Raw genomic sequence first — 55,250 nt, forward strand, 5'->3', positions numbered from 1 at the left:
TTACCCAACAGCACCTCGATGTGATCGAGAAGGCCATTGCGCGCGGTGAAAAAACCGTTCGCTTCGGCGACCGCACCGTCGAGTACCGCACCATCACCGAGCTGTTGCAGGCCCGCGACGAAATTCGCACCTCGCTGCTCAACGCTGCCGGTCCACGTTCGCGCGTGGTCCGGCTTTACCACGGAGGCAAGGGACTGTAATGGCTCGTTATCCGACGCTAACCCGTAACGGATTCTTGCTGCCGTCGAACATCAAGGCCAGTTACGAAGGCGCCGGGGAGGGCCGTCGTTCCGCTGGCTGGGATGCGCCCGACAATGGCTTGAACACCATCAACACGCCAGCGCTGCGCAATCTGCGTTCCCGTTCGCGGGCCGCAGTGCGCAACGACCCGTATGCTTTCAACGTCATTGAAAAGCGCGTCAGTAACCTGATCGGCACCGGCATCAACCCCCGACCGAAGACGGACGACGACGCCCTGCGTAAGCAACTGCAGGAACTATGGGAAGACTGGGTCGATGAATCGGACGCCGATGACCTCACCGACTTCTACGGCCAACAGGCACTTGCCGCGCGCACGGTCGAAACCTCCGGCGAATGCTTCATTCGGCTGCGACCACGCAGGCTGGACGACGGTCATGCGGTGCCGCTGCAATTGCAGTTGCTCGCACCGGAGTTCGTACCGCACGACAAATTCGAAACCACCCGTGATGGCAACGTGATCCGTGCCGGCATCGAGTTCAACCCGGTCGGTAAGCGTGTGGCGTACTGGATGTACCGCTCGCACCCGGGAGATCCCTCGGCATTGAATGCCGGCTATAACCAGCTAGTGCGCGTGCCCGCTACCCAGGTGCTGCACATCTTCGAGCCACTGGAGCCTGGGCAGTTGCGGGGCGTACCGCGCTTGTCGCCGGTGCTTAAGCGCCTGCGCAGCCTCGACAACTACGACGACGCGGTGCTGTTTCGCCAAGAGGTGGCCAACCTGTTCGCTGGCTTCATCACCCGACCGCCCCCAGACTCCGGTCCCATGCCGCGCGACCCGGTCACCGGTCAGCCACTGGTGACCGACCGCGACGGATTCACACCAATGGTCGCGCTTGAGCCCGGCACCATGCAGGAGCTCGGGCCGGGCGAGGAGGTGGAATTCTCCAAACCACCCGACGCCGGCAACAACTACCCGGACTTCATGCGGCAGCAACTGATGGCCGCTGCCGCCGGTACCGGCACGCCCTACGAGATCCTCACCGGTGACATGCGCGAGATCAACGACCGCGCCTTGCGCGTCGTACTCAACGAGTTTCGCCGTCGGCTGGAGCAACTGCAATTCAGTGTTTACGTGCATCAGCTGTGTCGCCCGGTCCGTGCTGCGTGGATGGACATGGCGGTGCTGTCCGGTGCGCTGGTACTGGAGGATTACGCCCAGCGTCGACGCGAATATCTGCGCACCCGCTGGGTACCGCAGGGCTGGGCCTACATCCAGCCAGTGCAGGACGTGCAGGCGCGCACGATGGAAGTGAAAGCCGGTTTCGCCTCACGCAGCGAGATGGTGCTGCGCACCGGCTACGACGCCGAAACGGTCGATGCGGAAAACGCTGCTGATCTCGCCCGGGCCGTTCGCCTGGGCCTCAACTACAACACCCTCGACGTCATCGAGTCGCTCGACGACAAGGAGCAATCATGAGCAAACAGGCGCGACCGCGCATTTACAACAAGGCCGGCGAGCGCGTGCACGTCTCTGACAAGAGCTGGTACGCCATGCAGGCCAACGGCGACACCGAGCAACGCACGATTGAAGTGTTTGTCTACGGCGAGATCGGTACTTGGGGCATCACCGCCAATCAGTTTGTCCAGGATCTGCGCGCCATGGACGACGGTGTGTCGCCCGTCGTGGCGGCGTTTAACAGCGTCGGCGGCGATCTATTCGATGGGCTGGCGATGCACAACGCGCTGTCGCGGTTGGGCGAGCGCTGCACCGGCCGGGTCGATGCACTGGCCGCGAGCGCAGCCAGCGTTGCAGTGTGTGGTGCGCACCGTGTGGTGATCGCGTCCAATGCCATGTTGATGATTCACAACCCTTGGACCTACGCCGCCGGCGACGCCGAGAGCTTTCGCAAGGTCGCCGATGTGTTGGACCAGACCATGGAAGCCATCATCGCCGCCTACAAGGCCAAGGCTCCTGACATCGACGAGCCCGAGCTGCGCCGCTTGGTGGCGGCCGAGACCTGGTTAACGGCAAACGAAGCGGTGGCCTTGGGGCTGGCCGATGAGATCGGCGACGGCGTCAAGGTCAAAGCGTGTTTGGGACAGGGCGCCGTGCTGCAGCGTTTCCAGCATGCCCCGGCCGCGCTGTTGGCTCAGCTGGATGAACCGACAGATCCGGAGCCCGAACCCACACCGGAGCTTGCGCCGCCGATCTCGGATGACCCGCCGGCGCCGGCGTCCAATGCTGCGCAACTGGCGGTGCTGATCAGCCAGCGTTGCACGGCGGCGGGCATCAGCAACCTGATCGAGCCGCTGCTCACTGTCACCAAACTGGAAAACGAAACGGTGGTGCAGGCGGCGCTGACCCAGGCCAAAGCCATCAACGACTTGTGCGTTGCGGCTCGGCTGCCGGAGTTCAGTGCCGAGTACGTTTCGGCCGGCCTGGATACCTCGGCGGTGCGTGCCCGGCTTTTCGACAAACTGGTCGGCAGCGGCAAAGGCTTCGAAATCGACAGCAGCCTGCCGCTGGCTGATGACCCTCCGCCGAAATTGCAGGCCAAGCAGATTGACCAGCCCTCGATCTGGTCCGCACGCCAAGCAGCGCAGACCGGAAAACGAACCTCACTTACTGGAGCTACTGCATGAACATTCAACGTGAACCGATGCACGCCGGGGAATTCCTCCTGTCCGAGGGCGCTGGAACCATTTCTCGCGAAGCAATCAACGTCGCCGCCGGCCCGGCGCTGGAGCCTGGACAGATCCTCGGCCTGGTCACCGCCACCGGCGAATTCGCGCCGTATAACCCGACCGCTGAAGACGGCAGTGAGAACGCGCAGGCGATTCTCTTCGGCCCGCTGAGCACGTCCGACATCGTGCGTCGCGGGCGCGCCGTGGTGCGGCTGGCCGAGGTCAGCGAAGCGCACCTGACTGGTCTGGATCTGGCGGCCGAAAAAGCGCTGGCCGCCCATAACGTGATCGTTCGCTAAGGCGATCGCCTTCAAATTTTCAGCCCGCCCTGTGCGGGTTTTTTGTTTTCTGGAGACTGCTTCATGGCTGACATTCAAATCTTCAACGACGAGGCATTCTCGGTGTCCTCGTTGACCGCTGCCATCAACGAACAGGAATACGTACCCGGGCGCATTGGCAGCCTGGGTCTGTTCCAAGAGGAGGGCATCACCACCCTGACGGTACAGATCGAGAAAGACGGTGACACCCTCGCCCTGGTACCGGCCGGTGAGCGCGGCACCTCCGGTCTGGTGGTTTCCGGCAGCAAGCGCAACCTGATCCCGTTCAACACCGTGCATTTGCCTGAGCGCTTCACCATCAAGGCTGACGAGATCCAGGGTATTCGCGCCTTCGGTTCGCGCTCGGAGTTGCAGTCTGTGCAGGACGTGGTCAACAAACGTCTGGCCAAGGCGCGCCGCCAGCTGGACGTCACCCATGAGTTCCAGCGGCTGGGCGCGCTGAACGGCAAGATCTACGACGCCGACGGCAAAACGGTATTGCTCGATCTTTATGAGCGCTTCGGTGTGCAGCGACAACGTATGCCGATGGAGCTCGCAAATCCAAAGGCAAATTTCCGCGTCAAATGTGGTGAAGCGCTGGACATGCAGGAGGAGGCTCTTGGTAGCGTCACGCGTAGCGGCTCGCGAGCGTTCTGCGGTAAGAACTTCTGGAATGCGATGTTGGAGCTTGAAGAGGTAAACAGAACGTATCTCAATACGCAGCAGGCGGCTTCGCTGCGTGGCGATGCCCGCGAGAGCTTCGATTACGGCGGCATCACCTGGGAACGTTATCGCGGCAAGATCGCCGGCATGACCTTCGTGCATGACGACAAAGCGCTGCTGATTCCCGAGGGCGTCCCGGATCTGTACATCTCGGTGTTTGCTCCTGCCGACTACATGGAAACGGTCAACACCGAAGGCGTGCCTTATTACAGCAAGATCGAACCCTTGCCGTTCAACAAGGGCATGGCCGGTGAAGCGCAGTCCAACCCACTGCACATGTGCACCCGGCCGCTGGCGCAGATCCTGTTGGAAATGTAGTCATGGGCATTCGCGAGCTGATGGCCGATGTCGACGACATCGTCTTTGAAACCTTGGGCGACAGTGCACGGATAGAAGGGCGTAGTGAACCGGTACTCGGCATGTTCTCGGCGCCTTGGCTGCAACCGCGAATCGGGCGGATGAACACCGCCATTCGTGAGCCGCGCTTCGAGGTCCGCGTTGCTGACGCCGATGGTTTGAGCAAGGGGCTGCTGGTAAGCGTTTACGTACCGGAGCTCGACGGTGGCGGGGACTACGATCTGCTGCAACTTGAACCCACCGGTGACGGTCTGGTCGCCCTGATCCTAAGGAAACGACCATGAGCGTTGGCAGTCACTTCAAGCCCTCGGCCGGCGGCGGGATGATCTCGCTGCAGACCTCGGCGGCAGACCTGAAAGCCTTTCAGGACTTTGCCGCCGTGCTGCCAAAAGCAGCGGCCAATGCCCAGCGCCGAGCCATCAACAAAACCCTGCGCTGGCTTGCCACACAAATTGCCCGCGCCGTCGGCCGGCAGGAACGCATTGCTGTCGCTGCTGTGCGTCAGCGACTGCGGGCCTACCCGGTCAGCGGGGGAGCGAACAGCGGCAAATTGTGGTTCGGCCTCAACGCCATGGAGGCCAGCCGCATTGGCCGGCCTCGGCAGAGTCGCTCCGGTGTCTCGGTGGCAGGCCGGCGATTTCAGGGTGCGTTCTTCAAGAAGGTCTACGGCAACAGCGCAGACGTCTGGATCCGTACCGGCAGCAAGCACTTCAGGGCAAGCGACTATCCCGACAGCGATGTCAGCGGTGCGGTCGGCGCGAGTTCGGGCTGGATCGCCGAGCACGACAACCGCTTTCCGCTGGCCAAGGCCAAGGTGTCGTTGGAGCAAGCCCGCCCGCACTTCGAGAGCTGGGTAGGTCAGGCTGACGAACATCTGGTGCATGTCCTGCAGCAGGAACTCAATTTCGAAGTGCAGAAGCACTTGAAGGGGAAGTGACGTGACGGATCAATCGGACGAGCCGTTCAGTCTTGAACAGCTGTATCACGCCATCGTGCAGCGCATTCAGCAACACTTTCCGTGCCTGCAGACGGTGTGCATGTGGCCGGATGATTTGGATCGCTTACCGCTGCCTGCGGTGCTGATCGAATTGGCCGAGATGGAGCCGGGTCTCGATCCGGGAACTGGTGAAACGGGCTTGGTCTGCAAGTTCGAGGCGCGGGTGATCACCGATCCCATCCAGCCGGATGATCATCAACAAGCGGTGTTCCTGGCGGGCCACCTCGCAGCGTTGCTGCGCATGCAGTGCTGGGGCGTTGAGGTCGAGCCAGCCGAGTTCGTGCAGGCCATGCAGGACTGGACCAAACCCGAACTGGACGGCTACACCGTCTGGGTCGTGGAATGGACGCAGCAGATCTACCTCGGTGAGGCCGAATGGCCTTGGCCGGATCAGCCACCGGGCACCCTGCTGCTGAACATTGAGCCAGGCGACGGCCCGTTCCGTCCGGAGGACGTGCAATGAGTTCCGGTTACGTCGCGGCTCAGCACGACCGCATGCTCGCCGGCCTGGTCAAGGATTGCTACGTGGTGGCGGTGGATCTCGCCGCGTCACCTCCGGTGTGTCGAGTCTCGGACGGGGAGTGGGTCAGCGGCTGGGTGCGCTGGCATAGCGTTGCAGCTGGCAAGGCGCGGCACTGGCGGGCACCGAGCATCGACGAGCAAGGCACTTTGATCAGTGCCAGCGGCGATGTAGCGCAGGGCACGTTCATTCCTGGTCTTTACGGCAATGGTGGCCCGCCACCGGACAACCGCGACCACGTTGAGGTCTGGCGTTTCGATGATGGAGGCTCACTGGTCTACGACTGGAAGGCCAGCAGTTACACCATCACCCTGCCGAGCGGCACCGTCACCATCAAGGTCGGATCGACGCAGGCCGAAGTCACCGACAACGCTGTCAGCGTGAAGTCGGGAACGATCGATCTGGAGGGCGCCGTGAACATCAAAGGGCCGGTCAACATCGACGGCCCGCTGCACGCGACACAGAGCATCACTAGCGATGCCGACATTCTGGCCGCAGGCGTAAGTGACAACCACCACAAGCACTAACTCATCACTCATTCAGCCCGCCGCGTGCGGGCTTTTTCATGCCTGGAGAAACCATGGCCAAACATCAAGATGATTTGCCTGAGCTTGAGTCCGTACCAATCAGCACCGTGCAGATGACCTCGACCGTGACCTTTCGCGACACCCTTTACACTTCGCGCACGGTCATCCTGCCCGATGGCCGCACCTTGGCCGTAGCGAAAGCCCAGGTGTCGGTTGATGGCACTGACGATGTAGCGCTGCAGTGCCTTAAAGCCCACGCCGAGTTCGAGCAACTCACGGAGTAATCCCGATGATCGGAATGGATCGCCACACCGGGCAACCCATCTCCGGCATCGAGCATTTACGTCAGTCGGTGGCGGACATCCTCGGCACGCCGTTGCTGAGCCGCCGAGAGCGTCCGGAGTACGGCAGCAAGCTGCGGCGCATGGTCGACCTGCCCATCAACGAAGGCTGGAAAAGCGCCGCTCAAGCGGAAGCGGCCCGGGCGCTGCGCCAGTGGGAGCCACGACTGAAGCTTGAGCGCGTCGTCGCCATCTCGGTGTTGGGGGGGAAAATCAATTTCAGAATCAGCGGCGAGTATCTCGGTGAGCGCGGCACGTTGGAGGTGTGGGTATGAGTACGCTGGTGGATCTGACGGAACTGCCCGCACCGGATGTGCTGGAGCCGCTGGACTTCGAAGAGGTGTACGGCGAAGCGTTGAACGTGTTTCGTGGTTACATGGGCGACAACTGGACAGCGGCGCTGGAGAGCGATCCGGTGACCAAACTGCTGGAAGTCGGCAGTTACATCAAACTCGGCAACCGGGCGAGGGTTAACGACGCCGCCAAGGCGCAACTGCTGGCGTATGCCATCGGCGCCGATCTGGAGCAACTCGCCGCCAACGTCAACCTCAAGCGCCTGGTAATTCAGGCAGCGGATCCGCTGGCGGTGCCGCCGGTCGAAGCGGTGCTGGAATCCTACGATGCCCTGCGTGAGCGGGTGCAGATGGCTTACGAAGGGTTGACCACAGCGGGACCACGCAACAGCTACATCCTGCACGCCCGTAACGCCTCGGCACTGGTCGCCGATGCCACGGCTGAAAGCCCGGCGCCGGCCTGTGTCGACGTGACAGTGCTGGGCCTGGAAGGGGACGGCGCGGTTGGGCCGGAGCTGCTGGCCTTGGTCGCCAAGGCTGTGAATGACGACGATGTGCGCCCGGTTGGTGATCGGGTGGCAGTGCGCGGTGCCGAGATACTGCGGTACCGGATTGATGCAGTGCTGCACATGAAAGGTACCGGCCCGGAAAACGATGCCGCGCTCGCCGAGGCGATCAAGCGCCTTGAGGCCTGGATCAATCCGCGCCGTCGCTTGGGCGTCGAGGTAGCCCGCTCGGGTGTCGATGCGCAGTTGCACGTCGCCGGTGTGGCCCGTGTTGAACTCAAGGACTGGCAGGATCTGAAACCCACCAAGGCACAGGCGGCGTACTGCACCGGGTACACCGTCGTGTTGGGAGGCTGATATGCGCAGTCTTCTACCGCTCAACAGCACTCCCTTGGAACGGGGTATCGAGGCGACCTTTGCCGAGACCACACTGATTCCGTTGCGCACGCTGTACAACCCCGACACCTGTCCGGTGCACCTGCTGCCACATCTGGCCTGGGCCTGGTCAGTCGACCGCTGGGATCCGGAGTGGCCGGAAGCGGTCAAGCGCGCCGCGATCAAGGCCTCGTTCTACATCCACAAGCACAAGGGCACCATCGGCGCATTGCGCCGAGTTGTCGAACCGCTGGGTTATCTGATCGAGATCTCTGAGTGGTGGCAGACCGTTCCGGAAGGCGTGCCGGGCACCTTCGCGTTGAAGGTCGGCGTGCTGGACACCGGCATCACCGAGGAGATGTACCTCGAACTCGAACGCCTGATCGACGACGCCAAACCCGTCAGCCGAAAACTGACCGGACTCGACATCACTCTTGAAACTCACTTGGACGCCTATGTCGGTTTTGCCGTTTACGACGGTGATGAAATCGACGTTTACCCATGGAGCAACCCGGACATGGACGTAATGGTTCAGGGGAACCATGGCGTCAGCGAATACACCCTCGACGAATTGGACGTATATCCCCATGGTTGATAAAAACTCTATTTTTGGCGGCATGCTCACCACGCAGGGTGCCGCCAAGAAAACCAACTGCGACGCGCTGGGCATCCCTTGGGAACCGCGCTACATGCTGATCGGTGATGCAAACGGCACCGACCCTGTCCCCAGCGCCTCGCAAACCAAACTGGTGAACCAGGTTTACCGGGCGCAGCTCAATCAGTTGCGTGTCTCTCCCACCGATTCCAATGTTCTGATTGCCGAGCTGGTGTTACCGCCGGATGTGGGTGGTTGGTGGATTCGCGAGCTTGCGCTGGAAGACAAGGACGGCGTTTTCTGCGCGGTGGCGAATGCTGCCCCGAGCTACAAGCCTTTACTTGCGCAAGGTTCTGGACGCAACCAGGTGGTGCGGATGCACATCATCACCAGCGGCACCTCGAACATTCAGTTGAAGATCGACCCGTCGGTGGTGTTGGCCACTCGCGGGTATGTGGACGATTTGATCAACGGACTGCTGCCGGCGAACAAGGTCGCCGGGACGTACACCAAGGTCACGGTGAATGATCGCGGCGTGTTCACGTCCGGGTCCAATCCCACAACCTTGGCCGGATTTGGCATCAAGGACACCTACACCAAGACTGAAATCGAGTCGATGATCGCGCAGGCTTCGGCCTTGCCGGTCGGCGCTACGGTCGCGTTTCCGCTGGACAAGGTAGCGCCGGGCTTTCTGGAGCTGGACGGTAGCGTCAAGAGCATTGCGGTCTATCCCGATCTGGCGGCGTTCCTCGGGACGGCGTTCAACAAGGGTGACGAGGGTGCAGGCAATTTCCGCTTGCCGGAATCGCGCGGTGAGTTCCTGCGGGGCTGGGATCATGGACGCGGGGTTGATGCAGGTCGCGCAATTGGCACGTATCAGAAAGGTTCGTTGCTTCACGGTAATGATGACAATGGTGCCGAGATTCACGGGCTAAATGGTATCAATGCTAATCGTGTGGGCTTGGGCTGGGATCTTCCGGCGATGGCTGACTATTCCGGCTCCGGTGCTTACACGGCAAGCGGTGCTGCTGTCCCCGGAACCTCGCTTTTTGCTCAAGCGCATTATGGTGTAGCGCGCCCGCGCAACTTGGCGGTGATGTGGTGCATTAAGGCGTGGAATGCGCCGATCAATCAGGGAAGCATCGATATTGCCGCGCTCGCGGCGTTGGCGACGCAGGCCACGGAAATCAAGCTGGGTACGGCGAAGATCGCTACGCAGGCGCAGACCGATGTGGGTACCGATGACGCCACTATTGTTACCCCAAAGAAATTGCGCTGGGGGTTTTCGGCCGCTTTAGGTGGGGCCGGATCTATCAGCTATATCGTCTTTCCCAGTTGGCTGGGCGGGCTGATCATTCAATGGGGCACCACTGGGGCGGTTGGTTCTGGCATTAACGCGGTTCATACCTGGCCCCTTGCGTTCACGATTAACCCTGTCGTGCTGTTGTCCTATGCCAATACGGCGGCGGATCAGGCGGCGGGTAGCGTGTACGTGGGGCAAGTTAAAACAGCCGGGCCGTTGAATATGACACTTCGAAACCTTGGGCCATCCGTTGCGCAATATAACTACCTTGCGATAGGTCGTTAATTTATTTACTGAGGTAGGTTTTATGAAGTACGCGACGTTTGATGAAAACGGCCAAATTGCCGGGCGTTTTGACTCCAATGTTCACGCCGTTATTCCCGAGGGGGCTATGGCGCTGCCGGATGGCTTGTGGCTTGCGACATTTCAGGAGCGCGATGGCATTTGGCGCTTAGTCGACGGCGAGGTGATCAAGGAGGCGTTGCCGCCGGTAGTGCCGGACTATGCGCAGTCGATTGCCCGCGAGCGCTTCCGCCGCGAGTCGACTGGTGTGCTGGTCGGCGGCCTGCAAATCGAGACGACGCGTGACAGCCAAGCGCTGATTGCCAGTACCGGATTATCTGCCGTCCTCGATCCCGAATACCGCTGCAATTTCAAGACGGTGACGGGTTTTGTCGAGATCGGATCTGCGCAAATCATCGCGATCGCCCAAGCGGTGCGGTCGCATGTACAGGCCTGCTTTGACCGCGAGCTGACGCTGCTGCGCGCGATCGAGGCGGGCGAGTATCACGACGCCATGCTTTCACAAGGCTGGCCGGATTCCTCGCCGCCAGCTCCTGCCGAGCTGCAATAAACGCCCCGCACTGACGGGGCGTTTTATTTTCCACCAATCATAGAACCAACACTTTCACAGCCTCGCTCATGCGGGGCTTTTTCGTTTCTGGAGAACGAGCCTTATGAGTTTCTTTCACGGCGTCACGACCACGGCGGTCGATACCGGCGCACGCACTATCTCGTTGCCGTCCTCGTCGATCATCGGCTTGTGCGACACCTTCAGTCCCGGGCTGCTCGGTGGCGGTACCGCCAAGGCCGGCGAACTCAAACTGATCACTACCGAGCGTGAAGCCATTGCCGCGTTCGGCGCCGAGTCGGCGATCACCAAAGCCTGCCAGGCGATCTACACCAAAGCCAAGGCGGTCATCGTCGCCATCGGTGTGCCGAAGATGGACGACCCGGCGCTGCAGACATCAGCCATCATCGGCGGTGTTCTCGCATCCGGCCAGCGCACCGGCCTGCAGGCGCTGCTCGATGGTAAGAGCTTGTTCAACGCCCAGCCGCGCTTGCTGATCGCGCCCGGCCATTCCGCCACCCAAGCGGTGGCCACGGCCATGGACAGCCTGGCGCAGAAGCTGCGGGCAATCGGCATCATCGACGGGCCATGCACCACTGATGAGGCCGCGATGGCCTACGCGAAAAACTTTGGCAGCCGCAACCTGTTTATGGTCGACCCGGGCGTGCAGTACTGGGATACCGGTGAAAGCAAGACGGTGGATGCGCCTGGCTCCGCATGGACGGCGGGCCTGTTTGCTTGGACGGATGCGACCTACGGGTTCTGGGCCTCGCCTTCGAACAAGGAACTCACCGGCATCACCGGGACTACTCGCGCCGTCGAGTACTTGGACGGCGACGAAACCTGCCGGGCCAACCTGCTCAACAACGCGAACATCACCACGATCATTCGCGACGATGGTTACCGCCTCTGGGGCAACCGCACACTGTCCAGCGATCCGAAGTGGGCATTCGTCACCCGCGTGCGCACGCTGTTCATTCTCATGGACGCGGTGCAGGCCGGCCACAAATGGGCGGTCGACCGCTCGATCACCAAGACCTACGTCAAGGACGTCACCGACGGCCTGGAAGCGTTCATGCGCGACCTGAAAAATCAGGGCGCGGTGATCAACTTCGAGGTGTACGCCGACCAGGAGCTGAACACGGCCAGCCAGATCGAGCAGGGCAAGGTGTATTGGCGGATCCGCTTCACCGACGTGCCGCCGGCCGAGAACCCGAATTTCCTCTTCGAAGTCACCAACGAGTGGATGACCGAAGTGCTTGAAGCCGCTTAAGGAGGCCACCTGATGATTCCTGAAGTTCTGTCCAACTGCGCCGGGTTTATCGACGGCGTGAGTTTTGCCGGTGAGATGCCGAGCCTGACCCTGCCCAAGGTCGTGCTGAAAACCGAAACCTACCGGGGTGGCGGCATGGCCGGCGAGATCGAGATCCCGACCGGTGTCGAGAAACTCGAAGCCGGGTTTACCACCAACGGTGTGCGCCGTGAGGCATTGAAATGGTTCGGCCTCTCCGACCGCACCGCGTGTACGGCGGTGTTTCGAGCCACGTTTAAAGGCCTTAAGGGCAAGGTCACTCCGGTCATCGTGACCATGCGTGGCGGTCTCAAAGAGGTCGACATGGGCGACTGGAAAGCCGGCGAAAAAGCCGAGAGCAAACACAACATGGCGTTGACCTACTACAAGCTCGAAGTCGGTAGCCGGTTGATCTATGAGATCGACATGGTCGGCATGGTGCTGGTGGTCGACGGCGTTGATCAACTGGCAGAAGAACGCTCGGCCCTGGGCCTTTAAGGACATACGCAATGACTCAAGCAATTCAAGCAACGCCCGAACAGCCGCTCCCTAAGTGGATGGAACTGACCGAGGAAGGGTTTCGAATCAGCCTCAAGTACCCGACTGAACTCAATGGTGTGCAGGTCGATCGCCTGACTATGCGCGCACCTTGTGTGCGGGATGTGCGGGCCGCGCAAGCGGCCTCCAACGGTGACGCTGAGCAACGCGAAATGTCGCTGTTCGCTTCGCTGACCCAGACCCCTGAAGCGGATCTGATGAGCCTGAAGATGGTCGATTACCTACGCCTGCAGGCCGGGTATTTTCGTCTGGTCACGGACGACTAAGTGCGACGGTTCTACGTTGAAGATCCTGGCCAAGCGAATGTCTAAAGAGACCGGGTTCTCGGCAGCCGAGATCCTGGCCATGTCCTTCAACGAACTGGTGTGGTGGCTCTCCGATTGAGCCACTCAACCCCACCGACGCATAAGGCACGCACATGGCGAAGAACATCGCTCTCGGCTTTGTCATTGGCGGCGCCGTCGATCCGACGGTAGGCAAAGCGTTCAAGGACGTCGAAAGCAAAATTAAGCACCTGGACTCGGTCGGCAGCAAAGCCCGGGTGCTGCAGAACACCATCGGCGACACCATGCGTCTGCGCGATGAATGGCGCAAAGCGCACACCACCGGCGCCGAAGGCGCAGACAAGCTGCTGGCCAAATATGAAAAGAATCTCGCACTGCTCAAGAAACAGGGCGTCGAGGTGGGGCGCCTGAGCAAGGCATACGCCACCATGGGCCGCGTGGCCGCCGGCGCCGAACTGAAAGCGTTGGGCCACCGGCAGATCGAGGAGGGACGGTCCGGCCTGAAAAGCACCCTCGGTCAAGCGGGTGCCCTGACCGCAGCAGCGGCCATCCCGACCAAGGTCAGTGCGGATTACGGCGCGATCATTCGCGATATTGCGATCAAGGCCAACATTGCCAACTCGCCGGAAGAGGCACAGCTGTCCAAGACTGTGATCGACACGTCACGCGATACAGGCATGGCGCGTAATCAGGTGGCGGAGGTGGTCAACGCCCTGGTCGGCGCCGGTATGGAGCTGGACAAGGCGCTGTCCTATGCACCGACCGCAGCCAAGTTCGCGGTGGGCCAAGGATCGGAAGGCACCGAAACGGCGAAGATGATCAACGCTTTGGGTCAGAACGCCAAGATTACCGACCCCAAAGTGATGCAGCAGGCGCTGGAGGCCATCGCCTACCAAGGCCAGGCGGGCAGTTTTGAAGCGGTCGACATGGCCAAGTGGTTTCCCGAGTTGCTGGCCGGCATGGGCAAACTGGGTATCACCGGCATGGATTCGGTGTCGCAACTGGGCGCGATGCTGCAGGTGCAAATGAAAACGGCCGGTGGTTCGGACGAAGCGGCCAACAACCTTAAAAACTGGATGGAGAAAATCGGCTCCGGTGAGACGGTCAAGGCCTACCAGAAGGCCGGGATCGACTATAAGGGGTCGATGCAGACCGGTTTGCAGAATGGCAAATCCACACTGGAATCCAGTTTTGCCCTGGCCCAGAAGTACATCGAAGCGACTGATCCGAAGCGAGCCGCCGAGATGGCCAAGGCCACAGCGGCGATCAGTAAGGAGGCTGACCCCGAGAAAGCCAAGGCCATGATGAAGTCTCTGGAGGAGGCTTTGCGCACCGGTGACCTGTTCGCCGATATGCAGGTCAAGGCTGCGCTGACCGCGTACATGCAGAACAAGGATCTGTATGAGCAGCTGAAAAAGGATTCCGCCGGGGCGACCGGGATCCTCGATAAGAACCTGGCCGAGCGCCGGCAAACCTCGGCGCAGAAATGGTCCGAAATGGCCCAGTCGATGGACGATGCCATGCGCAGCATCGGCGATGCGATCCGGCCGGTCACCGATTCCGTGGCCGACGGCATCAACAACGTCAGTCGCAAACTGTCGGGCTTTGCCGACGAGTTCCCGCGGGTAACGCTTGGCATCGGCACAGCCGTGGCTGGACTGGTTGCGCTCAAGGGGGCCGTCAGCGCCTTCAAGGTTGGTAAGGGGCTGATGCACCTCGGGCGCGGTACGCTGATGGGCAACCCAAACATCCCGCAAAAGGTGATCGTCACCAACCCTCCCGGTGCTGGTGGCGGGCTGAATGGCGGTGATCTCGATGCCAGCGGCGAAGGCAAGAAAGGCAAAGGGGGGAAAGGCCGCGGGAGAGGAGGAGGTGGTCGTGGCGCGAAGATAGTCGGAGGCATGAAAGGTCCAGCGTTGCTGGCGGTGGTCGATGCTGGTTTTAAAGCCTACGACACCTATGAAAATGCCGAGACCCAGGATGAAAAGGCGGAAGGTTACGGACAAGCGGCCGGCGGTTTGGCAGGTACCTTGGCCGGTGCGGCTGCCGGTGCAGCCATCGGTACGGCGGTGCCGATCATTGGCAACATCGTCGGCGGCCTTATTGGCGGCTATCTCGGTTACATGGGCGGCGATGCGCTCGGTGGAGTCATGGGTAAAAAACTGTTCGGCGCTGATGAGTCGCTGAAAAAAGTACCGGATGCCGGGCCGTTGATGATGGCCAACGCCGGGCAGAACCTGCCGCCGGTGATGGGCGACATTGCTCGGTCATTCGGACCGAAGCCTGCCTCTGGCCCTCTGGCACCTGCAGCAATGGGCGATGTGGCCCGGTCACTTGCTGTGCCTCCCAGTGCGCCAGTTCCACCGGCTCTTCTGGCTGCACCCGTTCCGGCTGCGAAAGCCGAGTCGCCTAAGATCGAGCAACAGGTCCAAATCTCGGCGCCGCTGCACATCACCGTGCAGGGCGATGCCAAGGATCCGGCGCAAATGGCGCGTGAGCTGCAGCCCTTCATCGCTCAGCAGATGCAGCAGGCCACGCAGCAGTTGCAGAACCGGAAGCTGTATGACGAACCGCACGTGTAAGGAGGGCCAATGGCGTACATGGAACAGCTGCAGTCGGGGCTGAAAAGTCTGGCTGCAGCGGGGGAGACTGGACGACGTAGCCTCGACGGCATGATGGGACCGGTCAACGGTGCCATCAGCGAGATCAGCGGCGCGGCCTCGGAGCTGGAAGGTATTCCAATCGTGGGGCCGGCGGTCGGGGCAAAGCTGCAGCGTGTCATGCGCAGCGTCAACGCCGCGCAGGCCAAGGTCGGCCAGATGGTGGCCACCTACAACAAGGCCACCCGCGCCGTGTCGCAGATCGACGAGCGGATGGGCGAACTCAAGGAACAGGCAGCGCGGGCGTCCACCGCGATCAACAAGATCGGCGGCAAGGTCAGTCCATCACTGGGGAACATTCTACCGACCGGATCACTGGCGGGTGACGCGACACCGATGCCGGAAGCGGTGAAGCCGTTTCCGCACCTGCTGATCGTGCAGCCGTTGGATCCCAAGGCGGTCCCTTATTACTTCAACTTGGACACCGCTGCCTTCGACGAACTGCGACGCTCGACGGAGTACCGCTGGGCGTCGCAGGAACGGTTGACCCGCCGTCCGGCGCAGCAAGCGGTGGGCATCGGCGAGGAAAAAATCACCCTCAAGGGCGCGATTTTCCCTGGCTTCAAGGGCGGGATCAAACAGCTGGACACTCTGCGCAGTCTCGGTGCCCAGCTCCTGCCTCTGACCCTGACCACCGGCTATGGCGACGTGCTCGGCACCTGGTGCTTGAAGAACGTCGAAGAAGAACAGAGCGCGCTGCTGCAGGGCGGTATCCCGCGCAAGCAGGCATTTACATTGGAGTTCACGCGTTATGGCGATGATCTGCAGAACGTCTGACGGGGATCTGCTGGACACCCTGTGCTACCACGCCTATGGGCATTTGAGCGGATCGGTCGAGGCGGTGCTGGACGCTAATCAGGGGCTGGCCGACGAGCCGCAACCGTATCGCGCCGGCATCGTGATCGAGCTGCCGGATCTGCCGACACCCGATAACAGCGAGGTGATGCTGTGGGGCTGATGCCCCTCCGGTACGCCGCGCAATGACTCAATCGGCCCGCCCAGTGCGGGCTTTCTTTTGGATGGAATGATGACCCCAATCTTTCGCGTCGTGGCCGACGGCGCCGACATCACCCAGCGGATCAATGATCGGTTGCTGCAGCTCAAGACCACAGACAAACCTGGCATGGAATCCGACGAGTTCGAATTGCGCATCGACGACCGCGACGGCGCTGTGGTGTTGCCTCCACGCGGGGCCAGCATCGAGATCTTCCTCGGTTACGTCGAAACGTCGCTCACCCGTATCGGCCGCTATGTCGTCGACGAGATCGAGCTGTCCGGGCCACCAGATACATTGATGATCACCGGTAAGGCCAGCGACATGCGCGGCAGCGGCAAGAGCACCCGCAGCGGCAGCTGGGAGAACGTGCCACTGTCACGGATCGTCACCGATGTTGCGTCACGCAATGGCTGGCAGGCGGTCTGCCCGGTGCAGACTAAGGTGCCCCGCGCTGATCAACTCAACGAATCGGATTTCAATTTCATCACGCGTCTGGCCAAGCAGTACGACTGCACGGCCAAGGTCGCCGACGGCAAGCTGCTGGTCATGCCGCGGCAGGCCGGGCAGAGCGCCTCGGGTAAGAGCTTCGGTGTAGTACCGCTCCAACGGCGCGACGTGAGCCGCTTTCAATTTCGTCTCGGTGATCGCAACACGCATAAGGCGGTGTCGACCAAGCACCAGGACAAGAAAACCGGAAAGCTCGCGGTGGTCACCTTGGACAACGACGAATCGCCTGACGGGTTACCGCCCGTGCATACCGACCGCCACATCTACCCGAACAAGTCTGCAGCCGAAGCCGCTGCTAAGGCTCGACTCACCGCCTTCAACCGCTCCACCGCCGGTGTCCGGCTGGAAATGCCCGGACGTACCGACCTGTTCGCCGAACGCTCGATCAATGCCCAAGGTTTCAAGGTCGGCCTCGATGGCGAGTACCTGGTTGATTCGGTGGAGCAAGTGTTCACCCAGTCCGGCTGGAGCACGACGATCGAGTGCAACGGCGGCAAGAAGGGTAAAGCCAAAGCCAAGGGCAAGAAGAAAAAAGCGGCAAAGGATCTGAAGGTCGTTCAGCTCTAGCAATAGCGCCGCATCCACACAAATTAAGGAGACATCGATGTCACTGACCGAACAGCAACTGCAATCCATCATGCCCAACGCCCGCCGCCAAGCGGGCGTTTTTGTATTTGCACTCAACGCCGCTATGGCACACCGACAGATCAACACGCCGAAACGCCAAGCCGCGTTCCTTGCTCAAATCGGACACGAGTCCGGTCAGCTGCAGTACGTCCGGGAGCTGGGCGGCGATCAATACCTGAGCAAATACGACACCGGTGCCCTGGCCGCAAAACTGGGCAACACCCCGGCAGCGGACGGCGATGGCCAGCGTTATCGCGGTCGTGGGCTGATTCAGGTGACCGGCCACGACAACTACCTGCGCTGCAGCCTGGCACTGTTTGGTGACGAGCGATTGCTGCGCACCCCTGAGCTGCTGGAGCTGCCGCAGTGGGCCGCCGAGTCGGCCGCATGGTTCTGGTCGGTGAATGGGTTGAACACGCTGGCCGATCAAAACGAATTCAACACGATCACCCGCAGGATTAACGGCGGCCTCAATGGCCTGCAGGATCGGCTGGAGTTGTGGGAGCGGGCGAGGGCGGTTTTATGCGTCTCGGCGACCTGATACCTGCTCCTTATCGGCTGCTGGGCAAGGTGGTGCTGCTGATCGCCTTGGTCGGTACTTCCGCCGCCATTACCTGGCAGGTGCAGGACTGGCGCTACGGTAGTCGCCTCAGCGAGCAGTCCCGACTACACACCGAAACCCTCAATCAGATGGCCCAAGCCACGGCCGCGCAACAGCGTGCCGAGCAGGACAAGCGTCTCGCGCTCGAGCAGCGTCTGGCAGCCAGCGAACAAACCCATTATCGAGCCTTGAGCGATGTCCAACGTGATCAAGGTCGCCTGCGCGACCGCCTTGCCACTGCTGATCTGCGCCTGTCAGTCCTACTCGAGGCCACCTCCGACGCCGGCAACAGATCGGTGTCAGCCACCACCGCCACCGGCGGCGTGGTTCATGGCCCCACAAGAGCCGAACTTGACCCAGCGCATGCTCAACGAATTATCGGCGTCACCGATGACGGCGACCGGGGGTTGATTGCCCTCGCGGCCTGTCAGGCATACGCCAAAGAAGTCTCAACACCGAAGTGAAAAAGAGCGGCCGGTCCGGATGCAACAACATCCGGATCGACCGCCGTCCCTGCAGATGGTCCCTGCAAGTCCAGCCAAGGCTCTTGCTCCGTGCACAAAGCGCGGCGAGCCTAGCACCTGTTTATCCATACAGTAAAGGTCTTGCTTTTTATGTCTACACCCATCATCCCTTGGATGGGCGGCAAACGCCGCCTGGCCGACCGCCTCATTCCGCTTTTTCCGCCACACGAATGCTACGTCGAAGTCTTTGCCGGCGGTGCCGCGCTGTACTTCATGAAGCCCCAGCCATCGTCGGTCGAAGTCCTCAACGACATCAACGGCGACCTGGTCACGCTTTACCGCGTCGTGCAGAACCACCTCGAAGAGTTCGTGCGCCAGTTCAAATGGGCGCTCAGCTCGCGGCAGGTGTTCGAATGGCAGAAAATGACCCGCCCCGAAACTCTCACCGACATCCAGCGCGCCGCCCGATTCTTCTACCTGCAGCACCATGCCTTCGCCGGCAAGGTCTCGGGTCAGACATTTGGTACGGCGACCACCGCACCGGCCATCAACCTGCTACGCATCGAAGAGAACCTCTCCGCCGCGTGGCAGCGCCTGTCCGGCACCTACGTCGAAAACCTTCCCTGGCTTGAATGTGCCGAACGCTACGATCGTGCCCACACCTTCCACTACATGGATCCGCCGTACTGGCAGACCGCTGGTTATGGCGTGGACTTTCCGTTCGAGAACTACGAACGGATGGCCGATTTCATGCGCCGCTGCAAAGGCAAGGTGATGGTCAGCATCAACGATCATCCGGACATCCGCCGCGTGTTTGAAGGCTTCCACTTCGAGACCTTGGACATTCGCTACACCACAACCAACCAGCGGCAGGGGAAGGCCGAAGTCAGTGGCGAGCTGGTGATCATGAACTGGGAACCGGCAGCGTTGGGTGGGTTGTTCTGACAGATGCCGGGTATCATTTCTTTACTTCCCACCCTCCCGTCTATCCGATATTTCCTACAGAAATTGACCGAATGCCGATCTGAAAGTTAACTGTACATTCGTACAGTATCGGAAGTCGTGCGTCATGAGCTTTTCAATCATAGGCCCTATTGCCCTGGCCGGTCGGAAGTTACCTCTTTGCCTTTTTCGAGTGCCGGCAGGTTTTCCTTCGCCGGCAGCGGATCACATCGAAACCCACATCTCGCTCGACGAAGTGCTCAACATCCGTGCCCCACATGTTTACTTGGTGAAAATTGCCGGAGAGAGCATGCAGGGGGCAGGGATCTTTGACGGCGATTTAGCGGTGGTGGATCGTTCACTGGAGCCGGCGCACGGGCATATTGTTGTTGCGCTGCTCAACAACGATCCGCTTTGCAAGCGGCTGTGCATCCGGGGGAAAGAGGTCATCCTGCTGTCTGAAAACCCCAAGTACCCGCCGCGCTATGTGCTGGAAGGCGATGAGCTAGCGATCTGGGGCGTGATTATCGGTAGTGTGCGCAGTCATGTCTAAGCAGGTGCCGGTGTTCGGCCTGATCGATTGCAACAGCTTTTACGCCAGCTGTGAGCGAGTGTTTCGTCCTGACCTGGCCAAGGTCCCCATCGTTGTCTTGTCGAATAACGACGGCTGCGTCATCGCCCGCAGCTACGACGCCAAGCGTTATGTGAAAATGGGCGAGCCTTATTTCCAGATCAAACACAAGCTAAAGCAGCACGGCATCATCCCGTTCTCCTCGAACTACGCGCTGTACGGTGACATGAGTGAGCGCGTCATGACCCTGATCGAGTCCATGGTGCCCGCAGTCGAGGTCTACAGCATCGACGAAGCCTTCGTCGATCTCACCGGCATCACCGATTTGGATGGCCTCGGTCGACAGATTCGGAGTCAGGTACTGAGGTGTGCTGGCATTCCAGTCGGCGTTGGTATCGCTCAGACCAAGACCCTGGCCAAATTGGCCAACCATACGGCCAAACGCCTGCAGGCGCAGACAGGTGGGGTCGTCAATATTTGCGACCCAATTAAGCGTGACTGGGTGCTGCGTAACACCGACGTTTCAGAGGTGTGGGGTGTTGGGCGTCGCATGAAAGTGCACCTAGATACCATGGGGATCAAAAGTGCTATGGATCTGGCCAAAGCCGATCCTTGGACACTGCGTAAAAACTTCAGTGTGGTGATCGAAAAGACGGCGCGCGAACTCGCCGGCACCCCATGTCTGGAGCTGGACGAACCCGATCCGCCGAAACATGAGATCTGCTGCAGTCGAATGTTCGGCACCCGCCTGACGGAACTGGCACCGATCAAGGAAGCGGTGGCCACCTACATGATGCGCGCTTCAGAAAAACTCAGGGCGCAAAACTCGCTGTGCAAGAAAGTGCGAGTGAGCATCCGCACCGGCATGTTCAATCCGGAGGAGGCGAAGTACGCCAATGGTGTGGTGATCGACATGCCTTACCCTACGGATGACGTCAGGCTGCTAACCAAGGCTGCAGTTGATGCGCTGGGTCGGATCTATCGCCCTGGTTTCAAGTACAGCAAGGCGGAGGTCTTGCTGATGAACCTGTGTCAGCCAGGTGAATACACGGACGATCTGTTTGCGGCTTCTCAACCGACCGAATCTACCAAGGTCATGGCCGTACTGGATCAGATCAACGAACGATGGGGAAGGGGGACACTGCGAGCGGCGAGCGTCCCAAGTAACCCAGAGTGGGCCATGCGGCGTGAAATGATGAGCCAGAGCTACACGACCCGCTTGGATCAATTGTGGACGATCAACTGTAAGTAGTGAGAAGTCTGCTATCGGCCGATAGCGGCCCCTCGGGAAAATGACTGACGCGTCGCCACCAGGAGTGGCAACCGCCCCGGAGCAAACCTGCCACAGTTTGTTATACGTACAAGCAAAGCGTATATCGTTTGCGCCTGCCCGCCTTATCAAGACAAACTCTTATAATCAGAGAGGGCTAATTTTTTCTCTTTCCGTTTTGAATCCCCAAGCGGGACATACTTGAATAGTGAGCGACCAGCAGATCTTTATGTGATCGGCGGTAGTCATAGATCACTATTCGCTTTTCCTGTTGAGCAGCTTTCGTCAAAACATCTGCCAGCAGACCTGTTATGGTGCCCGGCAGACCTGTAAGCACCTTATCTGCCAGATTTTTGGTTATGGGCATCAGCGCAAGGGTTAGACTCTTAAGATCAACGGTGTTAGAGAAGCGCTGCCAAACGGATTTAGCTTTTAACGAGACGTTATCCAATACAGCCACGTCCGACTCTCGATTATTCTCAAGACTGCTATGCGCATTAGAATATGCAGAAAAAATTTGGCTTCCCAGAAGTTCTTCAAACATTCCCACTTCGCTAGCCTTCACGCTTAGTTGTGGAATAGGTGTTAGCACTTCTATGGGGGTGACGCCGGGCAACAGATTTCCAACAACTGAAAGTATATGAGGCGAAATTATTCCATAGTAGTCTTCGAGTTTAGGGATAGGCAGAACAACCAGCATCGCCGAATCAGTTTTCAGCGCGTAAATAAGGTCCGTAAGAAAAAGGCTTAACGAGATATATTTACTCTGCTCTTTTCCTCGGATCCCGCCAATAGCGTGCTTTTGTAGCATTTCTTGGATGGTATGGAGCATATTGTAATACTCAGTGCCGTCATGAGCAGTAATGCGCTCCTTACCAACCAAGCCCGGCAGATCTGAACTCACGCCATCTATGCTTCTGATGGAGTGCACGCCAGCCTGAATCAGAGCATGGTATACGACCTTGTCATGATACTGGCCAGCCTCTATACCGAAGCTATCTCTTATCCCACTTTCCAAACCTGCCAAACCAGCTAGGTGGACCATACTGACGTTCGCCGTTCGCTTTAGCACAGACATCCTCCCAAAACTGAAGCAACAGAAATTAGGTGCCGCAGGCAGAATACTCGACCCTTACGCTCAGCTCTGCCGAAAGTCATTTTAGCCAATCGCGCGAGTGGCGATAGGCTGTTGCAGCTGACGCGTCTGACCCAGGCTGCCGAAACTCATTGATCTACCAAAATATTCAGCGGATGACGTCTTTACGTGGGGTTTCACAGGCCCCATATAGGTCAGGAAAAATCAACATCCTGGTTCAAGTCGTATCAGCGCCAACAGGTCGATACCTTCGAGGACGAAAAAGGGGACGGATTTATTTTTTCGGACAATTAATCCTTCCCCATTTTCTGAGCCTTAAGCTGCCCCCCGTTTATAGCTGAAAATGGTCGGCGGGTGCATTACGCGTGCAGAGGTTGCCAGGGAATAGATAGTCCTCTTTTCTATTGCTCAGAAAATAAATCAGCCCCCTTTTTTCCTCTGGGGTCTATGAAGGTAAAAGCTTCAGGAGGATTTGAAGTTGCCGCTCGCTGGTTGCATAGACGTCCAAGTCTGAGCTTTTCACACGGAGCCTATTCAATGAGAGAACCCTTTGCTTATCCAGAGTACCGAATTCTATTCGTTCACTACCATCAGATGATAGGTATAAACGCATGTTTATTTTTGGGGAGAGAGCTATTTGCCCTTTGAATGATCTGATGTCATCGCGATGCGCCCGAGGCTCAGAAAACCCTAATGTTGGTGAACTACTGGTGACTAAGTCTATATTACTAACGTTATAGTCAAGTGAGATTCTGAATTTTGATCGGGATAGATTTTCGGCAAACCTAATCGACTCAACATAAAGGTGGATTTTTGTAACAACATCAACTTGTTGAGGTGAGAGTTTGTGTTCTTCATCTTGGCCACGTTGAAGATACGTGTCTTTTGTTATGTCATTTATTTTTTTTCGTGCCTGCATGGTTCTGAAGTGTTGGGTTGCAAAAAAAAGTATAAGGTTGTTGTAATGTTTTTCTTCATCCTCTTCTAAAGCTTTCGATAGCTCGCTCTTGCTGCCGGTTTCGGAAATTTTCTTTAGAGTGTGGTTGAACAAGCTTTCAAGGTCTGCGTAGAGATCTTCTAAGAGGTTTGTTTCTATTACGACCAGCTTTTCGTGGTTTTCTAGCTTGTTTTTTCGATATTGGTTTATCAATTGTAGTGAGTTGAGTGTGCGCATAGTCCTCGCCACGAAAGGCTCGTGCTCTAGCGGGGCGAGCAAATATTCCAGCATGTCCCAGACGATGTCATCAATGACCACCTTATAAAATCGATTTTTCTGGGAGATATTAGAAAGGTTAGTAGTTTTAAAAATATTTCCCGTGATTTTATTTAGTGACCATATAGATATATTTTCAGTGGCTTCCACTGTTGTCCAATTGTCAAGGTAGAACCGACTCACATAGTGCTGCCTGATTTTTTCTTCAAGATGCATCAGAGAATTATCCGTGTCCAGTGCCAAGTAATGGCATAGTGACATTGTTTTATAGCCTACACTAGTTTCTATTGAAAACCTCGGCGTCACCGTCTGCTTTTGGCCGAAAGCAGACCTTGCTTTTTAGGGCATATTTAGGGCAAGTCCGAGGCCGCTTTGGGCCGCAGAGAACCAAGGCACCAAGCGTGAATGCCCGAGATTTAGGGCCTGAAGCGGTCTGCCAATATATTGGAATGGGTTAGAATCTCTATCCAATACGATTAAATCGCTGTAATAGACAGAGCTGCCGTTTGAGTAAGGCGGCTATCGGTCATGAGCCGGCATTCGTGAGCGGCTACATTTCGGGCTGGGAAACCAATGGCGCTGAATCAGTTAAGGCTGTACCGATATTCGAGATTGAGCGTGGAGTCCACAGCCGAAGTCTAATTTTTAGTTTGCCAGAGCGATAATCGTCGTTTCCGAAGGTTTTCTCTAATGAGCTCAAATGATTTTTTACGAGCATACGAAAAAAAACATGGGGTAGAAGGTTCCAGTTTTTGGAAGTATTCTGTAAGTCCAAAATTAAAAACGCATATGTCTCCCATTGCACCATCTAAGAAGGGAGGAATAGATTTGCGATAGGGGTCGTATATGTTCATAGAGACGTTAGGCGTTCCTAGCCATTGCCGAATGAACTCGTTGATATGGAGATCTCCAAAGCCATAGCCAATCACGTCAAGCTCGGTAATCGCAGCCATCCTTTTCTTAAATTCTTCGAAGAAAGCCACGGGAGCAATTTGATCAAACGTGCCTTTGAATTTATGTGCTCCAGACAGCAACGAGCGTCTTAGGAATTGAATCTCGCCATCCTTGTCAGTAACGTCTAATTCACCTACGGTTCTGATTCCCAATCGCTGACTTAACTCAAGGCTGTGGTTCTCAATTTTTCGGATCTCTTGGACATGCCCCCCAATAGGCGTGTCCAGGGGCGGTACACATTTGAGGTAAAGATTTTTGTCCTCGACCGCAAATATATCAAGGGAGCCGTGAAGTTTAATGAGATTCACGCCTACTCCTTCGGGGCCGAAAAAATTTAAATCACCATTGTTCAGTTGTTCTTTTGTTAGAGACTTAAATTTTGCGATATTGGAGTAGCGCTCAATGGTTTGGTCGAAGAATCCATCTTTACAATCCACGTTATGAAATTTGCAAATCTCTTCAAAATTTATATCGTGATTCAGCGAAAAAACATGGAGGCATGGGTTTTTTTTGAGCAGGTCTTTTATGCCTGAGTAGTCTTTTGTTTTCTCTGCAAGCAAGTTTGTTGTGAGTAGTTGGTCTTCCAGCAAAAGGATTTGCACGCAGTCGATAAGTTGAAGCGCTGTGGTGCGTGCGATATCTGAACTCGCGCCACGCTCAAGCTGGAGATTCTCCAGCACACCAATCATTTGCTCATAATGTAGATCTGGATTAGCAAGGATTTCCTCAAAACGAGCTCGAAAGCTTGGGTCCTTTCGAAAGTCAAAAAGTCTAGAGTCCAATCTTTTCAGAACGTTTGCTCTTAGGCCGTTTGTAAACTCCCAAACAAGGGGCATTCCACATTCATATGAGGCACCAGCCCCCAAGAAAAGAGCTTTCATTGATTTTCCCCACTAATGGTCGAAAGTAGGCATAGGGACACGTCCCGAAATGATATGAGTCTAACCCGCACTCCTACCCCTCAGCTTGGCTAGTCCTTGCTTGATGTATCCAGCGTTTTCGCCAATCGCCCACAAGGCCCCGCGGACGTTGTCTCCGACTTCGGTGAAACCTTGCTGTTCAACGTGAAGCGTCAGCTCCATCAGAGCTGCTTCCAGGCCTAGCTGATTCTGGTAGATCCTTTCCAGCACATCCGATAACGAATATTCGTCAGCCACAGCATCGACTCCTTTGGTAAAAGGAAAAGCATAGTACCGGTAATGCTCTTCGTGGGCGGTAGTTGCTGGATGCTTAGAAATTGCTACAAAGCATTGTGTTTTTGAGGGCATGGCCAGGCTGGCCGGGGTTCAGACGAGGGACTACGCCCAATCCATCATGGGAATGACTGTGCATCCAAGTGCGTCCAGGAGCAATTGTTCGCGAACGTCCGTTTTCGGCCAAAAGCAGCCATTCGGCTGTATCTTTCGACCCTTTCCGGTCCCCGTGTCTGCGAGCTAAAGCCATTTCTTAGCGTCCGAGTGAGGGCGGCCGATAGAGCTCGGTTTCCCAGTCTTCAAGAGGCGGCGTTACTTTGAAAGATGGGTCGCAGTACGACCTTAAGTAGTCAGTCGCTCTCCTTTGGGCGTAGGTGAAATTGAGCACGTTGCCTTCGCTGTCCATCTCTATTACGTTCGCGAATATCGCGAAGACCATCTCAATTGCACTCGGCTCAGAGCCATAAATGTCGAGGTACTCTACGTTTTCAAGCATGTAGTGGCTTCCACTTGCCATGAAGTACGCAAACGTTCGGAGTGCTCCACTGAAATCATTACTTAGCTTCTTCATGTACATTTTCTTTTAGTAAATATTCTGGATTTAACTGTTTCATAATCAAGCATCTGCTTTTTTGCCGTTTTATTGTGGTCGAGACAGGCCCGAACCGATCCATAGCTGTCGCTTAATCTTTTGTTCACGAAAAAAAGGTCGAGCCTAGTGGGTCTACTTATAGATAAATGTATAGCTGACAATGTAGCTACCTATTTTGTTTACGCGGGCACTCACCCATACGGTCTTCATACCCTGCTTTATATTTTCCTCTAAGTCCATTTTATTCGTGCAAAGCTCAATCCTGCGGTGCGTGCTTGTATCCTCGATCCACAGACCTGCCTCGCAATGACTAAATCTTCCAATGGAAGGCCCAGGGTAGGTTATTTCATATGAAGACTCATAACTAATAATCTCGCCAGGCAGAAGGTAGGCGGCGGTGGCATAAATATTGATAGATAAGCCAAATCCTAAGCAAAACCAACCAATGAAAGAGTCTAAAGTTCGTTTTGCTATTTTGCCGCCAGGGCGCCGGTATAGTGTGCGAGCTACAGCGATAAGCCCAGTAATGGAACCGATCAACAGGTATGTCGTCCACTCGGGGATTTCAGGTATTAAAACTGTTCGCGCTGAAATGCTAGAAGCCCAGCCAGCATAATAAAACCATGCGCCAAAGAGCAGAAACGCTATCACTGTAACAACTATTTTTTTTGATTTTTCCTCAGGCGTGCTGAGTTTCATTTGTTGCATGCTTTGATTTCTTAATGCTCGAATGAATTATTAAAGCGTCTTAGGGATTATTGGCGACTACCAGGTCGCGACTCGGGCCGACAAACGCCATACGTTAATTGCCACTGCTAGCATATCTAACCCTGGGTAGTGCGGAACAATTGCCAAGGACTCCTAGATGGCGAAAGTCCAGTGACGTGGCAACAAGCCTCGCTGCACTCGCCCAGGGGAATACTGGTGAGAAGAATACACAAATTCTGTTGTTTGAAGGTCTGCTTTTGGCCGAAAGCGGACGTTCTACCAGGTGCACTGATCTGTCTTCGATAAAGAAAAAGCCCCCTTATCGTCACTGACGATGAGGGGGCTCTTTTGATGTTTCGTGGACGCAGATCCCGTACCAATTTCCGTACCAGTAACCGTGTATTGGTATGGAACATCAGGTTGCTCTCGGAGCTAACCCTTTGATTTTATTACCCCTGATACCATACCGAACACCTCGACACATCGCGGTGTAATTCTGTTCCAGGGACATGAAACTACCTGTGGGGATTTTCGCAAAGGGCAAGGGTACGGTGGCGGACACAACCCTGCAAGTTCGGTGTAACGCGATTATTCGTCGCGGCCTTCCATCATCGTGCGTTTGAGCATCACGTACACCGCACCGGCACCGCCGTGTTTCGCCTGGCACGAGGTGAAACCGAGCACTTGCGGATGCTGACGTAGCCAGGTGTTGACGTGGCTTTTGATCATCGGCCGCTTGCCGTCCAGGCGCACGGCCTTGCCGTGGGTGACGCGCACGCAGCGGATTTCGAATTTGGTCGCTTCGGCGAGAAACGCCCAGAGGGTCTCGCGGGCTTTTTCGACGTTCATGCCGTGCAGGTCGAGGCTGCCTTCGAACGGGATCTGGCCGATCTTGAGCTTGCGCATCTGGCTTTCCTGCACCCCGTCGCGGGCCCACATCAACTCGTCTTCGGGGCCGACGTCGATCACGAACTGATCGGACAGGCCATCCACGGTGGTGGTGTCGGTGCGCACGGTGGCGGACTGGCGCAGTTTGGCGATCTGCGCGCGGTCAGCCTTGGGTTTGCCGGTGTCGGCGCGGTCGTGCTTGATCGGCTTGACGCCTTGGATCGCACTTTTGAACAGGGAAAAATCGTCGTCTTGCATGTCAGCCTCCGCGAAGGGCGGCCAGTTTACCCAAGTCGAAACAAAACGGCCCGGCAAAAAGCCAGCCGTGGAGTCAGTCGTGTTTTTTCATCAGGTGCGGGGACATGTTCAGCTCCCGCGATTGCCGGGCGCGCCGCCGGCATCGACGCCACAGGGCCACGCCGAAATACAGGAACAACAAGCCGACCGCGAGAATGATCGCCGAACCCGTCGGCGTGGCATTCAAGTCGCCGAGCGCCGGCGGGCGCCCCAGCAGGCTGGCGGCACCGGCCATCGCCAGCAGCACACCGAACGTCGCCAGAATGGCGGCGATCGATGCGCCGAATCGAAAACGCCAGTTACTTTGGCCTTTGGGCCGCAAGCGGCGTGCGTCAAATCCATCGGATAACTTCATTCCGACCTTCCTCAATGGGTATCGGCCCTTCGACCGGGAGTTGACCGGGTTGTTCCTGAGGCTAAGGCAATTGAAGCAAATGCGAGGCTTTTGCGGATGAGCGGCGTGCTGAGCCGCTCATCAGAGCAGATCAGATCAGATCTTGAGTCAGGGCAAGGGTGGCGAAGTTGTCGGCCATGATCGCCATTTCCGCTTCCTGCACCACGGCGGCGCTGAGCACGCGGCCCTTGAACGGCAGGTCACGGGTAGCGCAGGCGTCTTCGACCAGGGTGCAACGGAAGCCCAGGTTCTTCGCCGCGCGCACGGTGGTGCTGACGCTGGAGTGGCTCATGAAACCGCAGACGATCAGGTCCAGCGAGCCAAGATTCTGCAAACGGTCGAGCAGTTCGGTGCCGTGGAACGCGCTCGGCAGCAGTTTGCCGATGATGGTTTCGTCACCTTGTGGCTCAAGGCCGGGGATGAATTCGCCGCGTTCGCCCTGCGGGTCGAACAGGCCACCGACGGTGCCGAGATGACGCACGTGCACGATCGGCCGACCGGCTGCACGGGCCGCGGCGACCAGTTGTTTGATGTTCGCGACGGCCGCGTCCATGCCGCTCAGGGCCAGCGGGCCACTGAGGTACTCTTTCTGGGCATCGATGATGACCACGGTGGCATGGCTCAGTGTGGCCGCTGCGTAACCGCGGCCGCTGAGTTGAAACATCGTTTTTGGAACGGACATTCGGGGCTCCTTGGGGTGGGGCTTTTGCGGCATTGTCCTCTGGCTGAGCGGTTCTGTGAACCGCTACCATCGTAGGCAGCGTCGTTACTGGCCTGCAGCCTTGTCAAGTTACACGTTCTGTTCAATAGCTGATGCAAAAAACAGAAAAGTCCTACTGTCGGCCGCGAATGTTTCCCGCGTCGTCGTGACGCGTTTTGGCTGGTAGAATCGCCAGTCGTTTTTTCTGGAGTTCTGCCCCGTGATCACTTCCCGACTTCGTACCCTGCGCGACCACATCCGTTGGGCCGTCAGCCGCTTCCATGGGGAGGATCTGTTTTTCGGCCATGGCACCGACAACGCCTGGGATGAAGCCCGGCAGTTGGTGCTCGGTGCCTTGCACCTGCCGTGGGAGATCGCCGACAGCTACCTCGACTGTGCGCTGGAAGACGACGAGCTGGTCAACCTGCAACGCCTGCTCAAGCGCCGCATCGAAGAGCGCATCCCGACTGCTTACCTGTTGGGTGAGGCATGGTTCTGCGGCATGTCGTTCATCGTCGATGAGCGCGTGCTGATCCCGCGTTCGCCGATTGGCGAGCTGATCGAAAACCGCTTCGCACCGTGGATCGGCGACGAGCCGGCACGCATCCTCGACCTGTGCACCGGCTCGGGCTGCATCGGTATCGCCTGCGCCTACGAGTTCCAGAACGCTGAAGTGGTGCTGGCGGACCTGTCGTTCGAAGCGCTGGAAGTGGCCAACCAGAACATCGAGCGCCATGGCGTCGATGAGCGTGTGTACACCGTGCAGGGCGATGGTTTCGATGGCCTGCCGGGGCAGCGTTTCGACCTGATCGTGTCGAACCCGCCGTACGTTGATGCCGAAGATTTCGCCGACATGCCGGACGAATACCAGCACGAACCGGAGCTGGGCCTGGCCTGCGGAGATGACGGTCTGAACCTGGTACGGCGGATGCTCGCCGAAGCGGCGGATCACCTGACCGAGAAGGGGCTATTGATCGTTGAGGTGGGCAACAGCCAGGTGCACGTCGAAGCGCTGTACCCGGAAGTCGATTTTGCCTGGCTCGAATTCGAGCGCGGCGGGCATGGTGTGTTCATGCTGACGGCGGAGCAGTGCCGCGATCATCAGGCCTTGTTCGCTTCCCGCGTCTGACCTGACTGACTTTTGTGGCGAGGGAGCTTGCTCCCGCTGGTCTGCGAAGCAGACCCAAAATATGCAATGACGGTGCACCAGACATACCGCATGTGCATGTTTTACGACTGCTTCGCAGTCGAGCGGGAGCAAGCTCCCTCGCCACAGGTCAACGCTGATTTCAGCGGTGCGTAGCAATCCAGATCAACAATCCCGCCTGAAACACCGCAAACGCCACCAGACAGGTAATGGTAAAGCGCAACCCAGCGTCTTCACGCTTGAACTTGCTGACCTTGTCTTCCTGCTTCTTCAGCTTCACTTCCTGCTCGGCCAGATTTTGTTCGGCCTGTTGCAGCATCTGCGCCGCCTCCAGAATCTCGACGATCTGCAGCTTCTCGCTGTTCCAGTCGCCCAGCAGATCACCGACCTGCACCTCTTTGACGCTGCCCTTCAAATGCTGGGCATCGGCGTACACCACATCAAAACCGTGCACACGCAAGAAGTGATCGCGACGCAGACGGGTGTCTTCGTTCAGTGCATCCTTGTTGTTCAGGTCCATGCCGTCGACCGTGTAGGCGGGCCAGCGTTTTTTCGCCCAGTTGATGCCTTGCGCGGCCATGAAACGGCCGATGCCACGGTTCAACGGTTCGATCTGCAAACCGCTGTCGGGGCCGAAGTGCACACGTTTGCTGGTGTGATCGACCCACACGTCGAGGTGGTTCTGCTCTTTGCGCACGCGCTGACCGGGCAGTTTGATCGCCATGCGCATCAGGCTGTGTTCTTTGCTGTTGCGCTCGGCATAGCCGAATTCGACAAAGCGCAACGGCCGGCCACCGGTGTGACGGTCAGTCTGCAACGGCGCCAGGCGGAGCATCTTGTGGTGCTCGACGCTGACGTCCGCCCATGGCAGCTCGACCGCTGGCGGTGCGTCTTTGTCAGCGGTGGTGTCGGGTGAAGTCGGGGTATCAGTCATAACGGCGAGATCCTGTCCAAGCCCTGCTTGTCGCCAGCCGATACGCTGGCGACAAAGGCTTATCGGCCGTTTTTTGCAGGACTGGAGGGCAAACTACGGTTAACGGTTGCGAATGCCGTCAATAAATTCGATGAGTTTGCCGCCCAGTTCCGCCGCCAGTGGCAAATTGGGGTCCTTGTACGAGGCCAATTGCCGCTTCACATCGGCGGGGACGATGCGCATGACGTGGTTCATGCCTTCGATCACCACCAGTTCGGCGTCGGGTTTGGCCGCTTTGAGCGCCTGCGCATCGCCCACGCCGACCTGCATGTCGTTGCTGCCCTGGACGATCAGCGTAGGCATCTTCAGTTGCGCAAAAGCCTTGGCCGGGTCCTGGCGAAACAGCGAAATCAGGTACGGCTGCACGCTCGGGCGGAAAATCGGTTGCAGTGGCGCCGGCACGTTGTCATCGGTGTGACCGGCCTTGAGGCTGTCGAGCAGTTCATTACTGCGCAGCATCAACGGTGGCGGCAGGCTACGGGCCAGTTGTTCGCGGATTACCTGATCCACCGGGCGGGCGCTGCCGGACAGCGAAATCAGCGCAGCGGCGTCGGCACGCGTAGCGGCGAGGGTGGCAATCAGTGCACCTTCGCTGTGACCGAGCAGAATCAACGGGCCGAAACGCGGGTCGCTTTTCAGCTTCTGGCTCCACGCCACGGCGTCGTCGACGTAGCCTTCCACCGACAGATTGCGCTCGTCAGGTGTGGCCGGCCGGCTCGCAGCCACCCCGCGCTTGTCGTAGCGCACGCTGGCGATGTTGTGTTTGGCCAGCACCCAGGCCAGCCGCTTGAGGCTGTCATTGCGCCCGCCATCGGGGTTATTGCCGTCACGATCTGTAGGACCGGAGCCGGCAAGGATCAGGACAACCGGCACTGGGTTGTCGGATTTTGGCAGCAACAGCGAGCCGAAAAGTTCACCGCTCCCGGTATCCAGAGAGATCGGGCGCTGCAGGACAGTCGCGTGGGCAAAACCGGTAAACAGGGTAAGACTCAAGATCAGAACTCGCAGCATCATCACGCCATCATTCGCCAAGGTGCCGGTTGGACTCACCAACACCGCTAAGGTTCGAGGATGAACTACTCGGTTAGCCTGCGTATACTGGCGCGCATCACGAATTCGGGTTTGATTTCACGGAGCGTCCTGCATGTCCGGCAATACCTACGGCAAGTTGTTCACTGTCACCACCGCTGGCGAGAGCCATGGTCCGGCGTTGGTCGCCATTGTCGACGGCTGCCCGCCGGGCCTGGAGATCTCCCTCGAAGACCTGCAGCGCGACCTCGATCGGCGCAAGCCAGGCACCAGCCGCCACACCACCCAGCGTCAGGAAGCCGATGAAGTCGAAATCCTTTCCGGCGTGTTCGAGGGCCGCACCACCGGTTGCTCGATCGGCCTGCTGATCCGCAACACCGACCAGAAGTCCAAGGACTACTCGGCGATCAAGAATCTGTTCCGCCCGGCGCACGCCGACTACACCTACCACCACAAATACGGCGAGCGCGACTACCGTGGTGGCGGTCGCAGCTCGGCGCGGGAAACCGCGATGCGTGTCGCGGCAGGTGCGATTGCCAAAAAGTATCTGGCCAGCCAGGGCATCGTCATCCGCGGCTACATGAGCCAGCTCGGCCCGATCGAAATCCCGTTCAAGACCTGGGATTCGGTGGAACAGAACGCCTTCTTCAGCCCGGATCCGGACAAGGTTCCGGAGCTGGAAGCCTACATGGACCAGTTGCGCCGCGATCAGGACTCGGTCGGGGCGAAGATCACCGTAGTCGCCGAAGGCGTGATGCCGGGTCTCGGCGAGCCGATATTCGACCGCCTCGACGCTGAACTGGCGCATGCGCTGATGAGCATCAACGCGGTGAAAGGCGTGGAAATCGGCGCCGGTTTCGCCTGCGTCGCCCAGCGCGGCACCGAGCATCGCGATGAACTGACCCCGCAAGGTTTCCTCAGCAACAATGCTGGCGGCATCCTCGGCGGCATCTCGTCCGGTCAGCCGATCGTCGCGCATCTGGCACTGAAGCCGACGTCGAGCATCACCACCCCGGGCCGTTCGATCGACATCCACGGCAACCCGGTGGACGTGATCACCAAGGGCCGTCACGACCCGTGCGTCGGCATCCGCGCCACGCCGATTGCCGAAGCGATGATGGCCATCGTGCTGATGGATCACCTGCTGCGTCATCGTGGGCAGAACGCCGACGTGCGCGTCAGCACCCCGGTGCTGGGTCAGCTTTGATGGTTGATCGCCAAGCCGTCGCGGTCTGACCGTGACGGCGCTCCCGTACTGGCGGCTGTCCAGTTTCTATCTGTTCTATTTCGCCTTGCTCGGTTCGACAGCGCCGTTTCTGGCGCTGTACTTCGATCACCTCGGCTTCAGCCCCGCGCGCATCGGCGAGCTGGTGGCGATCCCGATGCTGATGCGCTGTGTGGCGCCGAACATCTGGGGCTGGCTCGGCGACTACACCGGCAAACGCCTGGCCATCGTGCGCTTCGGTGCGGTGTGTACGCTGCTGACGTTCTCGCTGATTTTCGTCAGCAAGACCTACGCCTGGCTGGCGATGGTCATGGCGTTGCACGCGTTCTTCTGGCATGCGGTGTTGCCGCAGTTCGAAGTCATCACCCTCGCGCATTTGCAGGGGCAAACCGCGCGCTACAGCCAGATTCGCCTGTGGGGCTCGATCGGTTTCATCATCACCGTGGTCGCGCTGGGCCGTTTGTTCGAATGGCTGAGCCTCGACATCTACCCGGCGGCGCTGGTGCTGATCATGGCCGGCATCGTCCTCAGCAGCCTGTGGGTGCCGAACGCGCAGCCGCCGCAAGGTAATCGGCCGAGCGGGGAGGGATTTCTCAAGCAGCTGCGCAGCCCCGGTGTGCTGGCGTTTTACGCCTGTGTCGCGCTGATGCAGATGAGCCACGGCCCGTATTACACCTTTCTGACCTTGCACCTTGAACGCCTCGGTTACACACGCGGCACAATCGGCATGCTCTGGGCCGTGGGCGTGGTCGCCGAGGTGCTGATGTTCATGGCGATGAGCCGGATTCTCGTGCGCTTTTCATTGCGTCGGGTGCTGATGGCGAGTTTTCTGCTGGCGGCGCTGCGCTGGTTGCTGCTAGGTTCGTTCGCCGAATTCCTCTGGGTACTGTTGTTGGCCCAGGTGCTGCACGCGGCGACCTTCGGCAGCTTTCATGCGGCTGCCATCGCGTTCGTGCAACGTAGCTTCGGTGCGCGTCAGCAAGGTCAGGGGCAGGCGCTGTACGCGGCGCTGGCCGGCACCGGTGGCGCGCTGGGCGCGTTGTATTCCGGTTACAGCTGGAATGCCCTCGGTGCGACATTGACCTTTAGTATTGCCAGTCTCGCGGCGCTCGCTGCTGCCGTTATCATTGCCACACGTATGCAAGAGGACAGGCCATGAGCCTTACGCGTGAACAGCTCGCCCAGCAGATCGTCGACGCCGGGCGTTTTCTTTATGGTCGCGGCTGGTCGCCGGCCACCAGCAGCAATTACTCGACGCGTCTGTCGCCGAGCGAAGCGCTGCTGACCGTGTCGGGCAAGCACAAGGGCCAGTTGGGCCTGGACGACGTGCTCGCCACGGATTTGTCCGGCAACAGCCTGGAACCGGGCAAAAAGCCCTCGGCCGAAACCCTGCTGCACACCCAGCTGTATCGCTGGCGCCCGGAGATCGGCGCGGTGCTGCACACCCATTCGGTGAACGCCACAGTGCTGTCGCGCCTGACGCCGCAAGACTTCATCGAGTTCGAAGACTACGAGCTGCAAAAAGCCTTCAGCGGCATCTCCACCCACGAATCGCGGGTGCGCGTGCCGATCTTCGACAATGATCAGGACATTGCGCGCCTTGCCGCCAAGGTGCAGCCTTGGCTCGACGCCCATCCCGATTGCGTCGGTTATCTGATTCGCGGCCACGGCCTCTACACCTGGGGCGCGCAGATGAGCGATGCCCTGCGGCAGATCGAGGCCTTCGAATTTCTGTTTGAATGCGAGTTGAAAACCCGCAGCGTCATGAACCGCCAAGGCTGACTTCACCCGAAGCCGCCCATTTGCCTGATGAAATGCACTGCCCGACCGGTCTGCAAGAACCGGACGGCAAGGCCGATACCGAGGAATTGCCCATGAGCAGCCTGTCCGTCTATCACGTATCCAGCCCCGAGATTCCGAACAAGGTGCTGACCCATTTCGAAGACATCGCCTCGACGCTCGCCGAGCAGGGCGTGCGCTTCGACCGCTGGCAAGCCGCCGCGAAGATCCAGCCCGGCGCCAGTCAGGAAGAAGTGATCAGCGCCTATCAGGAGCAAATCGACAAACTGATGACCGAGCGCGGTTACATCACCGTCGATGTGATCAGCCTCAACAGCGACCACCCGCAAAAAGCCGAACTGCGCGCCAAGTTCCTTGAAGAACACCGCCATGGCGAAGACGAAGTACGCTTTTTCGTTGCCGGTCGTGGCCTGTTTACCCTGCACATCGATGATTATGTCTACGCGGTGTTGTGCGAGAAGAACGACCTGATCTCGGTGCCGGCCGGTACCAAGCACTGGTTCGACATGGGCGAGCACCCGCACTTCGTGGCGATTCGTCTGTTCAACAACCCGGAAGGCTGGGTCGCGAATTTCACCGGCGAAGACATCGCCGGGCGCTTCCCACGTCTGGAGGACTGAGCTGATGTCGATCAAAGCCATTGTCACTGACATTGAAGGCACCACCAGCGCGGTGAGTTTCGTTTTTGATGTGCTGTTCCCGTATGCGGCCAAACACCTGCCGGATTTTGTTCGGCAGAACGCCGAACGTGCCGATGTGGCTGAGCAACTCGACGCCGTGCGTCGCGACAGCAATGCACCGCAGGCCGATGTTGAACGGGTTGTTGAAATTCTCTTGAGCTGGATCGAGGAAGATCGCAAAGCCACGCCGCTCAAAGCCTTGCAAGGCATGGTCTGGGCCCAGGGTTATCACGCCGGGCAGTTGAAGGGCCACGTGTACCCGGATGCCGTTGAAGCGCTCAAGCGCTGGCATCAGGCCGGTTATCAACTGTTTGTGTATTCGTCGGGTTCGATCCAGGCGCAGAAGCTGATCTTCGGCTGCTCCGAGGCGGGAGATCTGACACCGCTGTTCAGCGGGTATTTCGATACCACGTCGGGGCCCAAGCGTGAGGCGCAGTCTTACACCAACATTCAACAGGCGATTGGCGTCGAGCCGCAAGACATTCTGTTCCTGTCCGACATCGTTGAGGAGCTGGATGCCGCTCAATCGGCAGGCCTGCAGACCTGCGGCCTGGCGCGCGAGGGTGGGGAGCTGGGCAGCCATATCACCGTCGACAGCTTCACCGGCATCGAACCCGAAGCCTTTTAACCACCCTCGATCCAATGTGGGAGCGGGCTTGCTCGCGAAAGCGGTGTGTCAGCCAAATATTTTTGACTGACACACCGCTTTCGCGAGCAAGCCCGCTCCCACACGGAGTTTTGCATCAGCCAAAAAAACAGGCCGGACAGTGAAAGCTGCCCGGCCTGTTTTTGTTTAAAGCTGTTTAAAGCTTCGAATCAATTACAGCGAGTGATACGTCGGCAGGGCAAAACGCTGCTGGCTTTGCAGCATCGCAATCTGCGGCAGCTCACTGGCTTCTTCCGCCAGGTCACGACGGATCGCGCTGATCGCCCACGACAGTTGGTCGGCGTTGTGCATTTGCTGATACGTCAGGGCGCGCTTGAATACTTTGCCTTCACTGCTGCGCAGCGTCAGCAGAATCCCGCCATCGGGACGTGGCGCAGTGGTGACGTTGAAGTTGGAGAACAGCGAGGTAAATTTTTCTTGGATCAGGCTCATGTCTTTCAGCTCCGTATGCACTTGAATGGCAAGCATGCAGAGGAGGTTGCAGCGATTGTGCCAGCACACGAAAAAATAAAAATGCTTATAAATCAATAAGTTAAAAATCGTGAAATTTGCATTCGTCGTGCAATCTGCATGAATGGCCATCGTGCATCCTGCATTTTGCGGGATTCTCATGAGTTGAACGGAACCAAACGGCAAAGTCGTAATCACCGCCGCCAGGCGTGACAGGGCGGATACAAAACATTGCAAAAACCGCGTGTACAGGCCGAGAAGCGCTGACGTATTTTCGATCTCGACCTTGCCGACAACGCAGGTCATGCCCACAGCCCGAACAATAAAAAAACCGGCCGACCAGGCCGACCGGGGAGCTGCCATGCGTCACGCGTCGAGCGACACGATTACCTGGAGCATGATGCTCCGCAAACTGCCGACGATCGCCAAAGCCATCCCGCGGGTGGTCAAGGGCATGAAAGTCGCCAACGTCACGGATCCGACCCAAACGTGTGGCCTCGGCTGGACCTTCGAGCAAGCAACGCTGCGCAATCCAGAGGGGCAGGCGATCTTGCAGGACGACGTCTTGCTGACCTATGCGCAGGTCAACCAGTGGGCCAACCGCATCGCCCACTATCTGAGCGCGCAGGGCATCGGCAAGGGCGACGTGGTCGCGGTGTTCATCGAAAATCGTCCCGAGCTGCTGGTGACCATTCTGGCGCTGGCCAAACTCGGCGCGGTCAGTGCGCTGCTCAATACTTCGCAAACCCGCGACACACTGATTCACAGCGTAAATCTGGTGGCGCCGGTGGCGATTGTCCTCGGTGAGGAATTGCAGCCGGCGTTTGCCGCGATCCGCGAGCAGGTGTCGATCCCGGCGCAGCGCACCTGGTTTATCGCCGACCGTGACACCTATAGCCACCCAGGCATTGCGCCCGAGGGCTACGTCAATCTGATCAGTGCCAGTGCTGACGCCTGCACTGAAAACCCGCCCAGCAGCGGCGAAGTGTTCTTCGACGATCCGTGCTTCTACATCTACACCTCCGGCACCACCGGCCTGCCCAAGGCCGGGGTGTTCAAGCACGGCCGCTGGATGCGCAGCTCGGCCAGCTTCGGCATGATCGCCCTGAACATGACGCCCGACGATGTCGTCTATTGCACCTTGCCGCTGTACCACGCCACCGGCCTTTGTGTGTGCTGGGGCTCGGCGATCAATGGCGCTTCCGGGTTCGCGATCCGTCGCAAGTTCAGCGCCAGCCAGTTCTGGCCGGATGTGCGTCGCTACAACGCGACCACCCTCGGCTATGTCGGTGAATTGTGCCGTTATCTGGTCGATCAACCGCCCAGCGCCGATGACAGCCGTCACGCGGTGCGCAAGATGATCGGCAACGGCTTGCGTCCCGGCGCCTGGGCCGAGTTCAAGACCCGGTTTGCCGTCGAGCACATCTGCGAGCTGTACGCGGCGAGCGACGGCAATATCGGCTTCAGCAACATTCTCAACTTCGACAACACCATCGGTTTTTCGCTGATGGCCTGGGAGCTGGTGGCGTACGACCACGACAGCGGGCAGCCGTTGCGCAGCGCCGACGGCTTCATGCGCAAGGTCGGCAAGGGCGAACAGGGCTTGCTGCTGGCACGGATCGACGAAAAAGCCCCGCTGGACGGTTACACCGACCCACAGAAAACCGCCAAGGTGGTGTTGCACGATGTGTTCAGCAAGGGCGACCGCTTCTTCAACACCGGCGACCTGCTGCGCAATATTGGCTTCGGTCACGCGCAGTTCGTCGATCGACTCGGCGACACCTATCGCTGGAAGGGCGAAAACGTCTCGACCACTGAAGTGGAAAACCTGCTGCTGCAGCATCCGCATATCTCTGAGGCCGTCGCCTACGGCGTCGAAGTGAGCAACACCAACGGTCGTGCCGGCATGGCCGCAATCACGCCCGCCGAGTCACTGGCGACCCTGGATTTCGCCGAATTGCTCGCATTCGCCCGCCAGCGCATGCCGGCCTACGCGGTGCCGCTGTTCCTGCGGGTGAAGGTGAAAATGGAAACCACCGGGACCTTCAAATACCAGAAGACCCGGCTGAAAAACGAGGGTTTCGACCCCGGCCAGACGGGCGACGACCCGATCTACGCGTGGCTGCCTGGCACCCAGACTTACGTGCAAGTGACGGACGAAATTCTGGCCGATATTCATCAGGGCAAATATCGCTATTGAGATTGGCTATAGCCTGACTTGAGAAAAAGGGGGTGACAGCTATCGTCGCGCTCGGGAAACTGTCGGCTTTGCGATCAACCGAAGTGGAGTTACCCCATGTCTGACCAAAGCCGCCAGATGACCCCTGAAGAAGCTGCCGAATTCACCGAGCAGGTTTTCAACAAGGCACGCGACGGTGATGCGCTGATGCTCGATCGGCTGATCAGCGCCGGTTTGCCGGTGAACCTGAAAAACAGCAAGGGCGACACGCTGCTGATGCTCGCCAGTTACTATGGCCACGTCGACGCCGTGCAGGTGCTGCTCAAACACAAGGCCGACCCGGAGCTGCGTAACGGCAACGGCCAGAGCCCGATTGCCGGCGCCGCGTTCAAGGGCGATCTGGCGGTGGTCAAGGCGCTGGTGGAAGCGGGCGCCGAGATCGAAGGCTCGTCGTTCGATGGCCGTACCGCGCTGATGATGGCGGCGATGTTCAACCGTGTTGAAATCGTTGATTACCTGATCAGCAAGGGCGCCGACCCGCAAGCCAAGGATGCCAATGGCGTCACCGCGCTGGACGCGGCCCGCACCATGGGCGCGGTCGATACCACGGCGCAGCTGGAAAAACTGCTGGCCTGATAAGGTCAAAAGATCGCAGCCTGCGGCAGCTCCTACAGGTCTCACATTCGTTCGCCAAATGGGCGCGGAACCTGTAGGAGCTGCCGCAGGCTGCGATCTTTTGCTTTGTGCGCTATCCTCCGCGCCCTGAAATTCAACCTTCCACAGGATCCGCCCTCATGAAAGCCGCACTCGTTGAACTCATCAGCAAAATCAGCTCCGGCTGCATGGGCGAGGACGAGATCCTGAACGTGGCGGACGAAGCGGCGCAGGCCTACGCTGATGCCGACGCCTTTCTGGCAGCCAACCCGGACATCAACTACGACGACACCTTCCCGATCCCGCTGGGCGAGTGGGTGGTGGTCGGCAGCCTGCCGGAAACCGTGCTGTTCCAGGCTGATACCTACGCTGACCTGTTCGCGCAGATCGTCGCCTCGTTCGGCCCGGGCGTCGATTTCAACCTCAAGCCCAAACAACTGGCCAAGACCGAAGCGCTGACTGCGCTCAATCGCATCCAGGTGCAGATGAGCAGCCTGAACAAGGAAAACGGCGGTTACACGCTGATGAACTTCAGCCAGTTGCTCGACGACGAGCTGCAAGTGGTGCTGGTCTACGGCAACGACGTGCCACGGGTGCTGGAGCTGTGCGCCGAAGTCGGCATTGCTGCCGCGCCTTCGCTGGAAGCGCTGAAAGTCGCCGTTCACGTCTGAACGCAATAAAAGGGAACCCTGCGCGCGACCGTCTATCCTAAAAGTGCATGCCACTATTCTGGAGCGACACTATGGGTTCCACGTTCAACGGTCTGATTGGCCTGATCATTCTTGCCCTCGATATCTGGGCGATCATCAACGTACTGAAAAGCGGCGCCGAGACCGGGATGAAAATCCTCTGGGTTCTGCTGATCATCCTCCTGCCAGTACTGGGCCTGATCATCTGGGCGATCGCCGGGCCACGGGGCAATGTGCGGGTCTGACGCTTTCCCGAAAACACGCTGATCCCCTGTGGGAGCGGGCTTGCTCGCGAAGGCGATTGTTCAGTCGAAACACAGGTTGAATGACACTCCGCTTTCGCGAGCAAGCCCGCTCCCACATTGGTCTTGTGGTAGCTCCAGAGTGTGCCCTGTCGGAGGAAGGTTCGACCTGTCATCTTCGGCAACGTAGAATGCGCGCCTTTCCCGGGCAATCGTCCCCCACGATTGGCGCCCGCGCATTCATCGGAGCACTTGACCATGACCGTCACCAAAACCAGCGAATACCTGGAAACCCTCTACGAAGGCTACGGCCAGCGTTTTCGCATGGAAAAACTGCTGCACGAAGTGCGCACCGAACACCAGCACCTGGTGATTTTCCAGAACCCGCGCATGGGCCGGGTGATGGCGCTGGACGGCGTGATCCAGACCACCGAAGCCGATGAATTCATCTACCACGAAATGCTCACCCACGTGCCGATCCTCGCCCACGGCACCGCCAAGCGCGTGCTGATCATCGGCGGCGGCGACGGTGGCATGCTGCGCGAAGTGACCAAGCACGCCAGCGTCGAGCACATCACCATGGTCGAGATCGACGGCACCGTGGTCGACATGTGCAAGGAATTCCTGCCGAACCACTCCAAGGGCGCCTACGACGATCCACGGCTGAACCTGGTGATCGACGACGGCATGCGTTTCGTCGCCACCACCACGGAAAAATTCGACGTGATCATCTCCGACTCCACCGACCCGATCGGCCCGGGCGAAGTGCTGTTCTCGGAGAACTTCTATCAGGCGTGCCATCGTTGCCTGAACGAAGGCGGGATCCTCGTGACCCAGAACGGCACGCCGTTCATGCAGATCGACGAAGTCAAAACCACTGCCGGTCGCCTGCGCAGCCTGTTCCCGGACTGGCACTTCTATCAGGCAGCGGTGCCGACCTACATCGGCGGTTCGATGACCTTTGCCTGGGGCTCGACCAACCCGGCCTACCGCAAGCTGAGCCGTGAAACCCTGCAACAGCGCTTCATCGGCAGCGGTATCGTCACCCGCTATTACAACCCGGAAATCCACATCGGCGCATTCGCGCTGCCGCAGTACGTGCTGCAGGCGATCAACAAGCCAAGCAACGACTGACGCACTATTCCCGGATCGGTGATAGATCCCCTGTGGTGAGGGGATTTATCCCCGACCGGCTGCGCAGCAGTCGTAAAATCGGCAGACGCGTTGGAACTGACACTATGCGTTCGCTGAATTCAGGGACGCTTCGCGCCCATCGGGTATGAATCCCCTCGCCACACAAGCCTGTTTCCCCATCGGTTAATTTTTTTTCATGTTCGTCCGCTGCAATCCTTTTGAACGATCAATCTCGCCAAAAGTCGAGATAGTAGTAAGCCCATTTGCGGGTTTGATCGAGGAGGCACCGATGCAAAAGTGGAAAGTCACTTTCGTGGACGATCATGGTGAAATTGTCGATGAGGTGTTCGAGCGCGCGGAATGCCCCAGCGACGACGAGGCTGCACGCCTGATCAAGGAACGGCTCCTGCCGGTGGCCGCCGAACTGGATATGAACGATCTTGAAGGGCGCACCACCGATGCTGGCGTGAAAAGCCTGAAAACCCAGAACAGCATCGAAATCCGCAGTATCACGCCAATCTGAAATTCTTCCTGTCACTTGAAGCACCAGGCCTTGGCAGCAGCTCTATCTTGGGGCTACTCTGCAAGCGAGATCAGCGAAACAATCGCTAAGGTCTGGTCTTGTCAGCTACATGCTTGTTTCCCGCGTGCAACCACGTTGCCGAAGTACTTTGGCCTGTAAGGCCCGGGGCGGGAATACGGAAAGTCTATCCATCTATCCGAGGGGGACGATTCATGAGCACAGCCTATCAAGAAGACATCAGCAGCAATGTTCTGCGCCGCATGAAAGAAGGCGGTTTCGATTTTTCCCGGTTCCATCCCATCGAGTTCTACGCCATTTTCCCGGACGAGGAGCGGGCGCGCAGGGCGGCAGGCAAATTTCGTGGTGAATCCATCAATGCCCAGGTCAGTGCGCGCGACGATGGCGCCTGGTCGCTGGAACTGAGCAAAGTGATGTACGCAACCTATGACGACATTGGCGATTTCGAGCAGGGCTTCTCTGCCGTGGTCGAGCCGCTGGGCGGCATCATCGAGGGCTGGGGCGTCAAGCAGGAGGTGCGTAACCGCCATCGTCTGAACTGATCTCTGGTTTCAGGTATTGAGCAACGGCTGACCTTCGGGTTGGCCGTTGTCGTTTCTGGCCGCCGAATAGCCCGTGGCAAAACCCTGAAACAAGAATCCCGGGCAAAAAAAAGCCACCGGAGAGGGTGGCTAAAGGGAAGACCGATAAGGAGAGGAAACCGGTCAGGGTTACGGCCTGCGGGGACTGCGCGGGCAGTCCGGATCAGTGGAGCTGAAACCTTCACCGGGGAAGTTTTCAGCGAATGCGCCGATTATCCGCAGCTCGGTGCGAGCGGTGAAATCAACTCTGACTATGCTGGTGATAGGCGAGGCAATGCGTCGCAATGAAGCGGGGGCAATCCGGTTGGGGCCATTGCCGCACAGGAATGGTGCGGTGCTTGCGGCGTGATTATCCAACCGATTGAAATCAAAGCGTTTATGCCGATGGCACGGGCCTTGCGAAGGCCTGTAGGTCCGGGTGACAAGGAGTACGGCATGATCCGCACCTATTTTGATGAAATGTACGATGCCGGCGGCCAGGTCCGCCCGCATTACCGGGAGTTCGCCCGCTGGCTGGCCGACACGCCTGACGAGTTGCTGGCACAACGGCGACGCGAGGCCGATCTGCTGTTCCACCGGGCCGGCATCACCTTCACGCTCTATGGCGACGAGCAGGGCACCGAGCGCCTGATTCCGTTCGACACCATCCCGCGCAGCATTCCCGCCAGCGAGTGGCGGATCGTCGAGCGCGGCTGCATCCAGCGGGTCAAGGCGTTGAACATGTTCCTCGCCGACCTTTATCACGAGCAGCGCATCATCAAGGCCGGGATTATCCCTGCCGAACAGGTGCTGGCCAACGAGCAGTACCAGTTGGCGATGCAGGGCCTGGATCTGCATCGCGACATCTATTCGCACATCTCCGGCGTCGATCTGGTGCGCGACGGCGACGGCACTTACTACGTGCTCGAAGACAACCTGCGTACTCCGAGCGGCGTCAGCTACATGCTCGAAGACCGCAAGATGATGATGCGCCTGTTCCCGGAGCTGTTCGCCGCCCAGCGCATCGCGCCCATCGACCACTACCCGAATCTGTTGCTCGACACCCTGAAGAGCTCCAGCCCGATTGACGACCCGAGCGTGGTGGTGCTGACGCCGGGGCGCTTCAACAGTGCGTTCTTCGAACACGCTTTCCTGGCGCGAGAAATGGGCGTTGAACTGGTGGAGGGCGCCGACCTGTTCGTGCGTGACGACAAGGTGTACATGCGCACCACCGACGGGCCGAAGGCGGTGGACGTGATCTACCGCCGTCTCGACGACGCGTTCCTCGATCCGCTGGCATTCAACCCCGACTCGATGCTCGGTGTGCCGGGGCTGCTGTCGTCCTATCGTTCGGGCAACGTGGTGCTGGCCAATGCCATCGGTACCGGCGTGGCGGACGACAAATCGGTGTACCCGTTTGTCACCGAGATGATCCGTTTCTACCTCGATGAAGAACCGATCCTGAAGAACGTGCCGACCTGGCAGTGCCGCAACCCCTCGGAACTTTCCCATGTACTGGCCAATCTTCCGGATCTGGTGGTCAAGGAAACCCAGGGTTCCGGCGGTTACGGAATGCTGGTGGGGCCGGCGTCAACCACGGCGCAGATCGATGCGTTCCGTGAGCGGATCAAGGCCAAGCCCCACGCGTACATTGCGCAGCCGACATTGTCGCTGTCGACCTGTCCGACCTTTGTCGAAAACGGCATTGCGCCGCGTCATATCGACCTGCGTCCGTTTGTATTGTCTGGCCGCGAAACCCGGGTCGTGCCCGGCGGTTTGACCCGTGTCGCCCTGCGTGAAGGCTCCCTGGTGGTGAATTCCTCCCAGGGCGGCGGCACCAAGGACACCTGGGTGGTCGAGGATTGAAGGAAGCTTGCCATGTTAAGTAGAACTGCCTCGGATCTGTACTGGATGTCGCGTTACCTGGAGCGGGCGGAAAACCTCGCACGGATGCTCGATATCAGCTATTCGCTGTCGCTGATGCCGCAGGATGGTCGCGGCGACGGTTTGCACGAACTGGCGATGCCGCTGTTGATCACCGGCACCCTCGACGATTACCTGGAGCGTCACGGCGAACTGCATGCCGAACGCCTGCTGCACTTCTTCGCCTTGGACGCGGCCAACCCGGCGAGCATATACAGCTGCCTCGGCGCGGCGCGGGCCAGTGCGCATGCGGTGCGCGGGCGCATCACCGCGGACATGTGGGAGAACATCAACGCTACCTGGCTGGAAATTCGCGGCATTGCCGAACAGGGCCTGAGTCGTTACGGCATGAGCCGTTTCTGCGAGTGGATCAAGGAGCGCTCGCACCTGTTCCGGGGCGCGTCCTACGGCACGATCATGCGCAACGATGCGTTCCGCTTCATTCGTCTGGGGACGTTCATCGAGCGTGCGGACAACACGCTGCGCCTGCTCGATGCGCGCTATGAAATGGCTGGTGATCAGGCCGAAGCGGTCAGTGATGGCACGGCCCACGCCTATTACCAGTGGAGTGCACTGTTGCGAGCGCTGTCATCGTTCGAGGCCTACACCGAGATCTATCGCGACGCCCCTGGCGCCCGGCATGTCGCCGAGCTGCTGCTGTTGCGCGCCGATGTGCCGCGCTCGCTGCGCGCCTGCACCGAGGAAATCGACCAGATCCTCGCCCAGTTGCCCGGCGCCAATGGCCGTCCGGCACAACGCCTTGCTGCCGAAATGGACGCACGCCTGCGCTACACCGGCATCAACGAAATCCTCGCCGAAGGCCTGCACGCCTGGCTCACCGAATTCATCCCGCTGGTGCGCCAGTTGGGCAACGCGATTCACAGTTCATACCTGGAGGCTGCATGAGACTTTCCATAAGCCACGAGACCACCTATCACTATGAAGATCAGGTGCGGGCGAGCATCCAGTATTTGCGCCTGACCCCGCACGACAGCGAGCGTCAGCACGTGTTGAGCTGGCAACTCGACCTGCCGCGTCCGGTGCGCGCCCAGCTCGATCCGTTCGGCAATATCCTGCATGTGCTGACCATGGATGAGCCGCACGAAGCGATCATCATCGGCGCCCGTGGCCAGGTCGATATCGACGAATTGCGCGAGGCCGAGCATGAGAGCCAGTCGGCGCTACCGTTTCTGCGCTTCACCCGGCTGACCGAGGCGGACGAAGGGCTACGGGCGTTTGCCGACAAATCCTGCAAACAGCGGCGCGATCGCACTGCGCTGATCGACCTGATGCATGGTTTGAACCAGCACATCAGCTACACGCCGGGTTCGACTGAAGTCGACACCAGCGCCGCCGAAGCTTTTGCCGGGCGCGCCGGGGTTTGTCAGGATCACACCCATGCGTTTCTCGCCTGTGCACGTAGTCTGGGAATTCCGTCGCGTTATGTGTCGGGTTATCTGTACAGCGAGGACGCCGAGCATCTGGCCAGTCATGCCTGGGCCGAAGCGTGGCTGGATGACGCCTGGTACAGCTTTGACGTGACCAACCAGTTGGCCCGCCCGGAGCGGCATCTGAAACTGGCGGTGGGCCTGGATTATCTGGATGCCTGCCCGGTGCGCGGCATGCGCCGGGGCGGTGGTTGTGAGCAGATGCATGCGAAGGTGTTCGTGTCGCCGACGCCGGTTATCTCCGTGCAACAACAGTAGATCCGGGATACCGCTATCGCTGGCAAGCCAGCTCCCACAGGATTACCGCGGATTCGGAGTCAGCGCGAACCTGTGGGAGCTGGCTTGCCAGCGAAGAGGCCGGTGATATCACCGCAACGCTTATGGTTTAACCTTGCGCCCAGCCATGTGCTGTAAATAGCCGATCAGCAACTGCAAATCCCCCTCCGGCAACACATCCGCCGAAAACCCCGGCATCTTCGCCTGCGGCCACTGGCGCAAACTCTGCGGATCGCGAATGTAGCGCTTGAGGAAGTCCGCGCCGAAATACTCGGTCGGGTTGTACGGAATATTCAGATCCGGCCCGAACTGCGCATCCCCCGCACCGTTCAACCGGTGGCAGGCCAGGCAGTTCTTCTGGAACAGCGCAAAACCCTGATTCACCGGGTCATCCGCTTTCAGCTTGGGATCCGGCAACAGCGCCGGGAAGCGCTCGGCCACCGGCGCCATGCGCTTGATGCTCGCCACTTGGAACGGCCATTGCTCAGGGCTGATGTTGCCGGCGTGCGGGTCAGTCCATACCAGATAGAACGGCCCGGCGCTGTGTTTACCCTCGGACAGCGGCGGCCACGGCTGCGTCGGGTCCTCGATCGCCAGCCAGGCCTGCGCGCCTTTGCTGTTGAGCAACGGTGCAGCGTTCAGTTCGGCGGCAAACCCGTCCAGTGCCACCGCTTGCAGGTGATCGGCCGGTTTGATCCCGGTGAGCAGCGCCGCCACGGGCACGGCGCGATAAGTCATGTCCTTCTTGTAGGACACATCGTTCTTGATGGTCAGAGTTTGTGCTTGCGGATGCTTGAGCAACTCTTCGGTCTGCCAGGTGCGACTGTTCGCGCCCAGCTCCAGCGTGAGCTGCGCCGCAGACAAGGGCATGCTCAGCAGCAAGGCCCAGAACACAATGAGCGTTTTCAAATGATCGCCGTCCCTGTCGTGGAAGTGCGCAAAGGTTCGCACAGCCACGCTGGCCCGGGTAGCGGGCCAGTCACATTTTGTCTGGCGATAGCGGACGCCTGCCGCTTGAGTCAGCCAATCACCTTGGTCAGATTGGGCAAGATCAACAGCAGCGTGGTGGCGAAAAGAATGAGTCCTGCTTGACGAACTTTCGGTTGTTTGAACATGGCTTGACCGCCTTTATTGTTATTTCCTGATGTCTGCCTGCATATCCATGACGGCAAACGCTGCACTTCCTGTTGAAGAACGTCGGCCCCGGCAAAACCCGACGACCCTGACGTACATTTACTACCTTAGAGCCCGCGTCACGCTTGGCTTAGATCCAATTCATATGTATTTGCTGCCGTTTGCGATAAAAACGGCATGAGGCTTATTGCCAGCTTCTTCGCCGCCCGCTGGCTAGACAACTCGCTGACCTGAACCGGTTCACCTGAGGGTGGATGACCGTCCGTCTGAGCGTGCACGTCAACGTCATTGAGCGCTGTGGTCATTGAATCCATGCGCGCTCGGGACAACAGTGACACTACGAAATTCACTCACCGCACAGGTTCGAGGACGTCATGACCCAAGCTTTGATTTTCGATGCGTTACGCACGCCCCGCGGCAAAGGCAAGGCCGATGGCGCGCTGCACAGCGTCAAACCGGTGAATCTGGTCGCCGGATTGCTGACCGCACTGCAAAGCCGTACCGCGCTGGACACCAGTCAGGTCGATGACGTGGTGCTCGGCTGTGTCACGCCGATTGGCGATCAGGGCTCGGACATTGCCAAAACTGCGGTGCAGGTGGCGGATTGGGACGTTAGCGTGGCCGGCGTGCAGATCAATCGTTTTTGCGCCTCGGGTCTGGAAGCGGTCAACCTCGGTGCGATGAAGGTGCGTTCGGGCTTCGAGGATCTGGTGGTGGTCGGTGGCGTCGAGTCGATGTCGCGGGTGCCGATGGGCAGCGACGGCGGCGCCTGGGCACTGGATCCGCAAACCAATCTGCACAGCCACTTCACCCCGCAGGGCGTTGGTGCGGACCTGATCGCCACCCTTGAGGGCTTCAGCCGTGAGGATGTCGATGCCTACGCGTTGCACTCGCAGCAAAAAGCTGCACGGGCGCGGGCCGACGGCTCGTTCAACAAGTCGCTGGTGCCGGTGCAGGATCAGAACGGCATCATCCTGCTCGATCACGACGAATTCATTCGCGCCGAGTCGACGATGGAAGGCCTCGGCAAACTCAAGCCAAGTTTCGAAATGATCGGCCAGATGGGGTTTGATGCCACCGCGCTGCGGGTTTACAGCCACGTCGAGCGGATCAACCACGTGCACACGCCGGGCAACAGCTCCGGGATCGTTGACGGTGCGGCGCTGATGTTGATCGGCTCCGAAGCCAAGGGTCGTGCACTGGGCCTGCAACCGCGGGCCCGGATCGTCGCCACAGCGGTCACCAGCACTGACCCGACCATCATGCTCACCGGCCCGGCACCGGCCACCCGCAAGGCCTTGGCCAAGGCGGGTTTGCGCGTGGAAGACATCGACCTGTTCGAGGTCAATGAGGCATTTGCCTCGGTGGTGCTCAAGTTCATCAAGGACATGGCGGTGGACCCGGACAAGGTCAACGTCAACGGCGGCTCGATCGCCATGGGCCACCCGCTGGGCGCGACCGGTTGCGCGATCCTCGGCACCTTGCTCGATGAACTGGAAACCCGGCGCCTGCGCTACGGCCTGGCGACGCTGTGCGTCGGCGGCGGCATGGGCATTGCCACCATCATCGAACGCCTCTGAGCCCCGAATTCAAGGAAACCTTGTTATGAGCGAAGCCATTCGTTACGAAAAAGGCCAGGACGCCATCGTCGTGTTGACCATCGACATGCCGGGCCAGAGCGCCAACACCATGAACGCCGTGTACCGCCAGGCCATGGGCGCCTGCGTTGCGCGGCTAGTGGCGGAAAAAGACAGCATCGCCGGGGTGATCATCACCTCGGCGAAGAAAACCTTCTTTGCCGGCGGCGACCTCAATGAGCTAATCAAGGTCGGCAAACCCGAGGCCAAAGCGTTCTATGACATGGTGCTGAGCCTCAAGGGGCAGTTGCGCACCCTGGAAACCCTCGGCAAACCGGTGGTCGCGGCGATCAACGGCGCCGCGCTCGGCGGTGGCTGGGAAATCTGTCTGGCCTGCCATCACCGGGTGGCGCTGGACGATGCGATGGTGCAACTCGGTCTGCCGGAAGTGACGCTGGGCCTGCTGCCGGGCGGCGGCGGGGTGGTGCGCATGGTGCGTATGCTCGGCATCGAAAAAGCCTTGCCGTACTTGCTCGAAGGCAAAAAGGTGCGCCCGCAACAGGCATTGCAGGCCGGTCTGATCGATGAACTGGCGGCGGATCGTGACGAGTTGCTGGCCAAGGCGCGCGCCTGGATTGTCGCCAACCCGAGCGCGGTACAGCGTTGGGACGTGAAGGGCTATCAGATCCCCGGCGGCACACCGTCGAATCCGAAAGTCGCGCAGATGCTGGCGATAGCGCCGTCGATCCTGCGCAGCAAGACTCAGGGCACGCTGCCGGCGCCAGAGAAGATTCTGTGTGCGGCGGTGGAAGGCGCGCAGGTTGATTTCGACACCGCGCACCTGATCGAAACCCGCTATTTCACCGAACTGACCACCGGGCAGATCTCGAAAAACCTGATCGGCACCTTCTGGTTCCAGCTCAACGAGATCAACGCCGGCAGTTCGCGGCCGCAGGGTTTTGCGCCATATGTCACGCGCAAGGTCGGTGTGCTCGGTGCGGGCATGATGGGCGCCGGGATCGCCTTCGTCAGTGCCTCGGCTGGTATCGATGTGGTGCTCAAGGACATCAACCTGGCGGCGGCCGAGAAGGGCAAGGCCCATTCGGCGGCGCTGCTGGACAAGAAAGTCGCCCGTGGCCAGATGACGGCCGAAAAGCGCGAAGCGTTGCTGGCGCGGATTCACATCACTGAAAATGATGCGGATCTGGCGGGTTGTGATCTGATCATCGAGGCGGTGTTCGAGGATCGCGAACTCAAGGCCAAGGTCTCGTCGGCAGCGCAAAAAATTGTCGGTTCTGACGCGGTGATTGCCTCCAACACTTCAACGTTGCCGATCACCGGACTGGCGACCGCAGTACCCGATCAGAGCAAGTTTATCGGCCTGCATTTTTTCAGCCCGGTGGACAAAATGCCGCTGGTGGAAATCATCAAGGGTGCGCAAACCAGCGCGGAAACCCTGGCACGAGGTTTCGACTTTGTCCTGCAAATCAAGAAAACCCCGATCGTGGTCAATGACAGTCGCGGCTTCTTTACCTCGCGGGTGTTTGGCACCTTCACCAATGAAGGCATCGCCATGCTCGGCGAGGGCGTGAGCGCGCCGATGATCGAGACCGAAGCGCGCAAGGCCGGGATGCCGGTCGGGCCGCTGGCGATCTCCGACGAAGTTTCCCTCAGCCTGATGAGCCATATCCGTCAGCAAACGACCAAGGACCTGCAAGCGGAAGGGAAACCGCTGATAGAACACCCGGCCTTCGCCGTGATTGACTTGCTGCTCAACGAATACAAGCGCCCGGGCAAAGCCGCTGGCGGTGGTTTCTACGATTACCCGGCGGGTGGTCAGAAACATCTGTGGCCGGAGTTGAAGACGCGCTTCGAGAAGGCCGACGGGCAGATTTCGCCGAAGGATGTGCGTGATCGTCTGCTGTTCGTGCAAGCCCTGGAAACCGTGCGCTGCGTGGAGGAGGGCGTGCTCACCTCGACAGCGGATGCCAACGTCGGCTCGATCTTCGGCATCGGATTTGCGCCTTGGACCGGCGGCGCCTTGCAGTTCATTAATCAGTACGGGGTACAGGACTTCGTCGCACGCGCGCAGTATCTGGCCGAGCAGTACGGCGAGCGCTTTGCGCCACCGGCCCTGTTGCTGGAAAAAGCTGCGAGAGGCGAGCTGTTTTAAGTGATCGGGTGAACGCTGCGGGGCTTGCCTTGCCGGGGTGTTTCAAGGCAGGCTCTGGGGTGTTCATTATTCCCATCACGTGTCAGGTATTTTTTATGTCGCTACGCATCTGCATTCTGGAAACCGACATCCTGCGTCCGGAACTGGTCGATCAATATCAGGGTTACGGGCAGATGTTTCAGCGCCTGTTCTCGCAGCAACCGATTGCCGCCGAGTTCACCGTGTACAACGTGATGCAGGGCGAATACCCCAGCGACGACCTGACCTTCGATGCGTACCTGATCACCGGCAGCAAGGCCGATTCGTTCGGCACCGACCCGTGGATCCAGACCCTCAAGCAATACCTGCTGACCCGCTACGAGCGTGGCGACAAGCTGCTCGGCGTGTGCTTCGGCCATCAATTGCTGGCGCTGCTGCTCGGTGGCAAGAGCGAGCGCGCCAGCCAAGGCTGGGGCGTCGGCACCCACAACTACAAACTGGCGGCCAAGGCGCCGTGGATGAGCCCGGTGCGTGAAGAGCTGACGCTGCTGATCAGCCACCAGGATCAGGTCACTGCGCTGCCGGAAAACGCCACGGTCATTGCTTCCAGCGATTTCTGTCCGTTTGCCGCGTACCACATCAACGATCAGGTGCTGTGCTTCCAGGGCCACCCGGAATTCATTCACGACTATTCGCGGGCGCTGCTGGATCTGCGCCAGGACGCGCTGGGTTCGCAGATCTACTCGAAAGGCGTGGCCAGCCTGGAGCAGGAGCACCATGGCACCACGGTGGCGGAATGGATGATGCGTTTTGTGGCGCACAAGCCTGAGGCTGCTTGATAGCAGATCAAAAGATCGCAGCCTGCGGCAGCTCCTACATCGGGGTGGTGTACACCCTGTAGGAGCTGCCGCAGGCTGCGATCTTTTGCTTTTGCTTCCCTACAACCACCCCGACCTCTTGAAACTCGCCCACAAACTCACACACCCCACCGTAATAAACCCCAACACAGCGAAATAGCCGTAGTGCCAGCTCAGCTCCGGCATGTTCTGGAAGTTCATCCCGTAAATCCCCGCCACCGCCGTCGGGAATGCCAGAATCGCCGCCCACGCGGCAAACTTGCGTTGCACCACACTCTGCCGCGACGCTTCCAGCAACACACCGACCTCGATGGTCTGGCTGGCGATGTCCGCCAGCGTGGTCAGGTCTTCCATTTGCCGCGTGACGTGAATCTGCACATCGCGGAAGTACGGGCGCATGTTCTTGTCGATGAACGGAAAGCTCAGCTTCTGCAGCTCCTCGCCAATCTCCACCATCGGCGCTGCATAGCGGCGCAGGCGCAACACATCGCGGCGCAGGCCGTGGAGTTTCTGAATGTCATGCTCGTTCAACGCACTGCACAGCACGTTGCGCTCCAGTTCATCGATCTCGGCATGAATCGCTTCGCCCACCGGTTGGTAGTTTTCGATGACGAAATCCAGCAGCGCATACAGGACGAAATCTTCGCCGTGTTCCAGCAACAGCGGCCGCGCCTCACAGCGTTGGCGGACATGCGCGTAGGACGCCGAGTGGCCGTTGCGGGCGGTGATGATGTAGCCCTTGCCGGCGAAGATGTGTGTTTCGATGAACTGCAAGATCCCATGTTCGCGGATTGGCGAGTAGGTGACGATAAACAAGGCGTCACCAAAGGTTTCCAGCTTCGGCCGGCTGTGTTTTTCCAGGGCGTCTTCAATGGCCAGTTCGTGCAGGTTGAACTGGCGCTGCAGATTGGCCAGCTCCTGAGCGTCCGGCTCTTCCAGGCCGATCCAGACAAAATGTCCGGTTTTTGCGGCCCAGGCGGCACCTTCGTCAAGCGTGATATTGGTGACTTTCTTACCGGCGCTGTAAACCGCAGCAGCAACAACTCGACCCATGGTAGTGGTTCACTTCTTCTTGGCAGATGGCAGGGAATACAAGGCTTCAGCTTAGCTGTGTCGCTGCTTGAGAGTCAGTGAAATCTGTACAGTTCACCCGGCAAAAGAAAACCCGCACAAGGCGGGTTTTTTTCACGCAGCTTGCAGCTGCTGATCCATCGCGGCGATGCATTCGCGCATCTGCTCGCGGCACTGGGACATGAGCATGGGCATGTCATCCATGGTCAGCCCGGCTGTAGGAATCGCCGGCAGCGAGCGTATGAGAATTTTCCCGCTGCGCCAGCGGTTCAGGCGCATGTGCTTGATGTAGCTGCTGACGCACACCGGCATGATCGGCACACCGGCGGCGATCGCCATCTGGAACGCGCCTTTCTTGAACGGCAGCAGTTCTTCACCGAGGTTGCGCGTGCCTTCCGGGAATACCCAGATCGACGTGTCTTCGTGCTGCAAGGTGTGGGTGGTGGTGAGCATCGACTTGCGCGCCTTGTGCGCGTTGCCACGATCAATCAACACGTTGCCCGCGAGCCAGAACAGTTGCCCGAACAGCGGCACCCATTTCAGGCTTTTCTTGCCGATGCACACGGTCCGCCGGGGCACCACGTTGCCGAACACGAACAGGTCGTAGTTGGACTGATGGTTGGCAACGATCACGCAGCTATCGGGCTTATTCATCAACGGACCGACGTCGGCCTTCACCCGCAAACGCAGGATGCACATGGCCGGAAGGGCGTAGAGGCGGGCGCACAGTCGGCTGTTGTCCGGATTGAACGGACGGCACAGCCCGAGGATCACCCCCAACACGCCGGCCAGAATAAAGTGCAGGCCCATCAATAACATACGAAACACAAACAGCATTTTCAGGCCCCACCGGGACAAAAGGTGGCGCAGTGTACGGATGTGCACTGTTTTCGGCAATTGCTGCTATAGAGTCCGAAGATAGGCGATGTTTAAGCGCATGTTTCCAAGTTGATCGTCAGACGCGTCCTAGAGCTGTCGGCGGATGATCAACTGAACGCGCAAGAAAAAGCCCGACACGACGGTCGGGCTTTTCTTCGGCTCGGGAAGCGTGGGCTCAGCCCAGGTGCTCCTGATCCTGGATGATCGCGTTGTCGAGGGCTTCGAGCAGCGCCTTGCGCACTTTGAGCTTGGTGTTCTTGTGCGCGTTCATGTTGATCTTCTTCAACTGACGCGCCGCGGCCAGGGCTGCGGCTTGCAGCTCTTCGGCAGCCACCACCTTGTCGAGGAAACCGGCATCCACCGCGCTTTTCGGATCAAACATCTCGCCGTTGATCACCGAACGGTGGAACGCCGAGCGGCGCAGGCGATCACGCGCCAGCTCGATGCCGGCGTGGTGCATGGTCATGCCGATCTGCACTTCGTTCAGACCGATGCTGAACGGGCCGTCGACACCGATGCGGTAGTCGGCGGACAGCAGCAGGAATGCACCTTTGGCCACGGCGTGG

Annotated in this window: 62 protein-coding genes (2 of these 62 only partly in view); 46 read left to right on the forward strand and 16 right to left on the reverse strand. The window is 59.0% G+C overall.

Going from position 1 to position 55,250, the window contains the following annotated elements:
• From KCG87_RS24975 to umuC, 27 genes are all read left to right on the forward strand, one after another.
• Positions 1–200 carry the 3' portion of a hypothetical protein gene (locus KCG87_RS24975; protein ID WP_096796982.1) on the forward strand. The gene continues 7 nt to the left of window position 1, outside the view, so the window shows 200 of its 207 coding nt (coding positions 8–207); its start codon lies beyond the left edge, outside the window; it ends in the stop codon at positions 198–200.
• Positions 200–1,678 (forward strand): phage portal protein, encoded by a 1,479-nt coding sequence (locus KCG87_RS24980; RefSeq protein ID WP_210559064.1) that lies wholly within the window; start codon positions 200–202, stop codon positions 1,676–1,678. Before KCG87_RS24975 ends, KCG87_RS24980 begins: the two co-directional genes overlap by 1 nt.
• A complete protein-coding gene (locus KCG87_RS24985; RefSeq protein ID WP_210559065.1) occupies positions 1,675–2,844 on the forward strand; it encodes a head maturation protease, ClpP-related in 1,170 nt (389 codons plus the stop codon). The genes KCG87_RS24980 and KCG87_RS24985 overlap by 4 nt, the downstream gene beginning before the upstream one ends.
• Positions 2,841–3,185: a head decoration protein gene (locus KCG87_RS24990; protein ID WP_095139914.1), complete on the forward strand. Its 345-nt coding sequence runs from the start codon at positions 2,841–2,843 to the stop codon at positions 3,183–3,185. Before KCG87_RS24985 ends, KCG87_RS24990 begins: the two co-directional genes overlap by 4 nt.
• Positions 3,186–3,248: 63 nt before the next feature.
• Positions 3,249–4,244: a major capsid protein gene (locus tag KCG87_RS24995; RefSeq protein ID WP_210559066.1), complete on the forward strand. Its 996-nt coding sequence runs from the start codon at positions 3,249–3,251 to the stop codon at positions 4,242–4,244.
• Positions 4,245–4,246: 2 nt separating this feature from the next.
• A complete protein-coding gene (locus KCG87_RS25000) occupies positions 4,247–4,567 on the forward strand; it encodes a hypothetical protein (protein ID WP_210559067.1) in 321 nt (106 codons plus the stop codon).
• Positions 4,564–5,220, forward strand: coding sequence for a hypothetical protein (locus tag KCG87_RS25005; RefSeq protein WP_210559068.1), 657 nt, complete (start codon positions 4,564–4,566; stop codon positions 5,218–5,220). The genes KCG87_RS25000 and KCG87_RS25005 overlap by 4 nt, the downstream gene beginning before the upstream one ends.
• 1 nt (position 5,221) lies before the next feature.
• Positions 5,222–5,743 (forward strand): hypothetical protein, encoded by a 522-nt coding sequence (locus KCG87_RS25010; protein WP_210559069.1) that lies wholly within the window; start codon positions 5,222–5,224, stop codon positions 5,741–5,743.
• Entirely contained in the window at positions 5,740–6,327 is a 588-nt protein-coding gene (locus tag KCG87_RS25015) for a phage baseplate assembly protein V (RefSeq protein ID WP_210559070.1), read from the forward strand. The genes KCG87_RS25010 and KCG87_RS25015 overlap by 4 nt, the downstream gene beginning before the upstream one ends.
• A gap of 53 nt (positions 6,328–6,380) precedes the next feature.
• Positions 6,381–6,611 carry a hypothetical protein gene (locus tag KCG87_RS25020; protein WP_210559098.1) on the forward strand — a complete coding sequence of 77 codons (231 nt, stop codon included), beginning with the start codon at positions 6,381–6,383 and terminating at the stop codon, positions 6,609–6,611.
• Between the two features lie 5 nt (positions 6,612–6,616).
• Positions 6,617–6,943, forward strand: a complete 327-nt coding sequence (locus tag KCG87_RS25025; RefSeq protein ID WP_103368789.1) for a GPW/gp25 family protein — start codon at positions 6,617–6,619, stop codon at positions 6,941–6,943.
• Positions 6,940–7,824 carry a baseplate J/gp47 family protein gene (locus KCG87_RS25030; RefSeq protein WP_210559071.1) on the forward strand — a complete coding sequence of 295 codons (885 nt, stop codon included), beginning with the start codon at positions 6,940–6,942 and terminating at the stop codon, positions 7,822–7,824. Before KCG87_RS25025 ends, KCG87_RS25030 begins: the two co-directional genes overlap by 4 nt.
• Position 7,825: 1 nt before the next feature.
• Positions 7,826–8,437: a phage tail protein I gene (locus KCG87_RS25035; RefSeq protein WP_210559072.1), complete on the forward strand. Its 612-nt coding sequence runs from the start codon at positions 7,826–7,828 to the stop codon at positions 8,435–8,437.
• A complete protein-coding gene (locus tag KCG87_RS25040) occupies positions 8,430–10,025 on the forward strand; it encodes a phage tail protein (protein ID WP_210559073.1) in 1,596 nt (531 codons plus the stop codon). The genes KCG87_RS25035 and KCG87_RS25040 overlap by 8 nt, the downstream gene beginning before the upstream one ends.
• 22 nt (positions 10,026–10,047) lie before the next feature.
• Positions 10,048–10,593: a DUF4376 domain-containing protein gene (locus KCG87_RS25045; protein WP_210559074.1), complete on the forward strand. Its 546-nt coding sequence runs from the start codon at positions 10,048–10,050 to the stop codon at positions 10,591–10,593.
• 103 nt (positions 10,594–10,696) lie between these two features.
• A complete protein-coding gene (locus KCG87_RS25050) occupies positions 10,697–11,863 on the forward strand; it encodes a phage tail sheath family protein (protein ID WP_210559075.1) in 1,167 nt (388 codons plus the stop codon).
• A 12-nt stretch (positions 11,864–11,875) separates the two neighbouring features.
• The gene (locus KCG87_RS25055; RefSeq protein ID WP_210559076.1) at positions 11,876–12,379 is read left to right on the forward strand and encodes a phage major tail tube protein; all 504 of its coding nucleotides are present in this window, start codon (positions 11,876–11,878) and stop codon (positions 12,377–12,379) included.
• A gap of 11 nt (positions 12,380–12,390) precedes the next feature.
• Positions 12,391–12,705: a phage tail assembly protein gene (locus tag KCG87_RS25060; protein ID WP_210559077.1), complete on the forward strand. Its 315-nt coding sequence runs from the start codon at positions 12,391–12,393 to the stop codon at positions 12,703–12,705.
• 152 nt (positions 12,706–12,857) lie between these two features.
• Positions 12,858–15,305, forward strand: coding sequence for a phage tail tape measure protein (locus KCG87_RS25065; RefSeq protein ID WP_210559078.1), 2,448 nt, complete (start codon positions 12,858–12,860; stop codon positions 15,303–15,305).
• A gap of 9 nt (positions 15,306–15,314) precedes the next feature.
• Positions 15,315–16,160 (forward strand): phage tail protein, encoded by an 846-nt coding sequence (locus tag KCG87_RS25070; RefSeq protein WP_210559079.1) that lies wholly within the window; start codon positions 15,315–15,317, stop codon positions 16,158–16,160.
• The gene (locus tag KCG87_RS25075) at positions 16,135–16,341 is read left to right on the forward strand and encodes a tail protein X (RefSeq protein ID WP_210559080.1); all 207 of its coding nucleotides are present in this window, start codon (positions 16,135–16,137) and stop codon (positions 16,339–16,341) included. Before KCG87_RS25070 ends, KCG87_RS25075 begins: the two co-directional genes overlap by 26 nt.
• Before the next feature lie 69 nt (positions 16,342–16,410).
• Entirely contained in the window at positions 16,411–17,454 is a 1,044-nt protein-coding gene (locus KCG87_RS25080) for a contractile injection system protein, VgrG/Pvc8 family (RefSeq protein WP_210559081.1), read from the forward strand.
• Between the two features lie 37 nt (positions 17,455–17,491).
• The gene (locus KCG87_RS25085) at positions 17,492–18,055 is read left to right on the forward strand and encodes a glycoside hydrolase family 19 protein (RefSeq protein ID WP_210559082.1); all 564 of its coding nucleotides are present in this window, start codon (positions 17,492–17,494) and stop codon (positions 18,053–18,055) included.
• Entirely contained in the window at positions 18,037–18,579 is a 543-nt protein-coding gene (locus KCG87_RS25090) for a lysis system i-spanin subunit Rz (RefSeq protein ID WP_139055584.1), read from the forward strand. Before KCG87_RS25085 ends, KCG87_RS25090 begins: the two co-directional genes overlap by 19 nt.
• A gap of 150 nt (positions 18,580–18,729) precedes the next feature.
• A complete protein-coding gene (locus tag KCG87_RS25095; RefSeq protein ID WP_139055583.1) occupies positions 18,730–19,524 on the forward strand; it encodes a DNA adenine methylase in 795 nt (264 codons plus the stop codon).
• Positions 19,525–19,648: 124 nt separating this feature from the next.
• Complete coding sequence (locus tag KCG87_RS25100) at positions 19,649–20,074, forward strand: S24 family peptidase (protein ID WP_139055582.1); 426 nt, start codon at positions 19,649–19,651, stop codon at positions 20,072–20,074.
• Positions 20,067–21,344: a translesion error-prone DNA polymerase V subunit UmuC gene (umuC, locus tag KCG87_RS25105; RefSeq protein ID WP_139055581.1), complete on the forward strand. Its 1,278-nt coding sequence runs from the start codon at positions 20,067–20,069 to the stop codon at positions 21,342–21,344. The genes KCG87_RS25100 and umuC overlap by 8 nt, the downstream gene beginning before the upstream one ends.
• 175 nt (positions 21,345–21,519) lie before the next feature.
• Here umuC and KCG87_RS25110 read toward each other — a convergent pair whose 3' ends face one another.
• From KCG87_RS25110 to KCG87_RS25150, 9 genes are all read right to left on the reverse strand, one after another.
• On the reverse strand, positions 21,520–22,434 hold the full coding sequence (locus tag KCG87_RS25110; RefSeq protein WP_210559083.1) for a hypothetical protein: 915 nt from the start codon (positions 22,432–22,434) through the stop codon (positions 21,520–21,522).
• A 469-nt stretch (positions 22,435–22,903) separates the two neighbouring features.
• Positions 22,904–23,887, reverse strand: coding sequence for a DUF4238 domain-containing protein (locus tag KCG87_RS25115; RefSeq protein WP_210559084.1), 984 nt, complete (start codon positions 23,885–23,887; stop codon positions 22,904–22,906).
• A gap of 422 nt (positions 23,888–24,309) precedes the next feature.
• Entirely contained in the window at positions 24,310–25,506 is a 1,197-nt protein-coding gene (locus KCG87_RS25120) for a hypothetical protein (protein WP_139055576.1), read from the reverse strand.
• Positions 25,507–25,566: 60 nt separating this feature from the next.
• Positions 25,567–25,782, reverse strand: a complete 216-nt coding sequence (locus KCG87_RS25125) for a hypothetical protein (protein WP_139055575.1) — start codon at positions 25,780–25,782, stop codon at positions 25,567–25,569.
• Between the two features lie 289 nt (positions 25,783–26,071).
• Positions 26,072–26,389 (reverse strand): hypothetical protein, encoded by a 318-nt coding sequence (locus KCG87_RS25130; RefSeq protein WP_122595623.1) that lies wholly within the window; start codon positions 26,387–26,389, stop codon positions 26,072–26,074.
• Positions 26,390–26,542: 153 nt separating this feature from the next.
• Positions 26,543–27,118: a hypothetical protein gene (locus KCG87_RS25135; protein ID WP_246881832.1), complete on the reverse strand. Its 576-nt coding sequence runs from the start codon at positions 27,116–27,118 to the stop codon at positions 26,543–26,545.
• Positions 27,119–27,706: 588 nt separating this feature from the next.
• A complete protein-coding gene (locus tag KCG87_RS25140) occupies positions 27,707–28,264 on the reverse strand; it encodes a Smr/MutS family protein (RefSeq protein ID WP_096797013.1) in 558 nt (185 codons plus the stop codon).
• 73 nt (positions 28,265–28,337) lie between these two features.
• Positions 28,338–28,658, reverse strand: coding sequence for a hypothetical protein (locus tag KCG87_RS25145; RefSeq protein WP_098967923.1), 321 nt, complete (start codon positions 28,656–28,658; stop codon positions 28,338–28,340).
• 130 nt (positions 28,659–28,788) lie between these two features.
• Entirely contained in the window at positions 28,789–29,379 is a 591-nt protein-coding gene (locus KCG87_RS25150; RefSeq protein WP_003223193.1) for a cysteine hydrolase family protein, read from the reverse strand.
• A gap of 238 nt (positions 29,380–29,617) precedes the next feature.
• On the opposite strand from KCG87_RS25150, the gene prmB reads away from it, so the two are divergent.
• A complete protein-coding gene (gene prmB, locus KCG87_RS25155) occupies positions 29,618–30,526 on the forward strand; it encodes a 50S ribosomal protein L3 N(5)-glutamine methyltransferase (RefSeq protein WP_086794742.1) in 909 nt (302 codons plus the stop codon).
• A 160-nt stretch (positions 30,527–30,686) separates the two neighbouring features.
• Here prmB and KCG87_RS25160 read toward each other — a convergent pair whose 3' ends face one another.
• Together KCG87_RS25160 and KCG87_RS25165 are read right to left on the reverse strand one after the other, a co-directional pair.
• The gene (locus KCG87_RS25160; protein WP_210559085.1) at positions 30,687–31,478 is read right to left on the reverse strand and encodes a hypothetical protein; all 792 of its coding nucleotides are present in this window, start codon (positions 31,476–31,478) and stop codon (positions 30,687–30,689) included.
• Between the two features lie 99 nt (positions 31,479–31,577).
• Entirely contained in the window at positions 31,578–32,531 is a 954-nt protein-coding gene (locus KCG87_RS25165) for an alpha/beta fold hydrolase (RefSeq protein ID WP_210559086.1), read from the reverse strand.
• Between the two features lie 130 nt (positions 32,532–32,661).
• Here KCG87_RS25165 and aroC point away from each other — a divergent pair, with 130 nt between their 5' ends.
• From aroC to mtnC, 5 genes are all read left to right on the forward strand, one after another.
• A complete protein-coding gene (gene aroC, locus KCG87_RS25170) occupies positions 32,662–33,753 on the forward strand; it encodes a chorismate synthase (protein WP_210559087.1) in 1,092 nt (363 codons plus the stop codon).
• A 31-nt stretch (positions 33,754–33,784) separates the two neighbouring features.
• Complete coding sequence (locus KCG87_RS25175; RefSeq protein ID WP_210559088.1) at positions 33,785–34,930, forward strand: MFS transporter; 1,146 nt, start codon at positions 33,785–33,787, stop codon at positions 34,928–34,930.
• Positions 34,927–35,553 carry a methylthioribulose 1-phosphate dehydratase gene (locus KCG87_RS25180; protein WP_123586173.1) on the forward strand — a complete coding sequence of 209 codons (627 nt, stop codon included), beginning with the start codon at positions 34,927–34,929 and terminating at the stop codon, positions 35,551–35,553. The genes KCG87_RS25175 and KCG87_RS25180 overlap by 4 nt, the downstream gene beginning before the upstream one ends.
• 92 nt (positions 35,554–35,645) lie before the next feature.
• Positions 35,646–36,191, forward strand: a complete 546-nt coding sequence (locus KCG87_RS25185; RefSeq protein WP_027613329.1) for an acireductone dioxygenase — start codon at positions 35,646–35,648, stop codon at positions 36,189–36,191.
• A 4-nt stretch (positions 36,192–36,195) separates the two neighbouring features.
• A complete protein-coding gene (gene mtnC / locus KCG87_RS25190) occupies positions 36,196–36,879 on the forward strand; it encodes an acireductone synthase (protein ID WP_098967926.1) in 684 nt (227 codons plus the stop codon).
• A gap of 192 nt (positions 36,880–37,071) precedes the next feature.
• On the opposite strand, the gene KCG87_RS27640 is transcribed toward mtnC, so the two are convergent.
• Positions 37,072–37,350, reverse strand: coding sequence for a DUF3509 domain-containing protein (locus tag KCG87_RS27640; protein ID WP_027613327.1), 279 nt, complete (start codon positions 37,348–37,350; stop codon positions 37,072–37,074).
• 379 nt (positions 37,351–37,729) lie between these two features.
• On the opposite strand from KCG87_RS27640, the gene KCG87_RS25200 reads away from it, so the two are divergent.
• The 10 genes from KCG87_RS25200 (at position 37,730) to KCG87_RS25245 (ending at position 46,996) form a co-directional block, all read left to right on the forward strand.
• On the forward strand, positions 37,730–39,568 hold the full coding sequence (locus KCG87_RS25200) for a long-chain-acyl-CoA synthetase (protein ID WP_210559089.1): 1,839 nt from the start codon (positions 37,730–37,732) through the stop codon (positions 39,566–39,568).
• A 96-nt stretch (positions 39,569–39,664) separates the two neighbouring features.
• Positions 39,665–40,183: an ankyrin repeat domain-containing protein gene (locus KCG87_RS25205; RefSeq protein ID WP_098967928.1), complete on the forward strand. Its 519-nt coding sequence runs from the start codon at positions 39,665–39,667 to the stop codon at positions 40,181–40,183.
• A gap of 158 nt (positions 40,184–40,341) precedes the next feature.
• Positions 40,342–40,872, forward strand: coding sequence for a hypothetical protein (locus tag KCG87_RS25210; protein WP_027613324.1), 531 nt, complete (start codon positions 40,342–40,344; stop codon positions 40,870–40,872).
• Positions 40,873–40,943: 71 nt separating this feature from the next.
• Positions 40,944–41,135 (forward strand): PLDc N-terminal domain-containing protein, encoded by a 192-nt coding sequence (locus KCG87_RS25215; RefSeq protein WP_007960694.1) that lies wholly within the window; start codon positions 40,944–40,946, stop codon positions 41,133–41,135.
• Between the two features lie 255 nt (positions 41,136–41,390).
• A complete protein-coding gene (gene speE, locus KCG87_RS25220) occupies positions 41,391–42,266 on the forward strand; it encodes a polyamine aminopropyltransferase (RefSeq protein WP_041068886.1) in 876 nt (291 codons plus the stop codon).
• Between the two features lie 289 nt (positions 42,267–42,555).
• Positions 42,556–42,789, forward strand: coding sequence for a hypothetical protein (locus KCG87_RS25225; RefSeq protein WP_027613323.1), 234 nt, complete (start codon positions 42,556–42,558; stop codon positions 42,787–42,789).
• A gap of 212 nt (positions 42,790–43,001) precedes the next feature.
• On the forward strand, positions 43,002–43,349 hold the full coding sequence (locus KCG87_RS25230; RefSeq protein ID WP_007960698.1) for a ribonuclease E inhibitor RraB: 348 nt from the start codon (positions 43,002–43,004) through the stop codon (positions 43,347–43,349).
• Between the two features lie 474 nt (positions 43,350–43,823).
• On the forward strand, positions 43,824–45,233 hold the full coding sequence (locus KCG87_RS25235; RefSeq protein ID WP_027613322.1) for a circularly permuted type 2 ATP-grasp protein: 1,410 nt from the start codon (positions 43,824–43,826) through the stop codon (positions 45,231–45,233).
• A gap of 12 nt (positions 45,234–45,245) precedes the next feature.
• A complete protein-coding gene (locus tag KCG87_RS25240; RefSeq protein ID WP_027613321.1) occupies positions 45,246–46,196 on the forward strand; it encodes an alpha-E domain-containing protein in 951 nt (316 codons plus the stop codon).
• Positions 46,193–46,996 carry a transglutaminase family protein gene (locus KCG87_RS25245; RefSeq protein ID WP_098967930.1) on the forward strand — a complete coding sequence of 268 codons (804 nt, stop codon included), beginning with the start codon at positions 46,193–46,195 and terminating at the stop codon, positions 46,994–46,996. Before KCG87_RS25240 ends, KCG87_RS25245 begins: the two co-directional genes overlap by 4 nt.
• A 120-nt stretch (positions 46,997–47,116) precedes the next feature.
• Here KCG87_RS25245 and KCG87_RS25250 read toward each other — a convergent pair whose 3' ends face one another.
• Positions 47,117–47,884: a cytochrome c gene (locus KCG87_RS25250; protein ID WP_210559097.1), complete on the reverse strand. Its 768-nt coding sequence runs from the start codon at positions 47,882–47,884 to the stop codon at positions 47,117–47,119.
• Between the two features lie 638 nt (positions 47,885–48,522).
• Here KCG87_RS25250 and KCG87_RS25255 point away from each other — a divergent pair.
• The 3 genes from KCG87_RS25255 (at position 48,523) to KCG87_RS25265 (ending at position 52,716) form a co-directional block, all read left to right on the forward strand.
• The gene (locus KCG87_RS25255; protein ID WP_027613317.1) at positions 48,523–49,728 is read left to right on the forward strand and encodes an acetyl-CoA C-acetyltransferase; all 1,206 of its coding nucleotides are present in this window, start codon (positions 48,523–48,525) and stop codon (positions 49,726–49,728) included.
• A 25-nt stretch (positions 49,729–49,753) separates the two neighbouring features.
• Positions 49,754–51,898, forward strand: a complete 2,145-nt coding sequence (locus tag KCG87_RS25260; protein WP_210559090.1) for a 3-hydroxyacyl-CoA dehydrogenase NAD-binding domain-containing protein — start codon at positions 49,754–49,756, stop codon at positions 51,896–51,898.
• A 95-nt stretch (positions 51,899–51,993) separates the two neighbouring features.
• Positions 51,994–52,716: an amidotransferase gene (locus KCG87_RS25265; RefSeq protein ID WP_027613315.1), complete on the forward strand. Its 723-nt coding sequence runs from the start codon at positions 51,994–51,996 to the stop codon at positions 52,714–52,716.
• Positions 52,717–52,815: 99 nt separating this feature from the next.
• Here KCG87_RS25265 and KCG87_RS25270 read toward each other — a convergent pair whose 3' ends face one another.
• The 3 genes from KCG87_RS25270 to KCG87_RS25280 all read right to left on the reverse strand — a co-directional run.
• On the reverse strand, positions 52,816–53,787 hold the full coding sequence (locus KCG87_RS25270; RefSeq protein ID WP_134785832.1) for a magnesium and cobalt transport protein CorA: 972 nt from the start codon (positions 53,785–53,787) through the stop codon (positions 52,816–52,818).
• 132 nt (positions 53,788–53,919) lie between these two features.
• Positions 53,920–54,642 (reverse strand): 1-acylglycerol-3-phosphate O-acyltransferase, encoded by a 723-nt coding sequence (locus KCG87_RS25275; protein ID WP_098967935.1) that lies wholly within the window; start codon positions 54,640–54,642, stop codon positions 53,920–53,922.
• 217 nt (positions 54,643–54,859) lie between these two features.
• Positions 54,860–55,250, reverse strand: the 3' portion of a protein-coding gene (locus KCG87_RS25280) for a crotonase/enoyl-CoA hydratase family protein (protein ID WP_210559091.1). The gene runs 299 nt beyond the window's last position; 391 of the gene's 690 nt are visible here — the last part of the coding sequence; its start codon lies beyond the right edge, outside the window; the stop codon is at positions 54,860–54,862.

The organism is Pseudomonas sp. MWU347 (assembly GCF_017947305.1).
Lineage (GTDB): Bacteria > Pseudomonadota > Gammaproteobacteria > Pseudomonadales > Pseudomonadaceae > Aquipseudomonas > Aquipseudomonas putida_A.

Bases quoted from the DNA above. Each gene is read 5' to 3' on its own strand.
- KCG87_RS24980 (WP_210559064.1), top strand. From the start codon at position 200: ATGGCTCGTTATCCGACGCTAACCCGTAACGGATTCTTGCTGCCGTCG.
- KCG87_RS24985 (WP_210559065.1), top strand. From the start codon at position 1,675: ATGAGCAAACAGGCGCGACCGCGCATTTACAACAAGGCCGGCGAGCGC.
- KCG87_RS24990 (WP_095139914.1), top strand. From the start codon at position 2,841: ATGAACATTCAACGTGAACCGATGCACGCCGGGGAATTCCTCCTGTCC.
- KCG87_RS24995 (WP_210559066.1), top strand. From the start codon at position 3,249: ATGGCTGACATTCAAATCTTCAACGACGAGGCATTCTCGGTGTCCTCG.
- KCG87_RS25000 (WP_210559067.1), top strand. From the start codon at position 4,247: ATGGGCATTCGCGAGCTGATGGCCGATGTCGACGACATCGTCTTTGAA.
- KCG87_RS25005 (WP_210559068.1), top strand. From the start codon at position 4,564: ATGAGCGTTGGCAGTCACTTCAAGCCCTCGGCCGGCGGCGGGATGATC.
- KCG87_RS25015 (WP_210559070.1), top strand. From the start codon at position 5,740: ATGAGTTCCGGTTACGTCGCGGCTCAGCACGACCGCATGCTCGCCGGC.
- KCG87_RS25020 (WP_210559098.1), top strand. From the start codon at position 6,381: ATGGCCAAACATCAAGATGATTTGCCTGAGCTTGAGTCCGTACCAATC.
- KCG87_RS25025 (WP_103368789.1), top strand. From the start codon at position 6,617: ATGATCGGAATGGATCGCCACACCGGGCAACCCATCTCCGGCATCGAG.
- KCG87_RS25030 (WP_210559071.1), top strand. From the start codon at position 6,940: ATGAGTACGCTGGTGGATCTGACGGAACTGCCCGCACCGGATGTGCTG.
- KCG87_RS25035 (WP_210559072.1), top strand. From the start codon at position 7,826: ATGCGCAGTCTTCTACCGCTCAACAGCACTCCCTTGGAACGGGGTATC.
- KCG87_RS25040 (WP_210559073.1), top strand. From the start codon at position 8,430: ATGGTTGATAAAAACTCTATTTTTGGCGGCATGCTCACCACGCAGGGT.
- KCG87_RS25045 (WP_210559074.1), top strand. From the start codon at position 10,048: ATGAAGTACGCGACGTTTGATGAAAACGGCCAAATTGCCGGGCGTTTT.
- KCG87_RS25050 (WP_210559075.1), top strand. From the start codon at position 10,697: ATGAGTTTCTTTCACGGCGTCACGACCACGGCGGTCGATACCGGCGCA.
- KCG87_RS25055 (WP_210559076.1), top strand. From the start codon at position 11,876: ATGATTCCTGAAGTTCTGTCCAACTGCGCCGGGTTTATCGACGGCGTG.
- KCG87_RS25060 (WP_210559077.1), top strand. From the start codon at position 12,391: ATGACTCAAGCAATTCAAGCAACGCCCGAACAGCCGCTCCCTAAGTGG.
- KCG87_RS25065 (WP_210559078.1), top strand. From the start codon at position 12,858: ATGGCGAAGAACATCGCTCTCGGCTTTGTCATTGGCGGCGCCGTCGAT.
- KCG87_RS25070 (WP_210559079.1), top strand. From the start codon at position 15,315: ATGGCGTACATGGAACAGCTGCAGTCGGGGCTGAAAAGTCTGGCTGCA.
- KCG87_RS25075 (WP_210559080.1), top strand. From the start codon at position 16,135: ATGGCGATGATCTGCAGAACGTCTGACGGGGATCTGCTGGACACCCTG.
- KCG87_RS25080 (WP_210559081.1), top strand. From the start codon at position 16,411: ATGACCCCAATCTTTCGCGTCGTGGCCGACGGCGCCGACATCACCCAG.
- KCG87_RS25085 (WP_210559082.1), top strand. From the start codon at position 17,492: ATGTCACTGACCGAACAGCAACTGCAATCCATCATGCCCAACGCCCGC.
- KCG87_RS25090 (WP_139055584.1), top strand. From the start codon at position 18,037: ATGCGTCTCGGCGACCTGATACCTGCTCCTTATCGGCTGCTGGGCAAG.
- KCG87_RS25095 (WP_139055583.1), top strand. From the start codon at position 18,730: ATGTCTACACCCATCATCCCTTGGATGGGCGGCAAACGCCGCCTGGCC.
- KCG87_RS25100 (WP_139055582.1), top strand. From the start codon at position 19,649: ATGAGCTTTTCAATCATAGGCCCTATTGCCCTGGCCGGTCGGAAGTTA.
- umuC (WP_139055581.1), top strand. From the start codon at position 20,067: ATGTCTAAGCAGGTGCCGGTGTTCGGCCTGATCGATTGCAACAGCTTT.
- KCG87_RS25115 (WP_210559084.1), bottom strand. From the start codon at position 23,887: ATGCATCTTGAAGAAAAAATCAGGCAGCACTATGTGAGTCGGTTCTAC.
- KCG87_RS25120 (WP_139055576.1), bottom strand. From the start codon at position 25,506: ATGAAAGCTCTTTTCTTGGGGGCTGGTGCCTCATATGAATGTGGAATG.
- KCG87_RS25130 (WP_122595623.1), bottom strand. From the start codon at position 26,389: ATGAAGAAGCTAAGTAATGATTTCAGTGGAGCACTCCGAACGTTTGCG.
- KCG87_RS25135 (WP_246881832.1), bottom strand. From the start codon at position 27,118: ATGCAACAAATGAAACTCAGCACGCCTGAGGAAAAATCAAAAAAAATA.
- KCG87_RS25140 (WP_096797013.1), bottom strand. From the start codon at position 28,264: ATGCAAGACGACGATTTTTCCCTGTTCAAAAGTGCGATCCAAGGCGTC.
- KCG87_RS25145 (WP_098967923.1), bottom strand. From the start codon at position 28,658: ATGAAGTTATCCGATGGATTTGACGCACGCCGCTTGCGGCCCAAAGGC.
- KCG87_RS25150 (WP_003223193.1), bottom strand. From the start codon at position 29,379: ATGTCCGTTCCAAAAACGATGTTTCAACTCAGCGGCCGCGGTTACGCA.
- KCG87_RS25160 (WP_210559085.1), bottom strand. From the start codon at position 31,478: ATGACTGATACCCCGACTTCACCCGACACCACCGCTGACAAAGACGCA.
- KCG87_RS25165 (WP_210559086.1), bottom strand. From the start codon at position 32,531: ATGATGCTGCGAGTTCTGATCTTGAGTCTTACCCTGTTTACCGGTTTT.
- aroC (WP_210559087.1), top strand. From the start codon at position 32,662: ATGTCCGGCAATACCTACGGCAAGTTGTTCACTGTCACCACCGCTGGC.
- KCG87_RS25180 (WP_123586173.1), top strand. From the start codon at position 34,927: ATGAGCCTTACGCGTGAACAGCTCGCCCAGCAGATCGTCGACGCCGGG.
- KCG87_RS25185 (WP_027613329.1), top strand. From the start codon at position 35,646: ATGAGCAGCCTGTCCGTCTATCACGTATCCAGCCCCGAGATTCCGAAC.
- mtnC (WP_098967926.1), top strand. From the start codon at position 36,196: ATGTCGATCAAAGCCATTGTCACTGACATTGAAGGCACCACCAGCGCG.
- KCG87_RS27640 (WP_027613327.1), bottom strand. From the start codon at position 37,350: ATGAGCCTGATCCAAGAAAAATTTACCTCGCTGTTCTCCAACTTCAAC.
- KCG87_RS25200 (WP_210559089.1), top strand. From the start codon at position 37,730: ATGCGTCACGCGTCGAGCGACACGATTACCTGGAGCATGATGCTCCGC.
- KCG87_RS25205 (WP_098967928.1), top strand. From the start codon at position 39,665: ATGTCTGACCAAAGCCGCCAGATGACCCCTGAAGAAGCTGCCGAATTC.
- KCG87_RS25210 (WP_027613324.1), top strand. From the start codon at position 40,342: ATGAAAGCCGCACTCGTTGAACTCATCAGCAAAATCAGCTCCGGCTGC.
- KCG87_RS25215 (WP_007960694.1), top strand. From the start codon at position 40,944: ATGGGTTCCACGTTCAACGGTCTGATTGGCCTGATCATTCTTGCCCTC.
- speE (WP_041068886.1), top strand. From the start codon at position 41,391: ATGACCGTCACCAAAACCAGCGAATACCTGGAAACCCTCTACGAAGGC.
- KCG87_RS25225 (WP_027613323.1), top strand. From the start codon at position 42,556: ATGCAAAAGTGGAAAGTCACTTTCGTGGACGATCATGGTGAAATTGTC.
- KCG87_RS25230 (WP_007960698.1), top strand. From the start codon at position 43,002: ATGAGCACAGCCTATCAAGAAGACATCAGCAGCAATGTTCTGCGCCGC.
- KCG87_RS25235 (WP_027613322.1), top strand. From the start codon at position 43,824: ATGATCCGCACCTATTTTGATGAAATGTACGATGCCGGCGGCCAGGTC.
- KCG87_RS25240 (WP_027613321.1), top strand. From the start codon at position 45,246: ATGTTAAGTAGAACTGCCTCGGATCTGTACTGGATGTCGCGTTACCTG.
- KCG87_RS25245 (WP_098967930.1), top strand. From the start codon at position 46,193: ATGAGACTTTCCATAAGCCACGAGACCACCTATCACTATGAAGATCAG.
- KCG87_RS25250 (WP_210559097.1), bottom strand. From the start codon at position 47,884: ATGCCCTTGTCTGCGGCGCAGCTCACGCTGGAGCTGGGCGCGAACAGT.
- KCG87_RS25255 (WP_027613317.1), top strand. From the start codon at position 48,523: ATGACCCAAGCTTTGATTTTCGATGCGTTACGCACGCCCCGCGGCAAA.
- KCG87_RS25260 (WP_210559090.1), top strand. From the start codon at position 49,754: ATGAGCGAAGCCATTCGTTACGAAAAAGGCCAGGACGCCATCGTCGTG.
- KCG87_RS25265 (WP_027613315.1), top strand. From the start codon at position 51,994: ATGTCGCTACGCATCTGCATTCTGGAAACCGACATCCTGCGTCCGGAA.
- KCG87_RS25270 (WP_134785832.1), bottom strand. From the start codon at position 53,787: ATGGGTCGAGTTGTTGCTGCTGCGGTTTACAGCGCCGGTAAGAAAGTC.
- KCG87_RS25275 (WP_098967935.1), bottom strand. From the start codon at position 54,642: ATGCTGTTTGTGTTTCGTATGTTATTGATGGGCCTGCACTTTATTCTG.